This window comes from Deltaproteobacteria bacterium (assembly GCA_019310525.1).
In the GTDB taxonomy this organism is placed as follows: Bacteria; Desulfobacterota; DSM-4660; order Desulfatiglandales; family HGW-15; genus JAFDEE01.
The window spans coordinates 1-53,938 of record JAFDEE010000002.1 but is presented as its reverse complement, the minus strand read 5'-3'; the positions used below and the strand labels follow the sequence as shown (position 1 = coordinate 53,938).

General features: G+C 54.5%; 42 protein-coding genes and 1 pseudogene. 30 read left to right on the top strand and 13 right to left on the bottom strand.

Annotation, left to right across the window (positions count from 1 at the left end; all coding sequences use genetic code 11):
• From glmS to JRF57_00535, 5 genes are all read left to right on the top strand, one after another.
• The coding region (gene glmS, locus JRF57_00555; protein ID MBW2302180.1) for a glutamine--fructose-6-phosphate transaminase (isomerizing) at nucleotides 1-1,547 on the top strand (1,547 nt) is incomplete at its 5' end.
• Nucleotides 1,548-1,732: 185 nt separating this feature from the next.
• Nucleotides 1,733-2,287, top strand: a complete 555-nt coding sequence (locus JRF57_00550) for a 1-acyl-sn-glycerol-3-phosphate acyltransferase (protein ID MBW2302179.1) — start codon at nucleotides 1,733-1,735, stop codon at nucleotides 2,285-2,287.
• Nucleotides 2,288-3,541 (top strand): M20 family metallo-hydrolase, encoded by a 1,254-nt coding sequence (locus tag JRF57_00545; protein MBW2302178.1) that lies wholly within the window; start codon nucleotides 2,288-2,290, stop codon nucleotides 3,539-3,541. It abuts the gene before it with no gap.
• 60 nt (nucleotides 3,542-3,601) lie between these two features.
• Nucleotides 3,602-4,570, top strand: a complete 969-nt coding sequence (locus tag JRF57_00540; GenBank protein MBW2302177.1) for an SUMF1/EgtB/PvdO family nonheme iron enzyme — start codon at nucleotides 3,602-3,604, stop codon at nucleotides 4,568-4,570.
• A complete protein-coding gene (locus JRF57_00535; protein ID MBW2302176.1) occupies nucleotides 4,567-5,820 on the top strand; it encodes an amidohydrolase family protein in 1,254 nt (417 codons plus the stop codon). The genes JRF57_00540 and JRF57_00535 overlap by 4 nt, the downstream gene beginning before the upstream one ends.
• Here JRF57_00535 and JRF57_00530 read toward each other — a convergent pair.
• A complete protein-coding gene (locus JRF57_00530) occupies nucleotides 5,792-8,005 on the bottom strand; it encodes an ATP-dependent RecD-like DNA helicase (protein MBW2302175.1) in 2,214 nt (737 codons plus the stop codon). The two genes, JRF57_00535 and JRF57_00530, sit on opposite strands and share 29 nt — an antisense overlap.
• A gap of 306 nt (nucleotides 8,006-8,311) precedes the next feature.
• Between JRF57_00530 and JRF57_00525 the strand changes: the two genes are divergently transcribed.
• The 3 genes from JRF57_00525 to JRF57_00515 are packed head-to-tail and all read left to right on the top strand — an operon-like array spanning nucleotide 8,312 to nucleotide 11,263.
• Nucleotides 8,312-9,538, top strand: a complete 1,227-nt coding sequence (locus JRF57_00525) for a hypothetical protein (GenBank protein ID MBW2302174.1) — start codon at nucleotides 8,312-8,314, stop codon at nucleotides 9,536-9,538.
• A gap of 1 nt (nucleotide 9,539) precedes the next feature.
• Nucleotides 9,540-10,295: an ABC transporter ATP-binding protein gene (locus tag JRF57_00520; GenBank protein ID MBW2302173.1), complete on the top strand. Its 756-nt coding sequence runs from the start codon at nucleotides 9,540-9,542 to the stop codon at nucleotides 10,293-10,295.
• A gap of 2 nt (nucleotides 10,296-10,297) precedes the next feature.
• Nucleotides 10,298-11,263, top strand: coding sequence for an ABC transporter permease (locus tag JRF57_00515; GenBank protein ID MBW2302172.1), 966 nt, complete (start codon nucleotides 10,298-10,300; stop codon nucleotides 11,261-11,263).
• A gap of 164 nt (nucleotides 11,264-11,427) precedes the next feature.
• Here the strand turns inward: JRF57_00515 and JRF57_00510 are convergent, their stop codons facing one another.
• Nucleotides 11,428-11,784 carry a hypothetical protein gene (locus JRF57_00510; GenBank protein ID MBW2302171.1) on the bottom strand — a complete coding sequence of 119 codons (357 nt, stop codon included), beginning with the start codon at nucleotides 11,782-11,784 and terminating at the stop codon, nucleotides 11,428-11,430.
• A gap of 278 nt (nucleotides 11,785-12,062) precedes the next feature.
• Between JRF57_00510 and JRF57_00505 the strand changes: the two genes are divergently transcribed.
• From JRF57_00505 to JRF57_00480, 6 genes are all read left to right on the top strand, one after another.
• Nucleotides 12,063-12,563 (top strand): prepilin-type N-terminal cleavage/methylation domain-containing protein, encoded by a 501-nt coding sequence (locus JRF57_00505; GenBank protein ID MBW2302170.1) that lies wholly within the window; start codon nucleotides 12,063-12,065, stop codon nucleotides 12,561-12,563.
• A gap of 47 nt (nucleotides 12,564-12,610) precedes the next feature.
• Nucleotides 12,611-13,111: a hypothetical protein gene (locus JRF57_00500; protein ID MBW2302169.1), complete on the top strand. Its 501-nt coding sequence runs from the start codon at nucleotides 12,611-12,613 to the stop codon at nucleotides 13,109-13,111.
• Nucleotides 13,112-13,117: 6 nt separating this feature from the next.
• A complete protein-coding gene (locus tag JRF57_00495; GenBank protein MBW2302168.1) occupies nucleotides 13,118-14,875 on the top strand; it encodes a HAMP domain-containing protein in 1,758 nt (585 codons plus the stop codon).
• A gap of 84 nt (nucleotides 14,876-14,959) precedes the next feature.
• Nucleotides 14,960-15,646, top strand: coding sequence for a methyl-accepting chemotaxis protein (locus tag JRF57_00490; protein ID MBW2302167.1), 687 nt, complete (start codon nucleotides 14,960-14,962; stop codon nucleotides 15,644-15,646).
• A 221-nt stretch (nucleotides 15,647-15,867) separates the two neighbouring features.
• Nucleotides 15,868-17,394 carry a sigma 54-interacting transcriptional regulator gene (locus tag JRF57_00485; protein ID MBW2302166.1) on the top strand — a complete coding sequence of 509 codons (1,527 nt, stop codon included), beginning with the start codon at nucleotides 15,868-15,870 and terminating at the stop codon, nucleotides 17,392-17,394.
• A gap of 550 nt (nucleotides 17,395-17,944) precedes the next feature.
• The gene (locus JRF57_00480) at nucleotides 17,945-19,165 is read left to right on the top strand and encodes an ammonium transporter (protein ID MBW2302165.1); all 1,221 of its coding nucleotides are present in this window, start codon (nucleotides 17,945-17,947) and stop codon (nucleotides 19,163-19,165) included.
• A gap of 40 nt (nucleotides 19,166-19,205) precedes the next feature.
• Here JRF57_00480 and JRF57_00475 read toward each other — a convergent pair whose 3' ends face one another.
• From JRF57_00475 to JRF57_00460, 4 genes are all read right to left on the bottom strand, one after another.
• Entirely contained in the window at nucleotides 19,206-19,991 is a 786-nt protein-coding gene (locus JRF57_00475) for an enoyl-CoA hydratase/isomerase family protein (GenBank protein ID MBW2302164.1), read from the bottom strand.
• A gap of 287 nt (nucleotides 19,992-20,278) precedes the next feature.
• A complete protein-coding gene (locus JRF57_00470) occupies nucleotides 20,279-21,043 on the bottom strand; it encodes an EI24 domain-containing protein (GenBank protein ID MBW2302163.1) in 765 nt (254 codons plus the stop codon).
• An 893-nt stretch (nucleotides 21,044-21,936) separates the two neighbouring features.
• Nucleotides 21,937-22,374 carry a cytochrome c3 family protein gene (locus JRF57_00465; protein MBW2302162.1) on the bottom strand — a complete coding sequence of 146 codons (438 nt, stop codon included), beginning with the start codon at nucleotides 22,372-22,374 and terminating at the stop codon, nucleotides 21,937-21,939.
• Between the two features lie 290 nt (nucleotides 22,375-22,664).
• Nucleotides 22,665-23,306, bottom strand: a complete 642-nt coding sequence (locus JRF57_00460; GenBank protein ID MBW2302161.1) for a poly-gamma-glutamate hydrolase family protein — start codon at nucleotides 23,304-23,306, stop codon at nucleotides 22,665-22,667.
• A gap of 192 nt (nucleotides 23,307-23,498) precedes the next feature.
• Between JRF57_00460 and JRF57_00455 the strand changes: the two genes are divergently transcribed.
• The 9 genes and pseudogenes from JRF57_00455 (at nucleotide 23,499) to JRF57_00415 (ending at nucleotide 33,579) form a co-directional block, all read left to right on the top strand.
• Entirely contained in the window at nucleotides 23,499-24,830 is a 1,332-nt protein-coding gene (locus JRF57_00455; GenBank protein MBW2302160.1) for a YihY family inner membrane protein, read from the top strand.
• A gap of 179 nt (nucleotides 24,831-25,009) precedes the next feature.
• Complete coding sequence (locus tag JRF57_00450) at nucleotides 25,010-25,786, top strand: carbon-nitrogen family hydrolase (GenBank protein ID MBW2302159.1); 777 nt, start codon at nucleotides 25,010-25,012, stop codon at nucleotides 25,784-25,786.
• An 89-nt stretch (nucleotides 25,787-25,875) separates the two neighbouring features.
• Nucleotides 25,876-27,024 (top strand): 2-oxoacid:acceptor oxidoreductase subunit alpha, encoded by a 1,149-nt coding sequence (locus JRF57_00445; GenBank protein MBW2302158.1) that lies wholly within the window; start codon nucleotides 25,876-25,878, stop codon nucleotides 27,022-27,024.
• Nucleotides 27,024-27,791 carry a 2-oxoacid:ferredoxin oxidoreductase subunit beta gene (locus JRF57_00440; GenBank protein MBW2302157.1) on the top strand — a complete coding sequence of 256 codons (768 nt, stop codon included), beginning with the start codon at nucleotides 27,024-27,026 and terminating at the stop codon, nucleotides 27,789-27,791. Before JRF57_00445 ends, JRF57_00440 begins: the two co-directional genes overlap by 1 nt.
• On the top strand, nucleotides 27,778-28,350 hold the full coding sequence (locus JRF57_00435; protein MBW2302156.1) for a 2-oxoacid:acceptor oxidoreductase family protein: 573 nt from the start codon (nucleotides 27,778-27,780) through the stop codon (nucleotides 28,348-28,350). Before JRF57_00440 ends, JRF57_00435 begins: the two co-directional genes overlap by 14 nt.
• On the top strand, nucleotides 28,314-29,717 hold the full coding sequence (locus JRF57_00430) for an FAD-dependent oxidoreductase (protein MBW2302155.1): 1,404 nt from the start codon (nucleotides 28,314-28,316) through the stop codon (nucleotides 29,715-29,717). Before JRF57_00435 ends, JRF57_00430 begins: the two co-directional genes overlap by 37 nt.
• Nucleotides 29,711-30,025 carry a 4Fe-4S binding protein gene (locus JRF57_00425; protein MBW2302154.1) on the top strand — a complete coding sequence of 105 codons (315 nt, stop codon included), beginning with the start codon at nucleotides 29,711-29,713 and terminating at the stop codon, nucleotides 30,023-30,025. Before JRF57_00430 ends, JRF57_00425 begins: the two co-directional genes overlap by 7 nt.
• A gap of 68 nt (nucleotides 30,026-30,093) precedes the next feature.
• Nucleotides 30,094-30,981, top strand: a pseudogene (locus JRF57_00420) (EamA family transporter).
• Between the two features lie 33 nt (nucleotides 30,982-31,014).
• The gene (locus JRF57_00415) at nucleotides 31,015-33,579 is read left to right on the top strand and encodes a hypothetical protein (protein MBW2302153.1); all 2,565 of its coding nucleotides are present in this window, start codon (nucleotides 31,015-31,017) and stop codon (nucleotides 33,577-33,579) included.
• Nucleotides 33,580-33,598: 19 nt separating this feature from the next.
• Here JRF57_00415 and JRF57_00410 read toward each other — a convergent pair whose 3' ends face one another.
• From JRF57_00410 to JRF57_00390, 5 genes are all read right to left on the bottom strand, one after another.
• Nucleotides 33,599-34,324 carry an amino acid ABC transporter ATP-binding protein gene (locus tag JRF57_00410; GenBank protein ID MBW2302152.1) on the bottom strand — a complete coding sequence of 242 codons (726 nt, stop codon included), beginning with the start codon at nucleotides 34,322-34,324 and terminating at the stop codon, nucleotides 33,599-33,601.
• Between the two features lie 89 nt (nucleotides 34,325-34,413).
• Nucleotides 34,414-35,511 (bottom strand): amino acid ABC transporter permease, encoded by a 1,098-nt coding sequence (locus tag JRF57_00405; protein ID MBW2302151.1) that lies wholly within the window; start codon nucleotides 35,509-35,511, stop codon nucleotides 34,414-34,416.
• A gap of 7 nt (nucleotides 35,512-35,518) precedes the next feature.
• Nucleotides 35,519-36,691: an amino acid ABC transporter permease gene (locus JRF57_00400; GenBank protein ID MBW2302150.1), complete on the bottom strand. Its 1,173-nt coding sequence runs from the start codon at nucleotides 36,689-36,691 to the stop codon at nucleotides 35,519-35,521.
• 238 nt (nucleotides 36,692-36,929) lie between these two features.
• Nucleotides 36,930-38,072 (bottom strand): amino acid ABC transporter substrate-binding protein, encoded by a 1,143-nt coding sequence (locus tag JRF57_00395; GenBank protein MBW2302149.1) that lies wholly within the window; start codon nucleotides 38,070-38,072, stop codon nucleotides 36,930-36,932.
• Between the two features lie 294 nt (nucleotides 38,073-38,366).
• Nucleotides 38,367-39,512, bottom strand: coding sequence for a transglycosylase SLT domain-containing protein (locus JRF57_00390; GenBank protein MBW2302148.1), 1,146 nt, complete (start codon nucleotides 39,510-39,512; stop codon nucleotides 38,367-38,369).
• 495 nt (nucleotides 39,513-40,007) lie between these two features.
• Here JRF57_00390 and JRF57_00385 point away from each other — a divergent pair, with 495 nt between their 5' ends.
• From JRF57_00385 to JRF57_00365, 5 genes are all read left to right on the top strand, one after another.
• Nucleotides 40,008-42,059 (top strand): hypothetical protein, encoded by a 2,052-nt coding sequence (locus JRF57_00385; protein MBW2302147.1) that lies wholly within the window; start codon nucleotides 40,008-40,010, stop codon nucleotides 42,057-42,059.
• Between the two features lie 207 nt (nucleotides 42,060-42,266).
• Nucleotides 42,267-43,394 (top strand): BMP family ABC transporter substrate-binding protein, encoded by a 1,128-nt coding sequence (locus JRF57_00380; GenBank protein MBW2302146.1) that lies wholly within the window; start codon nucleotides 42,267-42,269, stop codon nucleotides 43,392-43,394.
• Between the two features lie 237 nt (nucleotides 43,395-43,631).
• Nucleotides 43,632-45,089, top strand: coding sequence for an ATP-binding cassette domain-containing protein (locus tag JRF57_00375; protein MBW2302145.1), 1,458 nt, complete (start codon nucleotides 43,632-43,634; stop codon nucleotides 45,087-45,089).
• A 2-nt stretch (nucleotides 45,090-45,091) separates the two neighbouring features.
• Nucleotides 45,092-46,141 carry an ABC transporter permease gene (locus tag JRF57_00370; GenBank protein MBW2302144.1) on the top strand — a complete coding sequence of 350 codons (1,050 nt, stop codon included), beginning with the start codon at nucleotides 45,092-45,094 and terminating at the stop codon, nucleotides 46,139-46,141.
• Nucleotides 46,138-47,118, top strand: coding sequence for an ABC transporter permease (locus JRF57_00365; GenBank protein MBW2302143.1), 981 nt, complete (start codon nucleotides 46,138-46,140; stop codon nucleotides 47,116-47,118). The genes JRF57_00370 and JRF57_00365 overlap by 4 nt, the downstream gene beginning before the upstream one ends.
• A 28-nt stretch (nucleotides 47,119-47,146) precedes the next feature.
• Here JRF57_00365 and larA read toward each other — a convergent pair whose 3' ends face one another.
• Nucleotides 47,147-48,463 carry a nickel-dependent lactate racemase gene (gene larA, locus JRF57_00360; GenBank protein ID MBW2302142.1) on the bottom strand — a complete coding sequence of 439 codons (1,317 nt, stop codon included), beginning with the start codon at nucleotides 48,461-48,463 and terminating at the stop codon, nucleotides 47,147-47,149.
• Nucleotides 48,464-48,903: 440 nt separating this feature from the next.
• Between larA and JRF57_00355 the strand changes: the two genes are divergently transcribed.
• Nucleotides 48,904-50,232, top strand: a complete 1,329-nt coding sequence (locus JRF57_00355) for a glutamine synthetase (GenBank protein ID MBW2302141.1) — start codon at nucleotides 48,904-48,906, stop codon at nucleotides 50,230-50,232.
• Nucleotides 50,233-50,274: 42 nt separating this feature from the next.
• The gene (locus JRF57_00350; GenBank protein MBW2302140.1) at nucleotides 50,275-51,204 is read left to right on the top strand and encodes a hypothetical protein; all 930 of its coding nucleotides are present in this window, start codon (nucleotides 50,275-50,277) and stop codon (nucleotides 51,202-51,204) included.
• A gap of 100 nt (nucleotides 51,205-51,304) precedes the next feature.
• Here JRF57_00350 and ade read toward each other — a convergent pair whose 3' ends face one another.
• Nucleotides 51,305-53,116, bottom strand: a complete 1,812-nt coding sequence (gene ade / locus JRF57_00345) for an adenine deaminase (GenBank protein ID MBW2302139.1) — start codon at nucleotides 53,114-53,116, stop codon at nucleotides 51,305-51,307.
• Between the last annotated feature and the right edge of the window lie 822 nt (nucleotides 53,117-53,938).

The following is a 53,938-nucleotide window of genomic DNA, read 5'->3' as shown; positions in this document are numbered from 1 at the left end:
ATGTGTTCCTCATCCACAACGGTATCATCGAGAATTTTGATTCCCTGAAACGTAAGATGATGGACAAGGGAATCACCTTCAGATCCGAGACGGATACGGAGGTCCTGGCACAATTGATCGCCCTGAACTATGAGGGAGACCTGAACGAAGCCGTCCGCAAAGCGATGTCCCAGGTGGAAGGGACCTTTGGAATCGCCGTGATCCACCGTGATCTACCGGGACAGATCGTGGTCGCCCGCAGGGGAAGCCCCTTGATCATCGGGATCGGTGATGGGGAGATCTTCGCCGCATCGGATGTCTCCGCCATGGTCCGGTACACCAACAAGGTCGTTCATCTGAACGACAATGAGCTGGCCCTCCTGACAAAAGACGGGTTCACCCTTTCGACGGCCCAGGCCAAGCCGATAAAACGCTCCATGGAAACCGTGGAATGGCAGGCCGAGGACGCGGAACTGAATGGATTCCCTCACTTTATGCTCAAGGAGATCTTTGAACAGCCCGATACCATCAAGAATGCCATCAGGGGAAGGCTGGAAATCGGCGAGGGCGTCCCAAAGCTGGGTGGAATCACCCCGGTCTGGGACAAACTGAAGAGCTGTCGCCACATGGTTATCGTCGCCTGCGGCACCTCGTACTATGCGGGCTGTGTGGGCAGGTATATTTTTGAAAAGCTCACCGAGATAGACGTGGAGGTGGAACTGGCCTCCGAGTTCCGGTATAGAAAGCTCAATTTCCCCCCCAATACCTTCATCATAGCTATCAGCCAGTCGGGGGAGACGGCGGACACCCTGGCGGCCATCAGGGAGGCGAAGCGGAAAGACGCCCACCTGCTGGGTATCGTCAACGTGGTGGGTAGCTCCATCGCCCGGGAGACCGATGCAGGCGTGTACAATCATGCGGGTCCCGAAATCGGGGTGGCCTCCACTAAGATCTTTATCTCCCAGTTGACGATTCTAACGCTCCTGGCCCTCTTGCTGGGCCGCCACCAGAAACTCTCTCTTACAGAGGGAGTGGAGGCCCTGAAGGCCCTGACCCTCCTGCCGGACCAGGTCCGGGAGATTCTTTCACAGGACAATCAAATTCAGGCCATCGCGGAGAAGTATTACCGTTGCAACAACTGGCTTTTCCTGGGAAGGCACTACGAATACCCCATCGCCATGGAAGGGGCCCTGAAGCTCAAGGAGATATCCTATATCCATGCGGAAGGTTATGCGGCAGGTGAGATGAAACACGGACCCATCGCCCTCATCAACCCCGAAATGCCCACGGTGGCCATTGCCCCGAGGGATTCCATGTATGACAAGATGATCAGTAACATCCACGAGATCAAGAGCCGCAAGGGCCCGGTCATCGCTATCGTCAGCAAGGGAGACGTCAAGATGCGGGAGATAGCCGACGAGGTGATCGAGGTGCCCGAAACCCTGGATTTCCTCTACCCCATATTGACCGTTGTACCTTGCCAACTCCTCGCATACCACTGCGCCCGGTTCCTCAATCGGGACATTGATAAGCCCAGGAACCTGGCAAAAAGCGTGACCGTCGAGTAAAAGGCCGGGTGGAACGTGGGGCGGTGTTGTTGAAAGAGGGGCCTCTCATTCCGGAAAAACGTCCCGGGGAGTCTTTGGCTTTGGTCGTAAAAGGGGTGGGAAAAAGAAAAAACGCTGTTGTTTTCCTGACAAAAATAGTTGCCTCCATCTTTTTTTCATGCCGGTTCCGGTTGAGGGCTTCGGGCATGGAGAACGTCCCGAGAAGGGGCGCCTTCATCCTCCTGCCCAAGCATCAGCGCTGGGAAGATGTGCCGTTGCTTTCATTGGCGGCTCCCCGGCTGCTGTATTTCATGGCCAAGGTCGAACTCTTCTCGAATCCCCTGTTGGGCCGTTACATCTCCGCTCTCGGCGGCATCCCTGTAAATCGAGCCCGGCCCATGGAAAGCAGGGATTCCTTTCGGTTGATGGCGGGGCTCCTTCAAGGGGGCGAAGGTGTGGTGATCTTTCCGGAAGGGACCTATTACGTAGGAAGTGTGGGAGCCTTCCAGGCCGGGTTGGTCAGATACATACACCCGCGGGTGGAGGTCCCTTTTATTCCCGTTGGGATCCGTTACCTGCCGGGGAGAGGGCGGATGGAGGTGCGGATTGTTTTTGGGAAGCCCCTTTGGGGGCGGACTTTTGATCGAACGGGAGATCTTCTCCTTCAAGCAATGAATGACGTGGCGGCATTATCGGGCCTTGGACCCGATCCGGTTGCAGGAATTCGGGAAACGGCCGGACTATACGAAAGGGAGAGCTGAATGTCGAAACTTCAGGAAGTTTTCGGGTGGATCGATGATTCGAGGGATGAAATCATCCGGTTGCAGACGGAGCTTACCTCCAGACCGGCCATTGGCCCGGGGAACGGCGGATCAGGGGAACACGAGAAAGCGGCCTTCCTGAAAGAGGAAGTAACGGCCCTCGGCGCCGACGTTATTGAAGAAGTTCGGGCGCCTGACCCCAGGGCGAAGGACGGATACAGACCGAACCTGATCTGCAGGTGGAAGGGAAATGAAGGGGAGCGTAAGGTGTGGATCCTGAGTCATATGGATATCGTTCCACCGGGGGATCTTTCCCTTTGGAAAAGCGATCCCTTTAAGCTCCGGGTAGAAGGTGATCGGTTGATCGGCCGAGGTGTCCAGGACGACCAGCACGGGATTGTATCTTCCCTGCTCGCCTTGAAGGCCATCCGGGAAACCGGGTTGAGACCCGGCAGATCCGTCGGATTGGTATTCCTGGCCGACGAGGAGAGCGGAAGCCGTTACGGGCTTCAGTATTTGCTGGAGCAGCGAAGGGAGTATTTTGACCCCAGGGACCTCATCGTCGTGCCGGATGCCGGGAACGAGGAGGGGACCCTCATCGAGGTGGCGGAGAAATCCGTGCTGTGGCTGAAGGTTACGGTCAATGGCCGGCAGTGTCATGCCAGCACCCCGGAGAAGGGGATAAACAGTCTCGTGGGGGCGGCCAGGCTTATCCTGGCCCTCCACAAAGGCCTGAAAGAAAGGTACGATTTCAGTGACGATCTCTTCAAGCCACCCTATTCCACCTTTGAACCTACAAAGATGGAAGCCAACGTCCCCAACGTAAATACTCTCCCTGGAAAAGATATCTTCTACCTGGACTGCCGGGTACTGCCCCACTATGGCCCTGAGGAGATTCTAACCGCCGCCCGAGAGATCGCAGCGCAGGTAGCTGAGTCCACGGGCCTTTCTGTTCAAATCGATGCGGTCCAAAAGGAGAAGGCCGCAGATCCCACACCCGAGGATGCCCCGGTTGTCAGGGAACTGGTACAATCCATCAGGGTTGTATCGGGAAAAAGGGCCCGCCCGATGGGCATCGGCGGAGCAACGGTGGCTTCCCTCTTTCGAAATCTTGGGTTCCCGGCGGCCGTATGGATGACCGCCCCTGACACGGCCCATCAACCCAATGAGTTTTGCCTGATCAGCGATATCATGTTTGATGCCAAGGTGTTTGCCTGCCTTTATCTCGACGAATTTGGTCCCGCGGGGCCGTAAAAACGGCGAGGGATGGATGGGCGAAGCCTTTTTTGTGCCTGGTAAGGGAGTAAATATCCAATGACGGAGACCCGGAAACCCTCCTGCCCCAGGTGCGGGGAAGAGGTAAAAGAAAGTTGGAAGTTTTGCCCGGCCTGCGAAACCCCCTTGACTCCTCCTTCCTGTCCCCATTGTGGAATTCCGGTCAAGGCCCATTGGAGGCGCTGTCCGGAATGCGGGAATCCCTTGATCTGCAAAACCTGTGGCACCCGCCTGTCCGCCGGGCAGGCCGAATGCCCGGCCTGCGGGCGGAGGGAGGCGGCGGATGAGCCTCTCTCCCAAACCTTCAGGGAACCCATCACGGGAATGGTTTTCCTGCCGGTTCCCGCCGGTTCTTTCCTGATGGGGGATACCTTTGGGGATGGATTTGAAAACGAACTCCCGGTCCACGAGGTAACCCTAGACAGCTACTATATTGCCCGATATCCCGTCACCCAGTCCCAGTGGACAACTCTCATGGGCGATAATCCCAGCAAGTTCAAGGGAGAGCTCCACCCGGTGGAACAGGTCACCTGGCACGAGGCCCGGGCCTTTGTGCGAAAATTGACCGAGGCCCACAAGGGAGAATGGGTCTTTGATCTTCCAACCGAGGCCCAGTGGGAATACGCGGCCAGGAGCGGAGGAAGACAAGAGTTTTACGCCGGAGGCGACGACGTGGAGTCCTTGGCCTGGTATGATGAGAACAGCGGGGGGACGACTCGGCCCGTCGGCCTCAAGGCACCGAACGGCCTGGGGATCCACGACATGAGCGGCAACGTATGGGAATGGTGCCTGGACGGGTACGAAGCGGATGCTTACAAGAGACATGCCTCCAGGAACCCGGTTCACCTGAAAGAAGACCTGGACCGGATACTCCGGGGCGGGAGCTGGAATATCGATGCCTGGAGCGTACGGTGCGCGAGGCGTTTCAGCCTCCGGGCAGACCTTTCCGGAGCCGGGGTGGGTTTCAGGCCGGTTATGCTACCGGTGCGGGGGGAGAGGAAGCGTTGAAGATTGATTGCCACTGCCATGTCTTTGATAACGACTGCGTTCCTGTGGGGGGAATGCTCGCGAGTCGCTTCGGAATCTCCCTCAGCAGAAAGGCCGGGGAATGGATCAAAAAAGTCAAGGGAGGCGCCGAATGGACATCCATCGGGAACCTGCTTTCTTTTGAAAACTTCTTTTTCGACGTCCTGGCGCTGTTTCGCCAGGCCGCGGACAGGCAGGAAAAGGACTCCCTTTTCGCCGTGCTCAAGAGCCCTGGAGATTTCCTCGCCTTCATGAAGATCGGCCGACTTGGCATCAAAAAGATTGCAATGGAGCTGATGCGCCGTGCCCCCCAAATGGATGTTTGGGTCCCATTGATGGTGGACATGAGCCATGCCTATCCCGGCAGCGGTTCGGCCCGTACTTACGAGACCCAGAAGGAGATCATGTCAGGGCTTGTTTTGGAGGCCGGCGGCCGGTTCATGCCTTTTTACGGATTTGATCCCAGGGGAAAAGATGCCCTTGATAAGGCGGTCAGGGCCATCGAGGGGCAGGGCTTTGTCGGCATAAAGCTCTATCCGCCATTGGGGTTCAAGCCGGCTGAAAATGAAGAGCCCGGTGTCGAGGAGGCCCTGTGGAACCTTTACGCCTTTTGCTGCGATTCCCGTCCGGCCATTCCCATTACGGTTCACTGCAGTTGGAGCGCCGGGGTCTATTCCAACGAACACAGGCCGGGGATCGGGAACCCCAAGAGTTATTACCGCCACTTGGCCGATCCGGCCCACTGGCGGCCCGTGTTCGCCAGATTCCCCCGGTTGAAGGTCAATTTCGCCCATTTCGGTGGACTCGGCGAATGGGCGGCCCTGGCAGCGGGAGACACCCCCAGGGAGAGGTGGAGCGACACGATTCTCGAATTCATGAGGGACTATGAGAATGTGTATACGGATCTTTCATTCCATGGAGTTGTTACCTCCCCCCTGGCTGACGGTTATAGGAAGGTGCTGGAAAAGAGGATCAGGGGAGTGGAAGGAAAAGTGCTGCTGGGCAGCGATTGGTACATGCTCCGAATCCAATGTCCTTTACAAAACTACTGGAGATCCTTCGAGACCCTGATGCCGGATCTTTACTGGCGGGCCGTAGGAGAAAACGCCTTTAAGTTTCTTGCTTCCAGGGCCACGAAGGAGTATTTCCCACGATTCTTCACCGCCAACCAGCGGGATCTGCCAAAGGCCTATAGAGAACCCTTCAACGGAGCCGTTCCCTCAAGCGGGTGAACCGCTTCTCCGTCTTGTTGTTGCCGACGGCGATGGCCAACGCCTTCCGTGAACCCACCATGACCACGAGGTTCTTGCCCCGCGTGATTGCAGTGTAGATCAGGTTGCGTTGAAGAAGAACATAGTGCTGGGTCAGCACCGGAATGATCACCACCGGGTACTCGGATCCCTGGGACTTGTGAATGGAGACGGCATAGGCAAGCATGATTTCATCCAGGTCCGAGAAGTCGTAGGGGATGTCCCGGCCCTCAAAGGTGACGACGATTTCCTGGTTTTCCCGGTCGATCCGGCGTATCCAGCCGATGTCGCCGTTGAAGACCTCCTTGTCATAATTGTTCTTGATCTGCATGACCTTGTCCCTGACCCGGAAATCCCTGTTCCCGCGGGCCAGCCTTTCCTCGGAAGGATTCAAGGCCTTCTGGAGTTCCAGGTTCAGGTTGGCCGCTCCTGCGGTTCCCTTGTGCATGGGAGTGAGGATCTGGATGTCTTGCAGGGGATCGAATCCGAACCGTTTCGGTATCCGTTCTGCGGCCAGGTCGATGATCACCCGGGGCACCTCCTCGGGGTCTTCCTGCTCGATGAAGTAGAAATCACCCGGGGCCCCTCCCGCGGGCCGCAGGATAGGGAGGAGGCCGTTGTTGATCCTGTGGGCGTTGACGATGATCAGGCTTCGGCGGGCCTGGCGGAAGATCTCCTTGAGTTCCACGACCGGCACGCTGCCGGAATCAATGATATCCTTTAGCACGTTTCCGGCTCCCACCGAGGGGAGCTGGTTGATGTCTCCGACGAGAACGAGAAGGGCCCCCGGAGGGACGGCCTTGAGTAGATGGTACATGAGGATGGTGTCCACCATGGAGGTCTCGTCCAGGACAAGGAGATCGCAGTCCAGGGGATGGGCTTCATTCTTTTGGAATTTCCCCTTCTGGATGCTGTATTCGAGCAAACGGTGGATCGTTTTGGCCTCATGGCCCGTGGCCTCGGTCATCCTTTTTGCGGCGCGGCCCGTCGGAGCGGCCATGAGGATCTTGACCCCCAGCCTGGAGAAGATCTTCAGGAGGGCATTGATGATTGTCGTCTTACCCGTCCCGGGTCCTCCGGTGATGACCGTGACTTTTCCTCGAGCCGCGCACTGGATGGCCTCTATTTGTTTGGGGGCGAGCCTGAAGGACAACTTCTCCTGTACCCACTCAACGGCCGCAGCGGCATTGATCTCACGGATGGATCTCGGCGCGCTGATCAATGCCTTGAGCCGGGACGCAATCCCGGTCTCGGAAACATGGTACTTGGCCAGGTAGACCGCCTTTAGGTTTTCGATATATTCTTCCCCCTCGTTTGCATCCTCGATAACGATTCTTCCCTCAAGGGCGATCTTCCCTATGGCCTTGATGAGCACCTCTCGGTCCACCTGCAGGATTTCCCGGCACCGATCGATGAGGGCCTCATAAGGATAATAGACATGCCCTTCATCCGAGAGCTGGTGAAGAACATAAAGGATCCCCGCCTGTGCACGAAGTTCGGAATCCTTCGAAAAACCCAATTTTTCAGCGATCCGGTCCGCGGTGACAAACCCGATCCCGAAGATGTCCGTGGCCAGGCGATAGGGATTCTCCCGGACCACCTGGATAGAAAGATTCCCGTACTGTTTGAAGATCTTGGTGGCATAGGCGGAGCTGACCCCATGGGACTGCAGAAAGAGCATGACCTGGCGGATTTCCCGCTGATCTTCCCATGCCTTCCTGATCATCTCGATACGTTTCTTCCCGACGCCCGCGACCTCTGAGAGCCTTTCGATCTGCTTTTCAATGATCTCCAGGGTGTCCTTCCCGAACCGCTTCACGATCCGCTTGGCCATAATGGGACCGATTCCCTTGATGAGACCGGAACCCAAGTACTTCTCGATACCGTGAACGGAGGCAGGCACCAGGGACCGGTAATGGAGAATCTTGAATTGTTCACCATACCTTGGATGCCGGGTCCACTCCCCCCGCATGCGGATGATCTCACCAGGAACGGGGGCCATCAGGTTCCCCACCACGGTGACGAGATCCCGCTGGCCGTAAACCTTCACCCGGGCGATGGTGAACCCGTTTTCCTCGTTGGTGTAAGTAATCCGCTCGATTTGGCCCTGAAGGTCCACCAGGCCTTCCACACCGGGGTCTTTCACGCGGCGTGTAATGGAATCCATCGTTTCATCCATGGCCACAAATTACCCTCAACGAATCCGTTGTACAACCTTTTTTCCGCAACAGGAGAACCCACCCATGAACCGAGCGTCCTCCTCCAGGATCTTCTAAGGGAAAGCCGGTCCGATCTTCCCGCCTGCCCGTCGACCAGAACCGATAGACCCGGCTTGACATTTGGGGATGGGGGATTATATTGTCCAACGATCTAACCCGGCATGATCAACTTCATCTCTACCCTAACCAACCATGTTTTACATTGATCTGCAAATTCTAACCCGTGATCAATAAATACAAGGAGGAATGTGTTTATGAAAGCGAGAGGGTATGGTTCGTATTCGGTCCTTTACGCGGTCTTGGTCCCTTTTCTCCTGGCGATGATCTTCGTCTCCTATCCGGCTTACGCCTATGGCGAGGATGACAAGAAACAGCTTCCTCCGAGGGAGATATCCGTGGCCCCGGAATACACGGGGGTGATCGTTCAGAAGGGTGAGGACGTGAGCCTGGATCTGAACGTGAAAAACGGGGGACAGAGAGACGAGAGCATCGAACTAAGCATTCCCGTTATCCCCAAGGGATGGAAGGCCCGAATCAAGACCTACCAGTTCGATGTCACGGGTATCCACGTGGAAAGCGACAGTTCCAGGAGCGTGACTTTCGAGGCGGAACCGGACAAGAGTGTGGGACCCGGGAAATATGTGTTCGAGATCAAGGGAAAGACCCTTGACGGCAAGCTGGTCTCCACCAGCCGATTCCAGGTGACGGTCAAGGAAAAGGAAACCGAGAAAAAGTCGAAAGGGGTCAAGATCATGACCTCTTATCCCGTGCTTCGTGGGCCCACGGACGCCCGGTTCGAATTTTCCCTGGAGGTTGAAAGCAAGATCGACAAGGATACCATCTTCAATCTCATCGCCCAGGGACCGAAAAACTGGGATATCAATTTTAAACCCGCCTACGAGCAGAAGTACATTTCCAGCCTGAGGATCAAGGCCAACCAGAGTTCCACCATGGCCGTGGAGGTCAAACCCTATCCCCTCGCCCAGCCCGGCCGGTATCCCATCAAGGTCAAGGTGGCCTCGGACAGAGCGAAGGCCGAGGCCGAGCTCGTGGTGGTGCTGACGGGTACTTACAAACTCGAAGCCGGGACCCCTGACGGTCTCCTATCCCTGGACGCTTATCAGGGTAAGGCGGCCAACTTTTCTTTCTATGTCAAGAACACCGGTTCAGCGGCCCAAAACGGGATAAAATTCTTGTCCGTCAAGCCCGAAAACTGGAAAGTTGAGTTCAAGCCGGAAAAAATCGATGTCCTTCCGCCGGGTGAATTGAGGCAGATCGAGGTGACCATCACTCCTTCGGAGCAGGCCCTTGTGGGAGACTATTCCGTGAATCTGTCGGTGGATGGCGAAAAGGCATCCAAAAACCTGGAACTCAGGGTCACAGTTAAGGCCTCAAGTGCCTGGGGATGGATCGGGATCGGAATCATCGTGATGGTAATCCTGGGGCTTGTGATCCTGTTCGTCAAAATGGGAAGGCGTTAAGATGAGCGGAAAAAACATCATTGAAGCCAGAGGGCTGACCAAACGGTACGGGAATCATACGGCCGTAGACAATCTGTCTTTCCAGATCTTGGAAGGAGAGATCTTCGGTTTCCTTGGGCCCAATGGAGCGGGAAAGAGCACGACTCTCTTGATGCTCCTGGGACTCACCCAGCCCAGCGATGGGACCCTATCCGTTTGCGGTTTCGACCCACTTCGAAACCCGAAGGAGGTGAAACGCCAAGTCGGGTATCTTCCGGAGAACGTGGGTTTCTATGGAGATTTGGATGCCGTACAAAGCCTTGAATATGTAGCCGACCTGAACGGCCTCGACCGGAAGGAGGCGAGGGAGCGGATCAGGGAGGCCCTTGAGATCGTGGGACTCGCTGATGAGGCTGATGGGAAGAAAGTCGGCACATTTTCCAGGGGCATGAAACAACGCCTGGGGATAGCCGAGGTGTTGATCAAGAAACCCAAGGTCCTTTTTCTCGATGAACCCACTCTGGGGCTGGATCCGAAGGGGGCCATCCGCCTCATCGAGTTGATTCAGTCCTTGAACCGGGAGCGGGGCATCACGGTTCTTCTCTCCTCCCACGCCCTTCACGAGGTACAGAAGATTTCCGACCGGGTGGGAATCATGATCAACGGGAAAATGGTGGCTGAGGGATCGATCGACGAGTTGGCCCGCGAGAAGCTGGGGGTTGAAGGGAAAACCTACACCCTGGAAGAAATCTACATGAAGTATTTTCAGGAGGTCTGATCATGCAAGGGCTCTTCGCCGTTTACAGGAAGGAACTTTCAGACCATTTCAGCAGTTACCGGTTCGTCATGCTCTTCGCCCTGATCGCCATGGTCAGCTTCATCACGAGTTACATGGCGGGAGTAAGTCTTCGGGAGAACCTCGAGGGAACGGCCAGGCAGACCTATTATTTCCTGGGCCTTTTCAACCAGGCCGGGGCCCTGTTTTCCATGGTGCAATTTGTGGCCTTTTTCGGCCCCCTGATCGGCCTTGTCCTGGGTTTTGACGCCATAAACCGGGAGCGGTCCGACGGAACCCTGATCAAGATCGTCACTCAGCCCATCTATCGCGATTCGGTCATCAATGGAAAGTTCCTGGCCGGGGTGACCACCATCGCCGTCATGGTGATTTCAATCGTGCTCGTAATCTCGGGGCTGGGCCTTACCCTCCTGGGTATTGTTCCGGGACTGGATGAGATCCTGCGACTGGCCGTATACGTGGTGATCAGTGTTTTTTACATTTCCTTCTGGCTCGGGGTCGCCATCCTCTTCTCAATATTTTTCAGGGGAATCGCCACCTCCGCCTTGGCATCGGTAGCCCTGTGGATCTTCCTTTCCTTTTTCGTTTCCATGGGCGCGGGCGTGCTGGCAAACACCATCGCTCCCTTGGATCAGACCCAGGGGGTGCGACGGGAGACCTTGATCAAGCATTACCGGATCAAGGAAAGGATAGGTCTCCTATCTCCCATGGCCATTTATTCCCAGGCATCCGCAACCATTATCGATCCGACGCTGAACACCACCAGCATTCAATCGCTCCTCCGGATGGGCCCTATCGAAAAAATCCTGGCTGAACGTTTCCAGAGGCCCCTTTCCCTGGGGCAGAGCCTCCTCGTGGTCTTTCCTCACCTCGTGGCCTTGGTGGCCCTGAGCCTCATTTGTTTTGCTATTTCTTATCTGGTGTTTATGAAACAGGAGATAAGGACATAGACGGAGCGGTTGCCGTTATAAATTAAGAAGTGAACGAGCGGCCTGTCGTATCTCGATGTGTCAAGGGAGCCCGGGATGCAACAGGCCGCTGCCGTTTCTGTGCCTGTTGAGAAGAGGCCATTCTTTCAGAGAGTGATCCTTGGAAGCCCTGGATCGGGGTTCCCTCAGGACACGGCACCCACAATGAGGTGCTTTTCATTGAGCGTACCGATGGTGATATAATCCTTGCCTCCAATCTTGATGTTTAATCCTGTCTCCATGGGCATCACGAAAGCGGCGTTCCAGATGACCGAGACCTCTTCTTCTCCTCTCTCGAGAAAGGCCTTGTTGAAAAGTTGGTAGGAGAGGGTGCGGACTTCCTCATCTGATCTGCCCTTGGTGGTGAAAACCTTTTTATCTACCTGGGATGGCTCCTCGGCCTCGGGTTTTGATTCATAGTCGCCTTCAATTCCGGATTGGGCCAGGATTGCGTCTACATCGTCCTGTGAAAGTATCTTCTCTTTAGTGGTCATTGACTCCATTTTCCCTTGTTTCTCCTTCCCTGCTATGGCCCCCGATTACGCTTTCATTCAGCGAAAGCCCTGAGTCCACGCCTGTTGAGGGGGAATCTATACCAATCATTCGGCCGTTTATGGAACAAACTTGAACTTCCAGCGCTCCCCTTAGTGATTTCACTTGGATGTAATGCAGCCCCGGATAAAGTTCCTGCTAAGATATGCCGATTTAGTAATGGAGTTTTGAATCCTGCGGCACATGGCCGCTATAGAGATGGAAGTTTCCAATGGTGTCGGGCTTTGCAATGTTTTTGCTTAACCGCCGAAACACCTCGGGCCGGTTGTATCTTTGCGTCCCGGAATGCCCCCGAGGATTCACCCTTATTGAGGCTCTTATGGTCATGGTCATACTTGGGACCATTGGGGCCATCGCCCTCCCTCTCTATACCCGCTATATCGAAAAGGCCAAGGTCACCAAGGCTATTGCCGAAATCAGCATCCTCCAGAAGGAGATCCTGAACTTCCAGGCGGAAAACGATGCCTTCCCCGCCAACCTCGGCGATATCGGCCGCGGCAACCTCAAGGACCCTTGGGGCGCACCTTACCAGTATATGGACATGACCGGTGTGTCGGGGCATGGTAAGTGCAGAAAAGACCACTTCATGAATCCGCTCAACACTGATTTCGATCTTTACAGTATGGGACCGGACGGTATCAGTAAACCTCCCCTTACAGCCAAAGCCAGTAGGGACGATATCGTCCGTGCCGATAACGGTGGTTTCATCGGGCCGGCCTCGGAGTTTTGACAGGATCCGCATTAAGGGGGATATCCAGGGACATAAGAGGATCATTCATGAAAAGATATTTTGCCATGGGGCATCTGGAGCCTGCATCCTCTATGGGGGAGGGTTTGGACCGAGGGCGGAGGTCGAATCCGCGACCAAGGGCTCGGCGCCTGATGCTATGCCTGCTTCTAATCTCCGCAATAGCGATGCTTGTGTCGGATTGCAGCGGCCGGAGCGGAGATGATTTCCCAAGGGAACTGATCGGGGAGTGGAGGACGGATGCGGAAGGTTATGAGGACTGCAGCCTGGAACTCGCTCCCGATACAATCATCTTTTCTAAGGGCGTGGAGTTCATTGATGTGAACTTTATCCTGAGGGTCAGAACGAGAAAAGAGGGGCGGGCCACGCTTTTTGATATCGATTATGAAAACAGGGATCACCAGGAATTCCATCTTACCCTTTTTTATTACAGAGACTCTAAAGGAGAAATCCTCAAGTTCAAGAATCGCCGATCCATCGAGTGGAGAAAGCAAAGTGATGACAGGGCAGGGAGCATACCACGGAGTTGAGGAAGCATGGCGTTTGAAATCAAACCTTTCCGAACCAGGGTGGCAAAGAGGATTTTTTTCCTATTCCTGATATGCGCCTTTTTCCCCACCACTGTAATGGCCTTGGCTGCCTTCTATAATGTCAGGGAGCAACTGCGGGACCAGGAAAGGGAAACCCTTGGCCTCCAGTGTAAGAGCATCAGTGTGTCAATATATGAGCGGATCGCGCTTCTTGGTGACGAATTACGGTTGCTGACGGGTTCCCTGTCAAGGAATGTCGATCCCGACAGGGGGGATTCCATTGGTGGAGTTCTCAAGCAATGGGGCGGACATTTTGAAAGGCTCGCCGTCCTTTCTCCCTCCACAGGTCGTAGTTCCTTCCGGGACCCAGAGGAAAAAGCGCTGGATCTTGATCCCGGCCAGAAGGCCCATCTTAATGAGGATCGGCCACTTATCATCGATCGGTCCTCTCCCAAGGGACCCCCGAAGTATAGTATGATTATGCCTCTGGAAAAGGGGGGGGCGAATCAGGGGCTCCTTTTGGGAGATATCGATCTGCAGTTTGTCTGGGGGGCTGCAAAGGCCAGGCCTCCCCTTACGGAACTTATTCTGGTGGATAAATCGGCGGGTCGTCTTCTTTTCAACACTGCTCCCGGTAGCCTGTTATCTCAAATACCCGACCTTATCGGCATGTGCACCGGTCAATCCGGCAATTTCGAATGGAGGACCGGGAATCAGGGATTCCTGGTGAGCTATCGAAAGGTGAATCTCAAGGCCTCCTATCATTATCCGGGGTGGATCGTAATCCTGATGGAGGACATGGACCAAGCAAGTGCCTTTGCAAAAGGCTTCAAAACGACCTTTATAGCCGTCGCCGTTCTCAGTCTGGCGATGGTTGTCCTTCTGAGTGTTTCCCAGATCCGCAAAAACACAGTCCCCCTGGACATCCTCCAGGGGGCGACCCGCAGGATCGCGGAGGGGGATTTCGATTGTGTCGTCCAGTTGAATAGCGGAGATGAATTCCAAGACCTTGCCCAATCATTCAACGAGATGAGTGGAAAGCTCAAGGAGACCCAGGCACTTCTGGTCCAGACGGCCAAGATGAGTACGATGGGACAAATGGCCGCCGGGATAGTTCATGAAATAAAGCAGCCCCTGACAGCGATCTATGGTTTGCTCCAGCTCGCCAGACTCGAAATGCCTTCAGGAAAATCCAGTGAACGCCTTGAGACTATGGAAAAGGCCTTAGACAGACTCAACGGCATACTCATGAAGTTCAGGTCCTTCTCACAGAAATCCGATGAAAAGCACGAACCCTTGTCCCTAAAATTGGTGGTGAAACAGGTTTATGAATTATTGGAGCACCAAATGTTCATGAAAAAGGTCGAATGTGTCATCGAGCACGAAGACCGTTTGCCGCTGATTTTAGGGAACGACCATGCCCTTCAGCAGGTGATCAGCAATCTGCTAATCAACGCCATGGACGCCCTGGAGGAAACCCGGGAAGACCGACGAAAGATTGTTATCCGGTCTTTCAGCTCAAATGGAGAAATCTGCCTGGCCGTAGAGGACAACGGTTCAGGCATCCCAGAGGAAAAACTGGAGCATATTTTCGAACCTTTTTTCACGACCAAAGACCCTGAGAAAGGTACCGGCCTGGGGCTGGCCATCATCAGCTCGATTTTACATAAACACCAAGCCAGGATAGAGGTGAGGAGCAAGATTGGAGAGGGAACGGTTTTTACCATCCGCTTTCCTTCCTCTTCGGATGAGAACACTTCCTGACAGGGATGAGTTCCTCCGGGCAACTGAACCGATGGCCCGTTTGCATCCTTCAAGAGGAATCCCTGCAATGATAGGAGTTAAGAGATGAAGAGAAATCGAAATCGGCGTCGCAGATACCCTGTCGTGAAACGATCTCTTCAATACCGGTTCCTGGGTTTCATCTTGGGATACGGGCTGCTTATTGTCGTGTTGATGGCATGGGTCTTTCTGATTCCTGATCTTCTCCTTTTGGATGATGCGACCAAGCCGGTTGAAATAAGGGCCCTTGCAGCAGATAGAGTCCTGAATGTACATGCAAGGGTGTGGCCCGCCGTGATAGCGCTCCTTTGTGTCATGGGGCTTCACTCTTTTCGGGTATTCCACAGGATTGCGGGGCCCCTGTATCGGTTTGAGCAGGTGATGGAAATAATCGGCAAGGGTGATTTCAGTACCAGGATACGGTTGAGGAGGAAAGATTACCTCCATTCCGAGGCGGAAGCCTTTAACCGAATGATCGAATCCCTCTCAGAACGCATCAACGGAATCATAAGGGCACAGGAAGAAGCCATGGAAACCCTGGGTGAACTGGAAAAGGCCCTTGAGCGGAACAGGGGCGACGGGCATGGGGAAGAGATATTAAGCCTGCTCAGCGCCCATCGGGAAAGTCTGGAAAAAGCCGAGGCCTGTGATCGATTCAAGATGGAAAAGGATATCGACGGGGAAGGTGATAACCAGGTTGTTCAAGCGGCGGCCGGGAATGAATCGATCCAAACACCAAAGAAGGAACCCTAATTATCATCTCTCTAATACCTGCCTCTAAGAGGGGGCATTCTCCCCCTTGATCCGGCAGTATCCTCACCTCACGAAAAAAACATTTGTCAATCATTGTACATTTTTGTATTTTTTTGCCCCATATTAAGGGGCATTGCTCAGATTTTTAATCCTTCGCATCCGTAGGGTTGTCTGTCCAACTGCTCCGTAACGATTCTCCGGTTTCAAGGATCGGGTCAGCTATGCAGAATCATCTGGACCAGGTAAGTTGCCTGTACGAGATCACCAAGGCCATTCACGCCACCCTGGACCTTCGAAAATCTCTCAACAGGGTGCTGGATTTGCTCTCCGAGCACCTGGGGATGAAGCGCGGCTTCATTACGCTTCTAGATCCGAACACATCAGAGATCCATATCGAATTGGCCCATGGGATCACTTCAGCCGAGAAAATGCGCGGGCGGTACAAGCTGGGGGAGGGGGTTACGGGACGGGTCATTGAGTCAGGGCGCCCCATGGCCGTTCCCAACATCGACGAAGAACCCCTGTTTCTGGACAGGACGGGCGCGAGAAGACGGATCGACCGATCAAAAATTTCCTTTATTTGCGTGCCTATCAAGGATGACAGTCGGGTAATCGGTGCCCTCAGTGCCGACACCATTTCCAGGCCGCCCCGCTCCCTGGATGAGGATGTCCGGTTGTTGACCGTGATCAGCACCCTTATCGCCCAAAAGGTCTCCTTGCTGGAGAAAATCGGCAGGGAGACGGACCAGTTGCGGCGGGAGAATCTCCTGCTCCGCAAAAATCTCAATGAGAAGTACAGCTTCTCAAATATCATAGGCAACAGCCGAAAGATGCGGGAGGTCTATTACCTGATCACCCAGGTGGCCAAGAGTAACGCCAATGTGCTCCTGTTGGGCGAGAGCGGAACCGGAAAAGAATTGGTGGCCAATGCCATTCATTACAACAGCCTGCGGGCGGACAAGCCCTTCGTAAAGATCAATTGCGCGGCCCTGCCCGCCCATCTCGTTGAAGCGGAACTCTTCGGTTATGAAAAAGGAGCCTTTACTGGTGCGGTCCGGCAGAAGGCCGGAAAATTCGAACGGGCGGATAAGGGAACCATCTTTTTAGACGAAATCGGTTCCCTGGCCTTTGAAAGTCAGGGGAAATTGTTGAGGGTGCTCCAGGAACGGGAGCTGGAGCGCCTTGGAGGGACGGAAACGCTCCACGTCAACATCAGGCTGATCGCGGCCACCAATAGGGATCTTGCAAAGGAGGTGGATAAGGGGCGGTTCAGAGAAGACCTGTTTTACCGCCTCAACGTGTATCCGATCTACCTGCCGCCCCTCAGGGAACGGGAAGCCGATCTTCTCCTGTTGGCCGACTATTTCCTGGAAAAATACGCCAAGGAATACAACAAGGATATTCAACGGATCTCAACGCCCGCCATTGATGCCCTTACCCAGTATCATTGGCCCGGGAATGTTCGTGAGCTGGAGAACTGCATCGAACGGGCGGTTCTTCTCTGTGAGGACAAAGTTATTCACAGCTACCACCTCCCCCCCACCCTCCGAACCGCCGGAGACACCGGGACGGAACAGAGCCAATCCTTTCAGGATGCCGTGGAGACCTTTGAAAGGGAACTCCTTATTGACGCATTGAAGACGACCCGGGGCAACATGCGGAGGGCTGCCAGAAACCTGAAAACCACCGAGCGGATCTTCGGTTACAAGGTCAAGAAATACGGTATCGACCCTAAGAGATATAGATAAGCTCTATATTTTAACCCAGATTATGCGTGAATGCTTGCCCGCCGGCTGTTTGGCGGGAACGTAGCGGAGGGAGCATCCTTTTACCCTTCACCCACGCCTTACAACGCAGCAGATTCGGCAAAATCGGCAATCCCGAAGGGTGACAAATTTTGAATAAATTTGATGTTTCCTGACTGAACCTTTTGGGTGAATGTGATCTGATCTGGAAAGATGTCCAACAGTCTGTAATTATTAAATAAATGACTTCTTTCAAAATTTGTCATGCATAATATGGGTTTAAAGGATCCCACCCGCCCGGGTATTTCCTTTACAATGCCACCCCAAGTTCGCTCCTTTAAACCGCTTTCCATTCGCCGCCTTCAATCTTTTCTTACCCTAAGATTCAACGATATTGTTGAAAATCGCCTCTAAAGAAACAAAATTGTTGTATGACTGATGGGCTTCAATGGGTTAACATCCTGAAATTACAGTTAATTTTCGGGGCGGAAAAGTGGTATGCTCCTTGCTCTGTTGGTTTCGCAAAATAGTAAGAATGGAGGAGGCGTCCATGATGAATTCGGCGGATACGGTCTTCGTGTTGATATCAGCGGCTTTGGTTATGTTGATGACCCCTGGGGTGGCGCTTTTTTATGGCGGGATGGTGAGGACCAAAAATATCCTCGCAACGCTTATACAGAGTTACGTGGTCTTGGGAATCATCTCCATTGAGTGGGTACTCTGGGGGTATTCCATGGCCTTTGGACCGGATCACGGCGGTATTATCGGAGGGCTGGAATTGATCGGGCTCAGGGGAGTAGGACTGGTTCCCGATGCAAGCTATGCCGACAATATTCCGCAACTGGCGTTCATGATCTTTCAGTGTATGTTCGCCGTGATCACCCCCGCGCTCATTACCGGCGCCTTTGCCGAGAGGATGAAATTCACCGCATTCCTGGTCTTTACCCTTGCTTGGGGCACCCTGGTCTATAACCCCATCGCACATTGGGTTTGGGGTTCAGGGGGCTGGATGGGAAGGATGGGTGCCCTGGATTTTGCCGGGGGAACCGTGGTCCACATCAGTTCCGGTATATCGGCCCTTGCAGCGGCCCTGGTCATAGGCAGGCGTGCTGGGTATGGTTCCACCTCTTTTCTCCCTCACAATCTTCCAATGACCATGACAGGTGCGGCCCTGCTGTGGTTCGGATGGTTCGGTTTCAACGCCGGCAGCGCCCTTGCCTGCAACGGGCTGGCAGCCAACGCCTTTGTGGCGACCCATATCGCTTCCGCCGCCGCGGCCCTTTCCTGGATGTTCCTGGAGTGGGCCCGCCGCGGCAACCCTACGGCTCTAGGAACAGCAAGCGGTGCCCTGGCGGGATTAGTGGCCATTACACCGGCGGCGGGCTTTGTTGGACCTCTTTCTTCCCTTCTTGTAGGGGCTGCGGCCGGGGCGCTTTGCTATGGCGGCGTGCTTGTTAAATCCAAGCTGGGATATGACGATGCCCTGGACGTAGTAGGCATCCATGGCCTGGGCGGGGCCTGGGGTGCCATTGCCACCGGTCTTTTCGCATCCACCGCCGTCAACCCAGATGGGGCGAATGGTCTGTTCTTCGGAAACGCCGCACAGCTTTGGGTGCAGCTCCTATCCATAGTGATCACCATGGGTTTTTCCTTCATCATGACCTTCATCCTGCTGAAAATCATTGACTGGACCATCGGTCTCAGGGTCTCGCCGGCGGAGGAGGAACGCGGAATGGATATCAGCCTGCACAACGAAACAGGCTACACTTTTTAAAGCGGGCGTATGGCACGCCGGGGCTGCCCCCCGGGACTCATCAACGGGCGTTATACCGGGGTTTCCTTTTCTCCAGAAATGCCTGGATGCCTTCGATCCCGTTAGGATGTTCCGCGCACCATGCCAAGGCTTCACGCTCCCGCTCAAGTTCCACTTCGAGAGGGACCTGGAAGGATTCCCCAAGGAGTCTTTTTGAGGCCGCAAAGGAAGACAAGGGGCGCTTGAGTATCTCCCTGATCAGGTTCAGGGACTCCTCAAGGGATTTGCCGTCTTCCACCACTTTGGTGATCAAGCCCCAGGAGAGGGCCTTTTCGGCCGGGATGGGACGGTCGAAGGCCACGATTTCCATGGCCCGGGCCAGGCCGACGATTCGGGGCAGGGTGAAGGTCCCGCCGCCATCGATACTGAGGCCATTACTGGTATATCCCTGAAGGAGCGTGGCCGAGGTCTCCATCACCCTGAAATCACAGGCGAGGGCCAGGGAAAAACCTCCTCCTGCAGCGAACCCGTTGATGGCGGCCACAACGGGTTTGGGCATCCGCCTGATTTCAAGGATCCCCTGGTGAAAGAGTGCGGCAAGGTTGTGGAAGGGCTCTGACCTACTTTTTTCATACTTTGAGAGCCATTTGAGATCCCCTCCGGCGCAAAAGGCCTTTCCTTCACCGGTAATGACGACCCCGTCCACATCCGGATCCTTTGTGATCGACATGAGATTCCGGGTGAGGGGCTCTACCACTTCATGGTTGAAAGCGTTGAAGGCTTTAGGTCGGTTGAGGGTGAGGATTGCGATATTTTCCTTCATTTCCAGTTTTAGCGGTTTTTCCATGGCTTAAACTCCTTTATCGAAATTTGCTTCTTCCATGCATCAAAACCCTGGGCATCATCCGCTCCAGCGGAAATAGATTAAAGGGGTTCGCGGCATGGGAGTGGCTTCTCCTTCCGGTTACATAATATATTTCCCCGCCCCTCCCGAATGCCTGCATATCCTCATGTCCCCGGAACGAACCTCGGAGCCATTAACCAAAGAGCACAGCTCCCTCTTGGAGTAAAAAAGGTCCCGGCTTTATTGGTTGCCGGGGGAATAGTGGGGATTTCAGGGATATCAATAGAGACTCATTCGGCTGAGGGCAAGGGTGGCGGCTGCGGCTCTTCGGCCTCCTTTGTCTCGTGTCTTTCAAGATAATAGAGCGTGGCCCCAACAGGGGCGTAAGACAGGAAGACCAGGTTCAACAGAGGAACCAGAAAGGGCAGTCCGAATCCAACATGAAACAGGATGTTCCTTGAAAGGAACGCCCACCTTTTTTTGAATGGAACAAGGCGTCTTGCCTGAATAAGGTCTGTATTGTCCCAGGAGAGGAAAATAATGGTCAGGCCCGAGGACACGAATACCATTACGGGACCCAGGAATGGAACGAACCAGCTCAGCACCATGATGATCAAGGAAAGGGTGATCGGGATCACTGTCCTTGGAATTTCCTGTCTGATGAGGTGGAGAAAGGTTTGAAAAAGGGAGACGCCTTTGGGTTCCAGCACATGTCCGGTCACCTTTTTTTCCGTGAGGCGGGACATGTGATCCATAATCAGGACACTGAAAAGAATCTGCGAAAGAATGTATGAGACAACGGCGGAGATTCCCACAAGAAACAGGGAGACCACCCAGGAAAGAAGATACCACAGCCAGACCACCCATTGGCTCTGAGGCTTGTGCCAAAGGAGGTTCAAGATGTCCGCATGGTATGCCAGGATAATGCCTGAAAGGATGATAGCAATGACGATCACCAGGATGAACCTGAGGAGCCCCCAGAAAAGCAGTTTTCTGTCAGCCAAGGCTATGCGGAGTCCCCGGAGATTGTACTGAAGTCCTTTGATAAGATCCATGTCGCGTCACCATTGCAAAGGGTCGAGGTTTTGAAGGAAAAAAAAGAGGCGTGAAACGACACATTAATGTCCCGAGACCTTTGAAAAACGTCCCCTTTTACCCAATCTTCCGCCTTCGCTATGGCTACGGCGTGACAAGTCCGCCAGACAGCGGCGGACAAGCGGCGTCAGGCTCAAACTGGGGAGCCACCCGAAGGGTGGGGAGTCCAAGGCCCCTAAAGCTATCGGCTTCAGCCGATAGTAGTTTGCTTTCCTAAATTAACAGGTTTTCAGGGTTAATGGCAAGCGGGCAATCATCAAAAAGGGCCTGAAATTCTCAGGCTTGGGGCATGGTTTTTCCCGTGCCCTGAAAGGGGCGGCAAGGGTGTCCAGGTTTGGTGATAAAACTCAAGTTTAGCCGGGATTTGTGGGCGGATTGGTGGGAATGATCAGGAAATTTTGTAAAATGCCCAAAATTTTGTGCATACTATCACTTTTCAATCGATTGCCCAGATTGGCAGTTACCATTTCCTTTTATGGGCTTTTTTTTAAAAAAATGTAAAAAATGAAATATATCAGGATATTGACGGGTCAATATGTGATGATTCATCCTGCAAAAGAAGCCTGAGGCGACAGGTCCCTTTTCTGGCACGCAGATTGAAATAAATATGAATGCCTACGGTAAAGGACCTTTTTCTCTCCTCTTGTTTTATGGTCCTTGCTGGCCCGAAAGGGCAGCGCGGAAGAGACGGTGTCACGGACGAGCGGGACGTAACTACAGTTTTCCGCAAAGTAAACTCTTTGCGGGAAAGTGAAGTTCAGGGCTGACTACCTCTTTCATCCTGCCGTTCGTGACATCCCTTCCCTTTTTTATTCCCCAAAATGATGTTTTTTGACCCGCTGTAGCAAAATGGCTAGTCCGTTTTCTTTTCGTGGCACTGGTAACATTTATTATAAGGGGCTTCCTCTGATATCCCTTCCTTCACGAGTCTCTTGTGACATCCGATACACTTGGCATGATAAGCGAGGAGCAATTTCTTGACATTGCCGTCACTTACTTCTGGATCGTGGCATTCGGAGCACCTGTTCACGGGATCACCCTCTTCCCAGAGATTTTTCCCATCTTCATAATCATGGTGACAATCCTTACAGGCCACTTCGTAATCTTCGGCGTGGGCCAGGTGGGAAAAGACAACTGGACCCTTTCGGTCCTGCCGGTACCCTTCATTGTTTATGGTGATTTCCTCGGGGGGTTCGTCCGAGTCCTCCTGGGCGATCAGGTTCCCTGAAAACAGGATGAACACACTGGTTAGAATCAACATGGAAAGCCACAATCCTCTTTTGCCCATCATGAAACCTCCGTTCATCGAAACAAAGCATTTATAAACAATACCGAACCTAAACTGAGTGTTTCAAAATTTTCGCCTTCCTTGACCTTGACCAAAATTGAGCATCTTTCAAAGGTCTCGGACAAAGGTCTCGGAGCTTAGCAAGTCACCTCCGGGTTTGCCTGATCTCGGCACCTCCTCAAAAGGCATACAAGGCTCAGAAAAAATAGAACAAAGAATGAAATTTCTCAAGGGAATTAAGGGGGAATCCCGCTTCATCCGAGGAGGTAAGGTTGTAAAGACTTTTGCCCTTCTCACCTCAAACCTTCTCTCAAGGCCGCCACGAGGTTTGAGAAGGTTTTCGTGGTTTCTTCTTTAACAGGTTGTTGAAAGGCTACTGTGCTTGCCGCGTTTTTAAACAACCAGTTAAACCTGGAGGATCTGAATCTGAACATGGAACGCCGCAAAGATGCTGATATTTCAATCTGTACACCTTTTCCAGACCGACACCGGTTGCACAGGTTCATCGGGTGGATTCCCGGCAATCTATGGCTTTCCCTTACTGAAAAGCCGCATGTCTCCAATTTCTTGCCGATCTTTGAGGCGAGCAACTCGTCTCTCCCCCCGATGAAGATCACCTCTTCCTCGGTCTTGCATCCGTGGATGGTGACAACGGTATGGGAGGATTCCGCGACTCTAATGGCAATAGGTTCGTTGAAAAGAGGGCTGGGGATGTGAAGCGATAGGTTACCCTCTTTCTTCAGACCCTCGAAACAATAGAAAGAATGTTCCCAGCCAGCGACGCCCTCCGCGATTTCACCAGTCCCTGGCTCTATTCTTCCACCGTGGGGTGCCATGACCGCAATCCCTGTGGGACCCCATCGAAATCTTACCCGATAGTCCCGCCCTTGCTTCTCCTCCAACTCCAGTTGCTCGTAACTCAGGTACCTTTTCATATCCCGGTCTCGGGCCGGCGGCGGCAATCAGAGTTCATCATTGAAATTCCAATCCATTGACCCAGTAGATTCCCATCGGTTATATAGGGAAAACATAACGCGGTCCGAATCAAGAAGAAAGGATTTTGATGACCGAAGATAAATTTCCACCCCAAAAAACCGCAGGGCCCGCTCCGGGCCGGGAGGTGTGTCTTGAATCGGGAAAGTGTTATTAAAGCGGTCCGGTTCCTGAAAACCGATATCTGGAGGATTCGATCCCGGGATCTTCCACGCCCGAAGTTCTTGATCATACACTCGCTTCGTGTAATCGTGCTCACCGTTCGCGGAATCACCGAGGATCGGACCATGTTGAGGGGGTCGGCCCTGACATTTTTCAGCCTGCTTTCCATCGTTCCCGTCGTGGCCATGATCTTCGGAGTAGCCAAAGGTTTCGGATTTGAAAAGACGGTGGAACGGGCCCTGTACGAGAACTTCGAGGGCCAGGAGGCGGTAATCAGCAAGGTCTTCGAGTTCGCCCGCACCTTGCTTGAAAACGTCAAGGGAGGACTCGTGGCCGGGATCGGACTCTTGCTGCTTTTCTATTCGATCATCAAGATCCTTTCCCATATCGAAAATGCCTTCAATGACATCTGGGGCGTAAAAAAGGGACGAAGCCTGGGGAGAAAGGTGACCGATTACCTCTCCCTCATGCTCATCAGCCCCCTCTTATTCACCCTTTCAAGCGCGGTGACGGTATTCATTTCGGGGAGTGCCAGATTCATTGTTCAGAAGATATCTCTTTTGAGCGCCGTTGGTCCCATGATTTTTTATCTCCTCAAGGCCTTGCCCTATTTTACCGTCTGGGTCCTTTTCACCTTTCTTTACATGTTCATTCCAAACACCCGGGTACATTTTAAGTCCGGACTGCTGGGAGGTTTTGTCGCAGGCACCATGTATGTTTTGTTCCAGAATGTATACATCACCTTCCAGGTCGGAGTATCACGATATAATGCCATATACGGAAGTTTCGCAGCCCTTCCCCTTTTCTTTATTTGGCTCCAGATAAGCTGGTTGATCGTGCTTTTCGGGGCGGAGATGACCTTCGCCCATCAGAACGTGGATACTTACGAATTTGAGCAGGACTGTCTTTCCGTCAGTCATTCCTTCAAGAAACTGCTTTCCTTGCGTATCGTAAACTTGTTGGTCCATAAATTTTCGGAAGGCAGCGAGCCGTGGAGCGCCTCTCAGATATCTCAGGCCCTGGATATTCCCATACGACTGGTCAGGCAGATCCTTTACGAATTGACGAGATCCAGGATCGTCTCCGAGGTTCGAGTCGAAAACGATAGGGAAATGGCCTACCAGCCTGCCAAGGACCCCGAGGGCCTGACCCTTTACAGCGTGATCGCAGCATTGGAAAAAGCGGGGACTGACAACATACCGGTGCTTCAATCGGAGGAACTGGACAAGATCAGCAAGAGCCTTGAGACATTCGAAAGACTCGTTGAACAGTCAAACGCCAATAAACCCCTAAAGGAGATCTGAACCGGGCGCCTCCAACCCGGTTGACTCGGGGACCCGCGTTCGGGTATGTAAACGACTATCGGTAAAGTCAATCTCACCCGAGGTCCCGCCGTATTTCCGGATGGGACCTTCAGTACTTCGGGGCCCATGCCCCATTTTTCTTTTCCTTGAGTCTCGGAGCCTGGTGAAAGGGTGCTTATATGCGTATCGCCTGCATACAGATGGAGGTCGGGGACCGGCCGAAAAGTGAACACATCGCCCGGGCGGAAAAGCTTCTCGAACGGGTAGAGGAAGCAGACCTCGTTCTTCTTCCGGAGGTCTGGAACATCGGATATTTTTCCTTCGATCGCTACAGGCCGGAAAGTGAAGCGCCGGGAGGTGAGACGGCGGAGAGGATGTCCTCTATGGCGCGGAAATTGGGGACCTACCTCCTGGCCGGGAGTTGGATCACCCGTGAGGAAGGGGGTAAGCTTTTCAATACCAGTTTCCTGTTCGACCGTAACGGGGACCTCGTCGCCAAGTACCGGAAAATCCATCTCTTTGGCTATGGCTCCAGGGAGACGGAAATCCTCGAGGGCGGAAAAGAAATCGTCACCCACAGGACCGATTTTGGCACCATCGGGATCGCGACGTGTTATGATCTCAGGTTCCCTGAACTCTTCAGGAAGATGATGTCCATGGGCACGGAGATTTTTCTCGTGGTTTCGGGGTGGCCTTTCCCCAGGCTGGAGCCGTGGATTCTTTTCAACCGGGTGCGCGCCCTGGAGAATCTCGCCTTCCTGGTCTCTTGCAACTGCGCGGGAGTAAACCGTGGGGTACGTTTCTGCGGCCACAGTATGATAGTGGATCCATGGGGCAAGGCCGTGGCCGCTGGAGGAGACGAAGAAGAAGTGATCACGGCCGATATCGACAAGGACATGGTCACCCGGGCGAGGGAGGAATTCCCGGCCCTCCGGGACATAGTGTTCCCTCCTTGATCCCCGGGGAGAAGGTAAAAGTGGAATCCTCCAAAAGGAGGAGGTATCAACTCCGCAAGTGAGAGAACTTAGAGAGGAGAAGCCTATCCATGGGAATCAGTATCGTGCCGAGCCCTTTGCCGGCGGGCACCTATTTTTTTTCCGGCAGCGATGCGGTGGCCGAGGGTGCAATCGCGGCGGGGTGCCGCTACTATGGGGGGTATCCCATCACCCCTTCGAGCGAGATCATGGAGCGCATCGCAAGACGGTTTGATGACGTGGGCGGTGTGTTCATGCAAATGGAGGATGAGCTGGCTTCCATCTGTTCGGTGATCGGGGCCTCATGGGCCGGGGCCAAGGCCATGACTGCAACGGCCGGCCCCGGGCTGAGCCTGATGATGGAAGGCATTGGGTATGCGGCCTTTACCGAGGCGCCCATCGTTGTGGTGGACATCCAGCGGGCCGGTCCCTGTACCGGTCAGGCCACCCATGTAGGGTCCGGGGATATCATGCAGGTCAAGTGGGGATCTCACGGAGATTACCAGGTGATAGCCTATTCTCCCTGGTCTGTACAGGAGATGTATGACCTTACCATCAAGGCCTTCAATATGGCCGAACGGTACCGGGTCCCAGTATTCTTGATGGGTTCCGAGGCCATGGCGCACCTGAGGGAACAGGTGGTTATCAGTGGGAAGGTAGAGGTTTTTCATAGAGAGAAGAAGCCCGGCGCTCCGCCCTTCGATACCGGGGAGCCGGACGGAGTCCCGCCTATGCCCGCCTTCGGGGAAGGGGAAAACCTCCTTGTAACCGGTTCCACCCATGATGGATACGGCTTCCGAAAGTCCGATGATCCCGGGGTGCATGAAAGGCTCGTAAGTCGGCTCCATCGAAAGATCATGGATCACCGAAGGGAAATCCAGGAGGTGGAAATGTTCCACTGCGATGAAGATAATCTGGACGGGGCGGTGGTCGGCTATGGATTTACAGCCAGGAGCGCTCTTTTCGCCGTTAATCATTTGCGTGCAGAGGGAAAACGGGTCGGCATGGTGCGGTTGAAGACCCTGTGGCCCTTTCCAGACGATGTGATCCACGAGATCAGCGAACGCGCCGGGTGGCTTTTCGTACCCGAAATGAACAGGGGACAGGTGGTCCATCAGGTCAGGGAGTATGCGGCCTGCGAAGTCTTCTCCCTGAACCAAACGGACGGAAGGACTATTCATCCCGGCATCATCGAAGAAAACATGAGGAGGCTTTCCTGATGGCCAGAGACCTGGAAAAATACCTTCGCCCCGAAGTCAAGGAAACGCCCTTTTGCCCTGGTTGTGGCCATGGGATTCTCATGGGGCTTCTCCTCAGGGCGGTGGATGGACTTGGGCTAGACATGATGAAGGTCCTTTTCGTGTCCGGGATCGGTTGCGCCGCGTGGATCCCCAGCCCGAATTTCAAGGCTGACACTCTCCACACCTTGCATGGAAGGGCTATTCCCTTTGCAACGGGTGCAAAGGCCTTCAATCCCGAATTGAACGTTATCATCGTCAGCGGGGACGGAGATCTGGTTTCCATCGGGGGCAACCACCTGATCCACGCGGCCAGAAGAAATACCGACATCACGGTAATCTGCGCGAACAATATGATCTACGGAATGACGGGTGGACAACTGGCATGCACCACTCCCATCGGGGCGATGTCTTCCACCTACCCGGATGGGAGCCCTTACCAGGCCTTTGACCTGGTGAAATTGGTGTCCGCAGCCGGGGCCCGTTACGTGGCCCGGTTCGCGGTCACCCAGCCCCTCTCTCTTATCGGGGCCCTTAAACGGGCAATCTCCTTGAAGGGGTTCACCTTCGTGGAGGTTCTCTCCCCATGCCCCACTCAATTCGGGAGAAGAAACCGTTATGGAAGCCCGGAAAAGATGATAGAGATGCTCAGGGACCAGTGCGTCACCCGGGAAGAGGCCCGAGGCATGAAACCTGAAGAGCTGGAGGGAAAGATGGTCACGGGGGTATTTGTCGATGGCGGGTGTTAAGCAGTTGAGATTGTGCGGACTCGGCGGACAGGGGCTCGTCCTGGGGGGAATGATCCTGGGAAAAGCGGCCGCCTATGACGGAAAATACGTGGCGGGTTCCGATTCTTACGGGGTGAGGGTCCGCGGAGGATATGCCCTGTCCGACCTGGTGGTTTCCGGTGGGCCCATCGTCTATCCCCACGTCCTGGAACCCGATATTCTTGTTCCCATGGCCCAGGAGGCCTATGAAGAACATGTGGGGGGAGTGGGCCGGGGCGGAATAGTGATCTACGATGAACAGTTGGTGCGGGCAAGGCCCATCGATGGCCTGTCCCAGGTTGGGATCCCCGCAACCTCCAGGGCCATCCGGGACCTGAAACAGAAGCAGGCGGCCAATGTCCTCATACTCGGGGCTGTGGCCGCCATTACGGGAATCGTGAGCAGGGATTCCCTTGAAAGGGCGGTGAAAGATACGGTGAATGAGCGCTTTCTGGATGCGAACCTGAAGGGCGTTGACTTGGGATACCGGATCGGAGAGGAAAAATGGCGTTTGCAGGCAGAACACAAAGACCTGTCCTAGATACGAAGCTTTGCCGGCAATGCGGAGTCTGTGTCCGTGCATGCCCTGCGGACAGCACAGCGGACTTCAGGCTCGACGAAAACACGGTCAGAGGATACCTATACATGGAAACGGACTTGGCGGAAAGGGCCTCTTTGCCTCCTTGCACGGCCGCCTGTCCCTTGGATCAAAAGGTGATGGACTACGTGCGGCTCCTTAGCTTGGGACGGGTCAAAGAGGCTCTCCTGACCGTCCGGGAGGACAATCCCCTCCCAGGACTTTGCGCCTATGTGTGTCACCACCCTTGTGAATCAGCGTGTCTTCGCGGTACTTGGGACGAGCCCGTGGCCGTTCGGGAACTCAAACGTCACGCCTTCCTGTATGAGAAGGATAACCGGGAAGAGATCTTGGAGGTCCTTAAAAGCCGAAAACGCCCCCTCACCGGTAGGAAGGCCGTGATCGTGGGAGCCGGACCCGCCGGGTTGGCTTGCAGCTACGAGTTGGCGATGGGGGGGATGGAAGTCCAGGTCATGGACGCCCTGGATAGGCCCGGAGGGATGTTGATCCACGGAATTCCCTCCTTCCGGTTGCCGCGGTGGGTGATCGAACACGAGGTGGAGATGGTTCGATCCCTTGGCGTGGAATTCATGACTTCCTTTCGCCTGGGGAAAGACGTTACCTTCCGGGAACTCCGTGAAGAGGAAAACGGTGCCATCGTGGTCACCACCGGGGCATGGAAAGACCTGGAACTGGGAATCGAGGGAGAGGGGGATGAAGGCTGCATCCCTTGCCTGGAATTCCTCGGCAAAGCCAACCGGGGGGAGCTTGGGTCCGTCTCGGGCCGGGTCCTGGTAATCGGGGGTGGGAACGCGGCGGTCGATACGGCCAGATGCGCCTCAAGGCTCGGCGCCCGGGAAGTGGTCATCCTTTATCGACGGGGCCCCGAAGAGATGCCGGCCCTTCGGGAAGAGATGAAGGCGGCGCTTGATGAAGGTGTCCGGATCGAATACCGTGTCGCCCCCGTAAGGATGATCAGGGAGGGAGACAGGGTTACGGGGGTGGAGCTGGTTCGTACAAGGCCGGGATCCCCCGATGATTCCGGGAGAAGAAGCCCGGTGCCCTTGCCTGGAAGCGCTTTCAAGGAACCGGCGGACTTGATCGTAACAGCCATCGGGCAGCGCCCTGACCCCTCTTTCCTTGAAGGGGATTCGGTTTCCCCGGAAGGGAGGGTGCGTTGTTCCGCCGACGGTATGGTGGAGGGTATGGAAGGCGTCTTTGCGGCGGGCGATGCCGTGACCGGACCCTCAACGGTCGTGGAAGCCATTGCTTCCGGGAAGCGGGTTGCACGCCGGGTCCTGGAGTACTTGGGAGAGGCTGAGGCATGTTGAACAGGGATTGCAATCGGGAGTCTATTAAGAGAAGAATTGGCGGAGAAGAGGCCCGGATCGATTTCGGGCGCGGACGGGATGCCGCCCTCCTTCCCCACGAGGCGGAGTATGAGGCCCAGCGCTGCATGGGCGCCCGGAGCTGTGAGGCGTGTGATCTTTGCAGGCTTCTTTGTCCTGATCTGGCCATCACCCGGAATCCCGTTACAGGGGATATAGAGATCGACCTGGATTTTTGCAAGGGATGCGGGATTTGTGCTTCCATATGCCCGAAAGGGGCCATCAGCATGGTCCTGGAAGAAGAACAGTAAAAGAGCGATGATATAGAGGAAAGAGAGGGCGGAAAACGGAAGGAAAACACAAAAGAGAACTTGTTCCCGTATATACCAAACTGCTTTTAACCTCCATTTTTTGGGGAGGCACTTTTATTGCAGGAAGAATGATCGCAGGGAGGGTAGGGCCCTTTTCTGCCGCTTTCTTGAGGTTTGTATTCGCCTCTGCCTGCCTTTTCTATCTGGTCAGGAGGTCCGGGTCAAGCTTTTCCCCTATCAGGAAGGGGCAAATCCTTCCGCTGATTCTTCTCGGCCTTACGGGAGTATTTTCTTACAATTATCTTTTTTTTAAGGGCCTCCAGATGATCAACGCCGGGAGGGCCTCCCTCATCATTGCAAACAATCCGGTTTTCATAACACTTTTCGCCGCCTTGTTTTTAAGGGAGAAGTTGACACCGGCCAAATCGGCGGGCATCCTGTTGTCTGTTTTCGGGGCCGTGATCGTCATCTCCAAGGGGAATCTGGCCGGGATCCTGGAAGAAGGGATCGGGCCGGGAGAGTTGCTTATTTTCGGGTGTGTCGCCAGTTGGGTCGTTTATTCTTTGATCGGGAAGGCGGTGATGGCGGGCAGGGGCCTCTCTCCCCTTGTTTCCGTAACCTATTCTTCTATTGTCGGCGCACTGGCCCTCTTCCCTCCCGCCCTAATGGAGGGACTCTTTCCGGATCTTTTTTCTTACAATCTTGTGGACTGGGGGAGCATCCTTTATTTAGGCATCTTTGGAACGGTCCTTGGGTTTGTTTGGTACTATGAAGGAATTCAGGCTGTGGGAGCAACACGGGCAGGCCAATTCATTAATTTTGTCCCGGTAAGCGCTATCCTTCTCTCTTCCTTGTTCCTGGGAGAACCGGTGACCCTTTCCCTTCTTGTCGGGGGTGTTTTCGTGATCGGAGGGGTTACCCTGACGAACCTCCAACCTGAAAAAGATCGTTACTGATGAAGATGCCTGGAACCATTGCCGGGGGTGCAGATGAACGCTGAAAAATCGATGGAACCCTACCATATCTTTGCCGAATTAGAGAAGGAGTTTCGGAAAGCCGCCCTTCACCGGCCTATGCGTGTGGAACGTTACGAGCCCGGTACGGTTTGCACCTATGAGGTATCGATCGTTCCAGGAGGAAGTATGGGACGGGTCCGCCTCGAAATCGATAGGTTTGTGGGGGGCGGTTTTGCCGGACAGGTATACAGGGTGAAAATATTGCAACTCGAACCCCACGACGGGCCCCTGGTCGGACTCGAAAAGGACCGCTACTACGCCATGAAGATACTCGTTCCCCCAACGGGTTTCTCGAGGTTTTTCCGGAACACTCTTTACTGGGTCGGATTTCAGGGACCTTTCCAGCTCCAGGTCAATCCCCATGCAGCCAGGGCCGGGGCCCTCTGGCAGATTTTCATCCGAAGGGGGGCAAGGCTCCGGTTCGGTGATGATCGAACAGTGGCCGATATCCATGCCACCTTTGTGGATCCGGTCCTGGGGAGTTGCGGGGAACTGAGCGAATGGATTGAGGGACGGACCTGGCGGTTGGAAGTGGATGACCGACTGGATTTGCTCAGGAAGTGGCGGAAGGGGAGGGCGGTCCATGAGAAACGGCTCGGATCCCCTGAATACCGTGCCAAGCATGCCTTCATGCATGCATTCGTTCGTCTGCTCCACGACATGGGAGCCCACGAATTCGCCAGGCAATACGAATGGTCCACCTGGAAGAGTCAGCCCAATGTGTTGAAGAGACTTGAGAGTGATCCCGATCCTGCAGAGGGACTGGTGGCGGTGGACTTCCGGGCCGGGCTGGTCCTGCTTCCCTTTCTGCCCATGAGCCCGGGCGATTTCAAACTGATATTGCAGGGACTTCGGAGAGGCAGCTTGGTGCAATTCGACCGCGGGGACATCAGCCGGCTGGAAGGCTTTGTCGAAAAACAGCGAGAGGCCTTCTCCGACCTTTACGCAGCCCTGAAAGAACTCAAAGAAGAGGAACGTACCTACAGGCGTTCCATACCAGATATCACTCACCATCACCTGCGCCTCCTGTACAAAGGTGAAATCTGGTCCGGTATCCTCCGGAGTGCAGTGATGGGCTGGAGGGTAAGAAACTTCATCGACGAAGAACATGCCCGCAGGCTCCAGGAAAAGCCCTTCTTTACCCTCTTTTTTTGTATCCTGAATCTTTTCCCTCTGCTCGGCCGAATTCTGTTGAAGTGGTGGGGCCACCCCGCCTGGCGAAGGCATTATACTGGGATATTGGGGAGCGTTTCATATCTGCGGAGGGCCTTCAGGGGCAAACTGGTAGAGAAGGTGATGGGCTGGTACAGATCCGGCAGGATGGATGCGGATCACGCCTTAAAGGCGGCAAGGACCTTCTGGCCCAATCTTTACCACTTCCCCCTTTCCATCCTTCCAGCAGGCCTCCACCGCGCTTTCACCGACTGGCAGTATGCCAAGGAGCGCATCGACCATCTGGTCTTCCGTCCGGTTCGTCTCTATTTCAACGCCCATCTGCGTGAACAGTGGCTGAGGGACATGGTGAGCGAAGGGGAAGAGAACAACCTGCTCAGCCGGGAGGATGCCGACCTCATCATCTCCCAAATCAAGGAACCCTTTATCCAGAAATATCTCAAGAGCCTCGCCGTACACCTTTGTACCCTGCCGGTCACCCAGGTGGTGTCGATCTTGACGGCCGCCATCTACGTGCTGATGCATCCTGAATTACCCCGGGCCCAGGCCTATGCCGTTGGCGTGGGTATCATCGCGCTTTTTCAAGTGGTGCCCATTTCACCCGGATCCCTGGTGCGCGGGCTCTATGTTGTGCTTCTCGTGATCCGCGAGCGGAACTTCAAAGATTACAACATCGCCGTTTTCCTGGGATTCTTCAAATACGTGGGCTACCTCGCATTCCCGATCCAGATGGCCTACAGGTATCCCGCCCTGGCCCGGTTCATGGCCGGGTACTGGGCGACCGAGGCCGTGCACGCGGTTCCGGTGTTCGGAGAGAGAGGGGCCCTTTTGGAACACAAGGTCTTCAACCTCTTTTACAACTGGCCCCTGACAATAAGGCGCAAGATAAGATCAAGGGAGAGGATGCGGTCCGCTGCTTCGCCCCGCTACTGGCATATTGCCCCCTGTGCCCTCATTGGGGCGGCCATCCTGGGATTCGTGGATTACCGGTATTTTCTCGAATGGTCAAGGCTCCCGGCACTCCAGGAGATCTGGTGGGCTGTGGGAATCGTTCCAATTCTGTGCGGAATGGCGGTCACCCTGGGAGCGGGAGGAGCCCCCTTGGGAAAACGAGTGGCGGGCGGAACCCTTTGCGGGGCCATGCTGGGGATCTTTTCAACGGTCTCTGGTTTTTTCGTTGGGACGGCAGGCGGAAACGTGGGGGCCGGGACTATTGTGTCCCATGCACTCTGGAGGATGTTTCTGTTCGGGATCCTTTCAACGGTGGGGGTCTTACTAATGGAAATAACACTCCCTGATCCGGGAGAGTCTCGGATTGGTGAAGAAGACGAATCTTCATCGTCTCGCCACGGCGGAAAGCCCTGAGAAGGGGGATACTCCGCCCCTAATGGAGGATTTGGCTGAGAAAAAGCTTGGTTCGCTCGTGTTGTGGGTTCTCGAAAAACTCTTCCGGGGTGTTTCCTTCCACGATCTGGCCGTAGTCCATGAAAAGCACCCGGTGGGCCACGCTCTTGGCAAACCCCATTTCGTGGGTCACTACGATCATGGTCATCCCTTCCTGGGCCAGTTCGATCATGACATCGAGCACCTCCTTGATCATTTCCGGATCCAGTGCGGAAGTGGGTTCATCGAAGAGCATTACCTTGGGATTCATGCAAAGGCTTCGGGCAATGGCGACACGTTGTTGTTGCCCACCGGAAAGCTGGCCTGGATATTTCTTGGCTTGCTCGGCGATATGGACCTTTTCGAGGTAATGCATGGCCGCCTCCTCGGCCTCCTTCCGGGGAACCTTCCGGACCCAAACCGGGCCAAGGGTCAAGTTTTCAAGGATGGTGAGATGCGGAAATAGATTGAAATGCTGAAAGACCATGCCCACTTCCGCCCGGATTTTCTCTATGTTCTTGATATTGTTGGTCAGCTCGATGCCGTCTACAATGATCTCGCCCCGTTGATGCTCTTCAAGGCGATTGATGCAGCGGATCAGGGTGGACTTTCCCGAGCCGGAAGGACCGCAGATTACGATCCGTTCCTGGCGGGCCACCGTCAAGTTGATTCCCCGGAGCACGTGGAACTCTCCGAACCACTTGTGTACATCGATGATTTCAATCATCGGAGAATCACTGGAAGGGATCCGTTCGGTTTGGGGATGTCCTTTTTGATTCATGTGGACCTCGCGTCTCTAAAGTTAGGGATTCAGGGTCAACGCTCACCCTGGGACAGTTCCTTTTCAAGTTTTCGACTGTAATTGGACATGGAAAAACAACCGAGGAAATACAGGATCGCCACAAAGATATACATCTCCCGGCTGAATCCCATCCACTCGGGATTGGATAGAACGGCCTTGGAGGTCTTGAGCAGGTCCCACAAAGCGATGATCACAACGAGGGAGGTGTCCTTGAAGGCGGAAATGAGGATGCTGACCGTGGGAGGAATCACGATCTTGAGGGCCTGGGGAAGAATCACCAGGCGCATGGTGAGATAGTAATTCAGACCCAGGGATTCCGCTGCCTCGTACTGCCCCTTGGACATGCCCTGGAGCCCTCCCCTGACAACCTCAGCGATATATGCCGCAGTAAAGAGGATGATGGCCACTTGGGCGCGCAGAATCTTGTTGATGTTGACACCTTCCGGAAGGAAGAGCGGAAAGATGATGGCCGACATAAAGAGAAGGCTGATGAGAGGAACTCCACGGATCAACTCGATGTATATAACGGAGAGATATTTCACGCCCTGCATCCGGCTCTGGCGGCCCAGGGCCAGGAGGACCCCCAAGGGGTAAGCCGCGGTCAGACCGAATACGGATAAAAGGAGTGTGAGCGGTAGGCCACCCCATTTTGTAGTCTCCACTGGAACCAATCCGAAGAGTCCGCCCCTCATAAGAAAACCCATTATGACGAGACCCAGGATCCAGGCATAGGCGAGGGATTTCTTCCAGTGATTCCGGTCCCTGCTGTAGAAGAGTAACCCGATGAGGAGCAACATCGCCACCAGGGGCCTCCATTGCTGATCATAGGGGTAGAACCCAAAGATCACAAAGCGCAGGTTTTTCGTGATGACAGACCAGCAGGCCCCCGTCGCCTCGCGGCATGCTCCTGCCGGAGTATTCCATACACTATCCACAAAGGCCCACTTGAAAAAGGGAGGCACGGTCTCCCAGAGGATGAAGAGCGTCAGAATAGTGAGGAAGGAGTTGAAGACGCCGTTGAAAAGGTTCGCCCTTACCCATCCGATGATACCGATGTGGGTAACTGGAGGTTTTAGGGTGTCGCCTTGGGTTGGTTGGATTGTGGAATCCATTGATCTATTATCTCTCAACGAGTTTTACACGTTTGTTGTACCAGTTCATGAAGGCCGATGTAGACAAGCTGAAAATAAGGTAAACTGCCATGATCAGGGCCACTCCTTCAATGGATTGGCCCGTTTGATTGATGGTCGTGTTGGCTACGGATACGAAATCCGGGTAACCAATGGCCACGGCCAGGGAACTGTTCTTGGTCAGGTTGAGCATCTGGCTGGTCAGGGGGGGGATGATCACCCTTAAGGCCTGGGGCAGGATCACCAGGTTCAGGACGAGGGTGGGCCTCAAGCCGATGGCCATGGCCGCTTCCCTTTGACCCTTGCTTACCGACTGGATTCCCGCCCGGACAACCTCGGCCACAAAAGCGGACGTGTAAAGGACCAGCCCGAGGAGCAGAGCGATAAACTCGGGGCTGAGGGTCATACCACCCTTAAAATTAAAACCGGAAATCCGCGGGATATTCATGGCCGTCGGAGCTCCGAAGGCCAGCCAGACGCCCAGAGGCAGCCCAATAATGAGGGCGATGCCCACCCGGAAGGTTGGAAAGATTTTCCCGGTCGCATCCTGCCGCTTCTTTGCCCAACGCCGGATCAGGTAGACCGCGATAACAGCGGCGGCAAGGGCCAAAAGCATGTATAGATGGGCGGGATGGCGAGCGGGGACTGCAAAGGCGACTCCTCGGTTTGAGAGAAAAAGTCCTTTTATTGGTGAAAGGGCATCGTGGGGACCCGGGAGGCTTTCATAAAAGATGGCATACCAGAAGAAGAGCTGGAGAAGTACGGGAATATCCTGCATCACCTCTATATACAGGCCGGCCAGCTTGGATACCAACCAGTTGCTGGAAAGACGGGCCACCCCGATAATGGTCCCCAGGATCACCGTGAAAATGATACCGATGAAGGAAACCTTTAATGTGTTCAGGGCCCCGACAATCAAGGCCCGCAGGTAGGTGCTGGCGGCGGAATAGGAGATCAAGGATTCCCCGATCTCGAAGGAAGATTCCTTATGGAGGAAGGACCATCCCGTCGCGATAGACTGTTTTTCTAAATTTTCAAGGGTATTGGATACCAGATAATAGGCCAGGAGTCCCACCATACAAAAGACGCAAAACTGGAAGAATACCGCCCGTTTCTTGGGATCCAGCCAGAATGGAATCTTTTCCCCTTTTTGGGTCGCCATCGATCCCTCACATCATGACTGACGCCTTTGAAAAAACGGTTTCAGGCTGCCGAGCTTGAATTGAGCGCGCCCTTAAAGTGGAGAGAGGCATGCCCTATTTAAAGATTCACCTTGTCCCCTGCGCTTATCTACGGGTTAAGGGTATTGCCTGTTTGTCATGGATGGACACTGATTTGGGTCAGTGATGGTCAAAAGAAGAGGTGCCTTTCCTTGAGGGAAAGGCACCTCTTCGAATGGATTAACGGAAAGGCGCGGCATACATCAGGCCGCCCTCTGTCCACAGGGCGTTCAATCCCCGCTTAAGACCGAGCTTGGTATTGACGCCCACGTTTCTTTCGAAGATTTCACCGTAGTTGCCCACCTGCTTGATGATATTGTATGCCCACTTGTCATCCAGCCCGAGGGCTTTACCCATTCCAGGAGTCACCCCAAGAAAACGCATGACTTTGGGATCCTTGCTCTTGAGCTTTTCATCAACATTCTTGGAGGTGATACCCAGTTCCTCCGCCTCAATGAGGGCCATGACGGTCCAGTTCACGATGTCATACCACTGGTCGTCTCCATGGCGTACCACCGGGGCCAAGGGCTCTTTGGAGATGATTTCGGGGAGCAACACATAATCATCGGGATTAGGTGCTACTGAACGGTGGGCGGCCAACTGGGAAGAGTCGGATGTGAGCACATCACAGCGGCCGGCGAAAAAGGCCTTATTAAGCTCGGAGGCCTGCTCTATGACAACGGGTTTCCATTTGAAGCCGTTTTTCCGGAAGAAATCCGCGGCATTCATCTCCGTGGTCGTTCCCGGAAGCACGCAGACCGTCGCACCGTCGAGTTCCTTAGCGCTTTTGATCCCCGTCTTTTTGTTAACCAGGAAACCCTGGCCATCATAGAAGTTGACGTGGCAGAAGTTCAGGCCGTTGGTGGTCTCCCTGGTCAGGGTCTGTGTCGTGTTCCTGCAGAGCACGTCGATTTCCTTGGACTGGAGGGCCGGAAGCCGTTGGACAGCTGTAAGCGCCACGAACTTCACCTTTTCCGCATCCCCGAAGACCGCTGCGGCGATGGCCTTGGCCGTATCCACGTCGAGACCCTTCCACACGCCCTTTTCATCCGGCATGCTGAATCCGTAAACATCGCCGTTTACGCCGGCCAGAAGGTAACCCCTCTTTCGGACGGTTTCAAGGGTCTTGCCGGCTGCCGACGGTGCAGCGCTTTTCGCCTCTTCGAGTTGCTTCTGGAGGTCAGCCACCTTCTTTTCCAGTTCCGTCGCCCTCTTCTCCAGTTGGGCCGTTTCTTCGGATTTACCGCACGAAGTGGTGAGGGCCGCCACCCAAAGGAGTACGAAAACCAATACACTCGCCCTTACGAGAAAACGTAAACGCATTTTCATGATACAATCTCTCCTTTCTGCCTTATGGGTTTTTTTTTAGATTACTTGCACAACCTCTCTACCTGGCTTCGCGCAGGGAGATCTTTGTAAAACGCCCATTTTACCCCAATCTCAGCGCCTGCCTGATCCGTGTTTGGTACCACAAAGGCCTGCATAGAGGCAAGTATAAATGTCTCTGCCCTCTGGCTCGTATGATATTGATTCCATGGGGGAGTTAATAATATACGCCGCGACCGAAATTCCCGGATTGCACGCTTCACAAAGGGGTTGTTCAAAGAACCCTTTTGCTCAGTGAGAGATTCTAAGCCTTTGTCCAACACGAATAAGGGAGCCGTCGATACCGTTTAAGGCCTGCAGAGCCGAAACCGGGACCCCTGTCTTTCTTGAAATCCGCAACAGGGTATCACCGTTTCGAACGATATAATACTTGCCCGAGACCTTGCCGGGCGAGGGGGTTTGTCGGGCTAAGCGGACCAGCACCTGTTTGACCTGCCTTCCCGTACCGGGCGGAGTTTTTAAGGTATAGGTCCCCGTGGGCAGGTGATAACCCAGGATCTGGGGATTGAGGTCTTTTATGGCCTTCAGGTTCGTGCCCAGGGCCTTGGCGAAGTCCGCGAGATGGATGGGGACTCGAACCCTGATCCTGACTGAATCGTATTGCACAGGCCGGTAGATCTTCTCTTTCGGCACCCGATAGCCGTAAGTCTCAGGATTTTCCATGATGAGTTTGATGGCAGCGATTCGGTAAATAAAGCGCTCTGTTTCGTTGGGTAGATTGAGCCGATAGTAGCTTTTTTCCTTCTGGGCCCTGATCTCCTGTTTCATCCTGGCCTCCCCGCAGTTATAGGCGGCCATGGCCATGGTCCAGGAGCCGAAGGTTTTCTTCAGTTTCTTCAGGTACCTCAAGGCCGCATCCGTGGCGCGCTCAAAATCCCTGCGTTCATCCATTCGGCGATCCTTGCGGAGGCCGTGGCGCCTGGCCGTTCTCGGCATGAACTGCCAGGGCCCGATAGCCCCCTTTGAGGAACGGATATGAGTCAAAAGAGAGCTCTCCGCGACTGCCAGGTACTTGAGATCTCCGGGCATCCCTTCTTCCCGGAGTCTTTTTTCAAGATAGGGGAAATACCGGCCCGCCCGCTTCAGCCACATGAATACCTGAGCTCGGTCCCAGGCGGCGATGGTCAGCTCACGGTCCAGCATCTCCCACACCCACCGGTCCTCAAGGGGCATGGGCTCGTTGCAAAGTTTCAATCTCTTGGGGACGGGAAAGTCCGTCACGAGAGGGACGGAATGGTTTATCCCGCTCTCTTGGGAGAGGGCAGGGGAAGGGAGGAACAGGAAGTGGAGAAGAAAGAGAAAAGCCGCAATGATCAATACGGCCCAACGTCCGTTTGTCGGTCTATTCTTGGGGATGAAATTTTTTGGGATCGGCATATCTCCCGAACCTTCGCTGACATGGAAAAAGGTGAGTGAACCACGGACCATCCGAAAACGACGATTACCGAAATTCACAAGCGCCATCATAGCCCAGGAAGTTGTCTGAGATCAAGCGCAATGGAAAAAAGGATGTTGAGATTCGCCAGGGACTGGTTTACCGTAATAAAAGATCAAAGTCTTTGGTTTGTTTTTATCCGAGAAGGTTCGAGGGACTAAGGATTCCTCCAAGGGCGATGTATTATAATGGATTTCGAGACCTTTGAAAAACGTCCCCTTTTACCCAATCTCGGCGTCAGGCTCAAATTTTAATCCTCGAAATACTTCGATGTATTCCTGCGGTTAAAATTTTCGCCTTCCTTGACCTTGAACAAAATTGAACATTTTTCAAAGGTCTCGATTTCATCATCCGACTCCTTTGAATCTTTGACCCCTCAAGCCATTCTGAACCGGAATGGTCGTTGACCGGCAATCCATGCCCGGGGAGAAGCTTGAATGAAAAAGAATCCTAAAGAGGCCTCCTCAACTGGGGCCATTGTCATTGAAGTGGACCGGGATTCCAATCTTGCCATCCCGGTGGAATGTGAGGTTATCATCGATTATTCTCGGCGCTTCCTTGAGGAGAACGGCATCTTTCGGTGGATGAAAGAATTCAAGCTGGGAACCGCCGGTTACAGGGATGCCGTAAACATGAACAATTTTTTCGCCACGGACGCCCCTTTCAATGCCCATACGGTCCTCCTCATCTCTGAGGCCATGGCAAGAATCCATGAACGCAGGGGGCATAAATCCTTTCACATCGGGGGGGAGGTCAGAAGGTATACCAAGGAGATAATCCAGCTCCTTTCCCGGGTCTTCGCCCACCATGGTATCATGGTTCACCTCCATGCCGATCGTGAAACGACCCCGATCTGGGCCTCTTCTTTCGGGGTCTTTTACAACGAGCTGGATGGAGCGGCCAATATAACCGCCAGCCACTCCCAGTGCTTCAAACAGGGTATAAAGCCGATGGACGAGCGGGGAATGCAGCTCCTGGACATGGCGGATGAGATTCGGGAAGAGATGGTCCGGATGGGAGAAGAAGCCGAGAAGGCAGGCTTAAGGCTCCATCTCGCTTCTCTTGGTTCATCCCTTATCCGTAAGGATTTTCAATATATCGACGCCTACTCGGACTACCTGAGAGGGATCATCCCCGAAGAGGCCCTGGAATTGATCCTTGAGGCCCAGAAGAAGGGATTGAAGGTCGGAGTATCCACTGTTGGCGGAAGCATGCATGAAAACTCCCTTCCTATTTTCCAACGGTTCGGGATTACCACCGGGCCCGGGGGCATGATTCAATATATGCATAAGGAGAAACGGGACGATTTCCATGGGGTGGGATTGATCGGAGGAGAGGACCACGGTTGTGACCCTACCAAGGCCGTGATCTACCGGAACATCGGTCTCAAAGAGAGGATGCTCTCCGGTGAGATTCACTTTGGATTCATCTGGGACCCCGACGGGGATCGGTACAACATCGTCACCCTGGCCGAAGCCTCCATGGCCCCAAGGGCGGAGGAGATCGGGCTTGAGGTGGAGCAGGTGGAGGGGAGCGGGAAATGTGTGGTCTACTTCCGCCCCAACCAGCTCTATTTTTTGATTGCTGCGCAGCGATTGGAAATGATGGCTCGGAGCGGGGAACTTTTTGAATACGATTTCATAATCGGCACCACTTATCCCACCACCCGGTCCATCAGTGAACTGGCGGATTTTTTCAACCGGAAATACAAGGAACGATTCGAGAAGAGGGGAACCCGGTTGAGGGTTTTCCATACCCCGGTGGGATTCAAATACTTCGGCCGAATGGTGGAGGAGATCGAGGCCTGGGCGGAAAAGGGGGGCGAAGTCGTTCTGGAAGACATCAGGGGAGAGCGGGTCTCGATGGGGCGTCTTCCCAGGATCCTGATCATGGCGGAGGAGTCGGGAGGGGCGAGCATGGGAGGTGCCGCCTGGAACGTCAGTAAAAGTGGAAAGAGACGGAGCCTTGCTTTGAAAGAAAAGGACGGCATGCAGATCTCCCTCCTGAACCTGGGGGTGATGGCTAAGCTTTTCCTGGAGGGAAAATCTTATGCGGCCCTTTACGTGGAAGCGATAGAAAAATACGGGATCCGGTATCGATATTCTGAAAGGATCGACAGGAAGCTTTTCGACGAATCCCTTATGGGCCGGGAAAGGGAAAGGGCCAGGCGTATTGGCAACCGGGCCAAGGATTACATGGTGGAGGCCTTTCGGTCCCTGACCCGGGGTATTTCCCGTGAAGAGGCGAGAGAGAGATTTCAGGAAATGGTGAAAGACCGGGTGAAGATACCCGAGATCCACAGTATCTTCTGGGCCGGTGACGGGACCTATATCGACTTCGGAGACTTCTGGTTCGAACTGAGGGCGTCCGGAACGGACGCGGTTCTCAGGTTTTACATAGAAGGGCTTGAAAAGGAAATCCTGTCCGGGATCAACCAGGCCTTCGTGGACGTGGCGGATGAGAAGATAAGGGAGTTTTCCGAGGGGTAGACCCTCTTTCACGGGCCTCCGGGCTTGGATTGCCCGATGCAGGTTATTGGATCCCTTGTCCCTTGACAGTCCGGGACATTTCCCCTATACCCCACCTAAATTTTGATCCCAAAAGAAATAACGGCGAGAGGAGGAAGCGTTATGGCGAAAAGACTGGCAGGCATCGTAGGCGGCATTCTTCTGTGTCTCTTCATTGCGTTTTTTTCCATGGTCGGGACCGCGGAGGCCAAAAAACCTTTCATGTTCGGGCTCTTGATGGTGGGACCATACAATGACCACGGATGGAGCCAGGCCCACTTCGAGGCCGGAAAGTACGTGGAAGAGAAGCTTCCTGGGACCAAGATGATTTATATCGACAAGGTCAATCCGGCGGACAGGCCTGGCATCACCGTCCCCCAGTTGGTGGATGACCTCGTGTCCAAGGGGGTGAAGGTGATCATCGCCAACTCCGATGACATGAAGGACGGGACCAGGGAAGCGGCCCTCCAGCATCCGGACGTATATTTTGTGCATATCTCCGGGGATGATGCCTTGACCGGAAAGGCCCCGAAGAATCTCTCCAATCTCATGGGCCGAATGGAGTACGGCAAGATGATGGCGGGATTCGTGGCGGCCCTTACCACCAAGACCGGGAAGATCGGTTACCTCGGCCCCCTGAACAACGAGGAGACCCGGCGTCTGGCGGCCTCCTGCTACCTGGGTGCCCGCTACGCCTGGGAAAAGGTGCTCAAGAGGGACCCCCGGGATCTCACCTTCCAGGTGACCTGGATCGGGTTCTGGTTCAATATTCCAGGGGTGACCGCTGATCCGACCCAGGTCGCCCAGAATTTTTTCAATACCGGCCATGACGTGGTGGTTTCCGGGATCGACACCACGGAGGCCCTTGTAGTGGCAGGTCAGAAACGACAGGAGGGCAAGGAGGTGTGGGCCATCCCTTATGATTACGAAGGAGCCTGCTCGGGAGCTCCCTTTGCCTGTCTCGGGGTGCCTTACTTCAATTGGGGTCCTGGGTACGTCCATTTCATCAAGGCGGCCATGGAAGGAAAATGGAAACAGGAATGGCTCTGGCTTGGACCGGACTGGAACGATATCAATAATAAAGACACGAGCAATATCGGTTTCCAACCCGGGACCGCCCTTTCCGTTGATACCCACGGCGCCCTGATCGCTTTCATCCATGACCTTGCCTCAGGAAAGGTAAACCTTTTTAAGGGACCCCTGAACTACCAGGATGGAAAACCCTTCGTAAAGGCGGGTGAGACCGCAACGGACCAACAGATTTGGTACATGGAGCAACTCCTCGAAGGAATGACGGGGCAGAGCGCTGCAAAATAGTAAGGGAAGTGCGCCCGGGAATCTCCCCTGTTGAGGACTCCCGGCGCCTCTTCACCGGATCGGTCCCGTTGCCAGGTCTGGAACCAATCCTCTGTTGGGACATTTTTACTTATGCGTGATTTTCGGGTTGCGGCCAAAGTCCCGGCCCGGGCTTCCAGGATTTTATCCTCCGAAAATCATCTCCATTGAACCGCGGACCGTTTACGGTTCGAGTCGGCCCCTGAGGCCGGTGTACCCATGCACATCACCCTGAAAAACATTCACAAGCATTACGGAAAGATCAGGGCGAACAACGGCATCACTCTGGATATCCTGCCGGGAACCATTCACGGCATTCTGGGGGAGAACGGCGCCGGGAAGAGCACCTTGATGAAGATCCTGGCCGGATACGTCCGCAAGACCCGGGGAGCTGTTCTCCTGGACGGAAGGGAAGTGGAGTACCGGGGACCTGCCTCCGCCACCGGGCTGGGAATCGGTATGCTTTACCAGGACCCCCTCGATTTTCCCTCCATGACGGTCATCGAGAATTTCATGATGGGACGCGTCAGTGGATTCTTCATGAGAAAACCCGATCACCTGCGCCGACTCGGGGAACTGGCGGATTCCCTGGGTTTTGAACTGGATCCGGAACGGACCGTGAAGGACCTCACTGTTGGAGAACGGCAGCAGCTTGAGCTTCTGAGGCTCCTCGCCCTGGGAGTCGAAGTCCTGATCCTGGATGAGCCTACGACCGGCATCTCCAGTCTCCAGAGGGAAATCCTGTTTGGGGCCCTCAAGAGCTTGGCGGCCAGAGGTAAGACCATTCTCCTTGTTTCCCATAAGCTTGAGGACATGGAAGTGCTTTGTGACCGGCTTACCGTACTCCGGCAGGGAAAGGTGACCGGCGAGATGAGCCGCCCTTTTGATACGGCAAAGCTTCTCAACTGGATGTTCGGTTCCGTGCCGGCCCCGCCCCCTTGCAGCAAGGCCCGGTTGGGAGAACCGGTTCTTTCCGTTAAGGAACTCTCGGGGGCGGGAGGAAGGGCAGGTCTTAGATCCTGCACCATGACCATCCGGCAAGGTGAAGTGGTGGGTCTGGCGGGACTGTCGGGAAGCGGGCAGGACGTCTTCTTGAGGCTTGCGGCCGGACTTCTCCCACCCCTTAATGGAAGGATACTACTTGGGGCCAGGGACATGACGGGGAAAGGGTACCATTCCTTCAGGGACCGAGGAGTGACCTTTCTGCCGACAGCCCGACTGGAAGAGGGATTGATCCCCGGGCTGAGCATACTGGAACATTTCGCATTGCATCAAAGAGGAGGGATAAGGGTCGCCTGGAACAGGGCGCTGAGCGGAGCCCGGGAGAATATCCGTCGCTTCCGGATTGTGGGAAACCCTTACTCGGCCGCCCGATCCCTCTCAGGGGGAAACCAGCAGAGATTGCTTCTTTCCTTGATACCCCGAGATCCCCGGCTCCTTCTTCTCGAAAACCCCACCCGCGGTCTGGACATGGAATCGGTTCAGTGGGTGTGGGAACATCTCATGACTTACGTAGAAAAAGGGGCGAGCATCATCTTTTCCTCTCCTGAACTGGAAGAGATCATGCAAGTGGCCGACAGGGTTGTTGTGTTTTTCAACGGTTCCGTGGTTCGTGACGTGAAAACCGGTGATACGAATCTTGAGGATCTCGGCCGCGCGATCGCAGGGAGGGTATAGGGATGATCGGTAAGGGGCGGAAAGGATGGAACCGGACTCTTTTCGAGATTCTGGTTATGCTTGCCGGTCTCTTCGCCCTGAACACCATAATCCTGCTGATTGCCGGCGCACCCCCGATCGAGGCTTTCAAGTATCTTTTCCAGGGATCACTGGGGTCCTGGATCAAAATCGGCCAGGTCTTGACCGGATGGATTCCTCTTACCCTCTGTGCTTGCGGCCTGGTCTTCAGCTTCAGGGTGGGACTCTGGAATATCGGCGTGGAGGGCCAGGTGCTTGCCGGGGCCGTTTGCGCCACGGCCGTTTTGCGCCTGGGAACGGATGGTGGAGCGCCGTCCCTTATGCTTGTTATGGCCTTCTTAGGTGGGGTGCTCGGAGGGAGCCTATGGGCCGTCCTTGCGGGTGTCCTTAAGACCAAGGGAGGGGTCAATGAAATTTTCGGGGGATTGGGGCTGAACTTCGTTGCCCAGGGAATCACCCTCTGGCTTATATTCGGGCCGTGGAAGAGACCGGGGATTGCTTCCATGAGCGGCACGGAAGTCTTCCCCAAGGCCCTTTGGCTTCCCGCCATCCAGGGACTAAGGATCAATCCGGGCGGCCTGGCCCTGACCGTGGGAGTCATTCTACTGACGGGCTGGATGCTCCGCCAAACACGGCTTGGACTCGCTCTGAAGGGAATCGGAAGCAATCCTCGGGCCGCCTATCTTCACGGATTGAAACCCCAACGTTATTTTATCGTGGCCATGGCCCTTGCCGGTGCCTGCGCAGGGATGGCCGGAGCCTTCCAGGTGACGGGGGTCTACCATCGGCTCATTCCATCCATCTCCAGCAACTACGGATACCTGGCGCTGCTGGTGGTCATGCTGGCGGGCTTTCGCCTGGGGTGGTCTCCTGCTATCGCCTTCTTTTTTGTGTCCTTGAACGTGGGGAGCATCCAGCTTCCCATGATGCTCCAGGTGGATTCATCCCTGAGCGGAATTATCCAGGGGACTTTCGTCCTTGCCGCTTTGCTGCTTTATGCATGGAGGAGGAAAAGGAAGGGCACGGAACCATGAATGATCTGAATGTCGCCGTAATACTCGGATCCATCGTGGCGGGGGCTGCTCCCATCGTCTTGGCCTCTCTCGGGGAGACGATCTCGGAGAAGGCCGGAGTGATCAACCTGTCCCTCGACGGATCGATTCTGCTCAGCGCCATGGTCGCTTTTGTCACGGCATTCGAAACGAAGAATCTCCTCCTGGGCTTTGCAGGCGGTGCCGCGGCGGGTGCCGTGATCGCGGGTGTTGTGGGTCTGTTCAGTATCTACTTGGGTCAATCCCAGGTGGCGGTCGGCTTCGTCCTCACCCTCACGGCACGGGATCTCGCCTATTTTTTCGGAAATCCATATGCCAGGCAGTACGGGCCTCAGGTGATACCCTGGCCCATCCCAGGGCTCCATGAGATCCCCCTGGTAGGACAGGCATTCTTCAACCACGGATGGATCGTCTATGCCTCCATGTTGATGATTTTCCTCTGCTGGTGGTATTTTTACAGGACTCCCCAGGGCCTTCGTCTCAGGATGGTCGGGGAGCATCCCGAGGCGGCCTATGCAAGGGGGACGGACAGCCGTGCCGTCCAGATGACGTATACCGTCATTGGAGGGCTCCTGGTGGGACTCGCAGGGGCGGCTTTTTCCCTTTGCGTCAAGCCCGGGTGGGGCCGCCCCCAGGGGGCGGAAGGGACGGGATGGATCGCCCTTGCCATCGTGATCTTCGGGGGGTGGCATCCCGTCAAGGTCGCCCTTGGGGCCTACCTGTTCTCATTTCTCCAGGTCATGGGAATCCAGTTCCAGAGGTGGTGGCCTTCCATACCGGCGCAGGTGTTTCAGGTCGCCCCCTTCCCCCTCATGATCTTTACGCTTCTGCTCCTTTCCGCGGCCCAAAGAAGGTCCGGGGCTGACCTTGACGGAGCCCCTTCCATCCTGGCAAGAATTGTCGGCGTACTAGGTGGTGCTCCCCCGAGGGCCCTTGGGAAGACCTTTTCCCCGGAATAAGTCCTTCCCGGCGGGCCGGTCCACCTGATCAATGGAAAATGACAGGTTCCTTCACGATGGGAATGGCCAGGCCGCCCGAGGGCAGGATGTTGACCGTGGCAACGGGTTTTTCCCTTGAAACGAAGGCAATGGCCTCCTCAAGCGAGGGGGCGTAGGAAAAACCCAATCTCTCCGCCTGCTCTTGATTTACATCCCGGCAAACCATCACCACTTTTATCCGGCTTAGATAAAGGAGGGTAAGGTCGAGGGCGCAGTTGAAGTCCATTGGGGCTGAGGGCACGATCAGTTCGCGCCGTTTGAGGAAGTCCAGGATGAGGCCCTTGGTGTCGCCGTTTTTGCAAAGCCCAAAGGCCGTATCAAATGCCTGGAGGAGGGGCTCGGGAAATCCGCCTCCGTGAATGGCGCTGGAGTAAAGGATGACGGTTCCTCCTTCCCTGGTGATCATCGTGGCGGGACCGAGGGGCTTGGTGACTTGGGGCCCCTCCAGGTGTGGAAAGGCTGAGACGATGCTTACGTCCGCAGGTTCATCGAAGGTGGCGGAACATTCCTTCAGGGTCCATTCGGCTCCGTGAGCATGGGCCTTGTCCAGATCTCCGGCCACGATTCCCTTGACCTGCTCGCTCGCATTGTAAACGGCGTTGAGTATGAAATCCAGCCTGGAAAGCCTTCCCGCCTCGTTGATTTCATCCCGGAAAGGATTTCCCTCGAGCCTTCCGAAGGCCAGGCCTTTTGAGACCAACAGTGCAGTGTGATGATCCTGGATGGCCTTCTCGTTGGCCACGCCGGGCAGGATTATTTTGGCCCCCCCTCCAAAACCGTTCATGGGATGGGGTAGAATGGATCCGAGGGCGATGCGGAAATCGGCCCCTGCCACCACGGGATGAATCTTCACTTCTCCGGCCGCCCTCAAGGTCCCGACGGAAACGAGTTCCCGGGATTTGCAGTCATGCTGGTGATATCTGAGTTTTCGCTTGAGTTCCGTCCCCAGCAGCCCTTCCACTTCCCTTTCCGTAAGGGGACGATGTGTTCCCAGAGCAAAGACCAGGTCGATCCTGTCGGGACCGACTCCGCATCCCTCCAGTCGTTCCAAGAGACACTCGAGCATCTCCCTTCTCGGTGTGGGCCGGGTGGCGTCATCAAGGATGATGGCCACCTTGTCCCCCGGACCTATCATTTCCTCGATCCGGGGAGTACCCACGGGGTTGTCGAGGGCTTCTTCGGTCAACTCGTAAACGCCCTTTTCAGCAGGCACAGATTTCAAAACGGCGTTTTTCAAAACCCGCCACTCCTCCGGCAGTTGAAACGGGACCTTTCCTTCGTGTCCCAATAAATAGTATTCCTTCATGGAAAAAGACCTCCTTCGGTAAAGGCTTGGGGCCGGATCATAGAGGATTTAAGAGAAATTCACAATACTTCTTTCCTCCTCCACCGCCCCCGTCAAGAATGCCTTCCTGAAGCGTGATATCCTCATCCTTCATGAATCTGAAAAATCGGAACGACAGTCGCCAAACACGAACTCTTGCCAGAATAGTCAGACGGTGAGAGTGTAGATTCCGTGCGCCAGGTCAGGCAGGAAGACAACTACCCTCATGGGCGACGTTTTTGTATGATTGTGGCCCTCAATCCTACAAATTTGTAGGCATTGAAAAGGCTGAACTACGTTGGACAGCTTGTTAATTCATTGATATCAGGGCATATGATAACCGAAAATCTTCCTGGCATACCCGTTGCTTAAGGGTGGACAAAGTTTTTTTATAGTGAAAGTCCACAGTGAGGAGGTAAACGATGCTCTGCAAGAACGCCGATGATGTCAAAAGGATCGTGAAGGAAAAGAATGTCAGTTTTATTCAGTTTTGGTTTACGGACGTTCTGGGCATGCTCAAGAGTTTTGCCATCACCCCGTCGGAACTGGATGAGGGCCTGAGTGAAGGTATGGGTTTCGATGGTTCATCTATTGAAGGGTTTGCCAGGATACACGAGAGCGACATGATCGCAAAGCCAGACCCCACTACCTTCGACCTGGTGCCCTGGCGTATCGATGAGAGACCGGTGGCCCGGATGTTTTGCGATATTCTCAACCCGGACGGTACTCCCTATGAAGGGGATCCCCGTTACGTGTTCAAACGGGTATTGAAGGCCGCAGCGGACAAAGGTTACACTTTTTATGTCGGTCCTGAACTGGAATATTTCTATTTCGCGGACAACATGAATCCCGAAACCCTTGACAAAGGCGGGTATTTTGATGCGCGGCCCCTCGATCTGGGTAGTGATCTGAGGCGGGAGACCATCTTTGCTCTTCAATCCATGGGAATCCAGGTGGAATACAGCCACCATGAGGTTGCTCCCAGTCAGCACGAAATCGATCTACGGTACGATGAAGGCCTGCGTATGGCGGACAAGACGATGACCTACCGGCTGGTCGTAAAAGAGATCGCCCGACGCAACGGCTACTATGCGACCTTCATGCCCAAACCCGTTTTCGGGGTTAACGGCAGCGGAATGCACGTACACCAGTCCCTTTTCAAGGGCGAGAAAAACGAGTTCTATGATCCCGATGACCCCCATAATCTTTCGGAGACCGCCAAATGTTACATCGCCGGGCTTATGCGCCATGCCCCGGAGATCACCGTGCTTACCAATCAGTGGGTGAATTCTTACAAGCGCCTGGTTCCCGGATACGAGGCCCCCGTTTATGTATCCTGGGCCCGCCGCAATCGTTCGGCCATGATTCGGGTCCCCATGTACAAGCCCGGCAAGGAGAAGGCCACGAGGATCGAATTTCGTTCTCCGGATCCGGCCTGTAATCCCTACCTGGCGTTTGCAGCCATGCTGGCCGCCGGACTCGAAGGGATCGAAAAGAAGTATGAACTGCCTGATCCCGTGGAAGAAGATATATTTGAAATGAATCCTACAGAGCGAAAGGCATACGGGATCGTCGATCTGCCCGGAAATCTCTATTCGGCGATCCTTGAGGCCGAGAATAGCGAATTGGTGAGGAAGACGCTGGGAGAACATATCTTCAATAAATTCATCGAGAACAAGAAGATTGAATGGGACCTCTATCGTGTCCATGTAAGCAGGTTCGAAGTAGAAAAGTATTTGCCTATTCTTTAACGGTTTGAAGTTTTTCCAAAAACAAAGGAGCAGTCAGATATCATGAAAGATGAAACCATGGAGATGATCGGCCAGGGTCTTTACGGGTTCCAGGCGGCGCTGAAAGAAGGCGGTTCCAGCCTGGAGGAATTCCTTGACAAATACTATTCCGAAAAGTGGATGAGCGATACGACTTATGCCGCCATGGCCATAAGGACCACCTTTGTCAATGCCATGCATGTTTTCCTGGAAAATGAAGGACTGTTCAACCTGGAGAGGGTGCAACTGAGTCCAGTGACAGACCCTTTGGCCCATGACGTGGAATATGTCCCCCATATTCATTACAAGGGGCATCGCTACGTGATGACCCACAGCATGATCTACAGCAAGTTCTTGGCCTGCATGAACCCCAGGATCAAGGGAATCTATGTGGACAGCCCCAATATCCGGCTTGAGCTGGAAAGTCCGGACCGCGTTCAGCGGGGAAGGTATCTGATCGATTTCAGCCAGATGGGTGTTGAGGTTCGGCGGAATCGCGGGATCGGTCTTGAGGAATATCTCAGGGAACCGGAAAAGGTCACGGCGATATTGCGTGAAGACATGGAACGGGGCATGGACCTTTTTGAACGGCTGATCGTTTTTGCCATGGAACGGGTGGTGGAGAAAAATGAAGAGGAGTTGAAGATGCTCGGCGTGGCCGTGGAAGTCCCCAAACAGCCCTTCCCGCGTTTTGCCTGCGATAAGGGAAAAGCCAAATATGGCCGGGGATACGAGGTCAAACTCGGAGAGAGCGTGGAAAGCCAGTTTTTCTGGATCACAGGACTGCTTCGGGAGAACTACGACCTGGTGTATCCCTATCTCAAGCCTGAAGGCAAGGTCGCCCTGTCGGATGTCCATTCGGACATGATCTTTAACTATGACATTTGCGCCAAGAGTATTCTTAGAGATACCAAGAAACAGTCTCCGGCCGTGGAGATCCTATCCGGGGCCTGAAATAATACTGCCCATCAGGGCCGTGCCACAACTTTTGAACGTTACGAAACGTTTTTTCAAAGGTCTCTTTTTGAGAAAATACTCAAGCAAAAGTTTTTTCTTAAGGCGAAGGTTTCTCCCGTTTCCCGGGTGGGACAATAACATCCACGAATCGGAATTTCAGGGTATCCACCAGGCCCCGGTTACTGATCCTGAGTTCCGGAAGCACCGGCAGGCCCAGGAGAGACATGGTCATGAACGGAGAGACGAGATCGCATCCAAGTTCCTTCCATGCCCCGTCCAGTCTTTCCACCAGGCGTTGAACCTCGTGAACGGGGCGGTCCGTGAGTAGTCCGGCGACCGGAAGGGGGAGAAGGGCCAGCACCTTGCCGTCCCTAACCACAATCATGCCGCCCCCGGCCTTGACCAGTTGGTTCCCTGCAAAGGCCATGTCCCCCTCGTCCATTCCCACAACAAGGAGGTTGTGGGAATCGTGGGACACGGTTGAAGCGGCCGCCCCTCCCTTCATGCCGAATCCTTTCACGAATCCCAGTCCTCGTGTACCGGTCGCCCTGTGTCGTTCGAACAGGGCCACCTTTGCAATATCCCGGTCGGGATCCGGAGGAACGTTGCCGTCAACGACCCTGAGCTCGGCAGTCCCCTGGATGGTACCCACCTTGGCCTCTTCGATCTCCATGACGCGGACGGTCACCGAGCCTTCGGTCGATCTCAACATGAAGTCCTCCCGGGTCAAGGTCTTTCCGAGATTGAGGGTGTTCTTGGACCAGTCGGGGTAAGGGTGGGGTGGACTCTCTCTCATCATTTTTCCACCCTCGGCCACCATGTGACCACCCACGATCACCCGATCCACCTTGACCCGGCTGAGGTCTTCGATCAAGAGGATATCGGCCACCTTTGAAGGGGAGATGCTTCCGAAATCCTTGCCCATATTGAAACATTCCGCCGGGTTGAGGGTAACCATCCTGATGGCGGTGACGGGATTCACCCCTTCCTCGATCGCACGTCTCACGATATGGTCCATGTGGCCATCTTTGATCAGGGTGTCTGGGTGGGTATCGTCACTTACCAATATGGCGAAACGGCTGGATGCCCGTTCTTCGGTAAGGACCCGGATGACGGATTTTAGGTCGCGCCAGGCCGATCCTTCTCGGATCTTGGCATACATCCCGAGGCGCATTTTGGCCAGGGCCTCCTCGGGGTGAACCGATTCATGGCAAGAACGGATTCCGGCAGCCGCATAGGCATTCAGCATGGATCCCGTATCGGGTATGGAGAAATGCCCGGTTACGGGTTTTCCGGCCCTGAGGGTCACCTCGATTTTCCTGTGGGTCTCCGGGTCGCTGTTTATGACACCAGGGAAATTCATGAGCTCTCCCAAGCCGACAATTCCCTCCCATTCAAGGGCTTCAGCGATTTCATCCGGCCCGATTTCCGCACCCGTATCTTCAAAACCCGGGGCTGCAGGCACACAGGAGGGTATCGTGGTAAATACCCGGAGGGGGAGGGCCTCTGCCTCCTCCATCATGATCCGAACACCCTTGAGACCCAGGACGTTGGCAATTTCGTGTGGATCCATGAAAATGGCGGTCGTTCCGCGGGGCACCACGGTGTTGTTGTACTGGGAAACCGTCAGCATGCTGCTTTCCACGTGGATGTGTCCGTCCATGAACCCGGGGGTGAGATAGTAACCCTTGGCATCAATGACGTGGGTATCTTCTCCAATGCACCCTGAGGCATCTCCGACAAGGGCGATCCGCCCTTTTTTCACAGCCACATCCACCCCTTCCAGGATTTCAAGGGTATTGACGTTGACGAGCCTTCCCCGGCGAATCACCATGTCAGCCGCCAGCCGTCCCATGGCCACATCACAGAGTTCCCGGGTGACCTCTTCAAGTGGAATAAATGACGCCATAGGTGAAAACCTCCTGGAAAAAGAGAGTCGTCAATCTCAAGGTTGACAATAAGGCCTGCACCCCACCCGGGAAACCGCCCTCGATTCACGCGCTGATCGGTTTCCAGAGTTTGCATCCTCCGTGTCCTGAATTGCTTAAATCACAATGATCCTTATCCTGCAAGGATCAAATAAAGGTATCCGGAAAGGGTTCTTCCATCCTGGGGCAGGGTCCCCATGAAGGGGATCGGAATAGTCACCCGATCTAACACAATATCTGGTATTTTTAACTTGACATTCTCCATCATATTGTGATATTCAATATATAAATTATCTTTACCGGATCGAAGGGCTCGGGCGAAAAGCGTGGGGAAGCGCACATCAGGCATCATTCAACTCCACCGGCAGCTTTAGAAAGCGTTCGTTTTTCCTGCGGGTCCCGATCAAAGACCTTCTCCCCTCCTTTTCTATATCGCCCGGGAAAGGGGGTGGATCTCATCACAACGCCCCTTCGATTCCAGGAGCGACAAGGGGTTGACGGAACAGTCCCTGATGTTCCATCAGCGATGTCGGTCTGCTTACCAATCAACCCAACCCATCACCGCGTTGACGATTAAACGAAGAAAGAGCGAACAGCCAGATCATTATGTCGGCGGGAGATGTTATGTAACTATGCCAAGACACGCGTAAACCTCAACGGGGGCCCGCCCCAACGGGCTCCCTTTTTAATGTCCCATTCCGGGAATAGGAGAACCTTGGACCTTCAGGCGAAGACTTTAGTTCGATCGTTTTATAATAGGGTTCAAGGATCCAAGGGGTCCAGGGTTCGAGTGAGAAATCGGG

Bases quoted from the DNA above. Each gene is read 5' to 3' on its own strand.
- JRF57_00400 (MBW2302150.1), bottom strand. From the start codon at position 36,691: ATGGCGACCCAAAAAGGGGAAAAGATTCCATTCTGGCTGGATCCCAAG.
- JRF57_00515 (MBW2302172.1), top strand. From the start codon at position 10,298: ATGCAAGGGCTCTTCGCCGTTTACAGGAAGGAACTTTCAGACCATTTC.
- JRF57_00415 (MBW2302153.1), top strand. From the start codon at position 31,015: ATGAACGCTGAAAAATCGATGGAACCCTACCATATCTTTGCCGAATTA.
- JRF57_00500 (MBW2302169.1), top strand. From the start codon at position 12,611: ATGAAAAGATATTTTGCCATGGGGCATCTGGAGCCTGCATCCTCTATG.
- ade (MBW2302139.1), bottom strand. From the start codon at position 53,116: ATGGCGTCATTTATTCCACTTGAAGAGGTCACCCGGGAACTCTGTGAT.
- JRF57_00370 (MBW2302144.1), top strand. From the start codon at position 45,092: ATGATCGGTAAGGGGCGGAAAGGATGGAACCGGACTCTTTTCGAGATT.
- JRF57_00540 (MBW2302177.1), top strand. From the start codon at position 3,602: ATGACGGAGACCCGGAAACCCTCCTGCCCCAGGTGCGGGGAAGAGGTA.
- JRF57_00495 (MBW2302168.1), top strand. From the start codon at position 13,118: ATGGCGTTTGAAATCAAACCTTTCCGAACCAGGGTGGCAAAGAGGATT.
- JRF57_00385 (MBW2302147.1), top strand. From the start codon at position 40,008: ATGAAAAAGAATCCTAAAGAGGCCTCCTCAACTGGGGCCATTGTCATT.
- JRF57_00365 (MBW2302143.1), top strand. From the start codon at position 46,138: ATGAATGATCTGAATGTCGCCGTAATACTCGGATCCATCGTGGCGGGG.
- JRF57_00425 (MBW2302154.1), top strand. From the start codon at position 29,711: ATGTTGAACAGGGATTGCAATCGGGAGTCTATTAAGAGAAGAATTGGC.
- JRF57_00405 (MBW2302151.1), bottom strand. From the start codon at position 35,511: ATGGATTCCACAATCCAACCAACCCAAGGCGACACCCTAAAACCTCCA.
- larA (MBW2302142.1), bottom strand. From the start codon at position 48,463: ATGAAGGAATACTATTTATTGGGACACGAAGGAAAGGTCCCGTTTCAA.
- JRF57_00430 (MBW2302155.1), top strand. From the start codon at position 28,314: ATGGCGTTTGCAGGCAGAACACAAAGACCTGTCCTAGATACGAAGCTT.
- JRF57_00505 (MBW2302170.1), top strand. From the start codon at position 12,063: ATGTTTTTGCTTAACCGCCGAAACACCTCGGGCCGGTTGTATCTTTGC.
- JRF57_00375 (MBW2302145.1), top strand. From the start codon at position 43,632: ATGCACATCACCCTGAAAAACATTCACAAGCATTACGGAAAGATCAGG.
- JRF57_00470 (MBW2302163.1), bottom strand. From the start codon at position 21,043: ATGGATCTTATCAAAGGACTTCAGTACAATCTCCGGGGACTCCGCATA.
- JRF57_00395 (MBW2302149.1), bottom strand. From the start codon at position 38,072: ATGCGTTTACGTTTTCTCGTAAGGGCGAGTGTATTGGTTTTCGTACTC.
- JRF57_00460 (MBW2302161.1), bottom strand. From the start codon at position 23,306: ATGAAAAGGTACCTGAGTTACGAGCAACTGGAGTTGGAGGAGAAGCAA.
- JRF57_00525 (MBW2302174.1), top strand. From the start codon at position 8,312: ATGAAAGCGAGAGGGTATGGTTCGTATTCGGTCCTTTACGCGGTCTTG.
- JRF57_00445 (MBW2302158.1), top strand. From the start codon at position 25,876: ATGGGAATCAGTATCGTGCCGAGCCCTTTGCCGGCGGGCACCTATTTT.
- JRF57_00480 (MBW2302165.1), top strand. From the start codon at position 17,945: ATGAATTCGGCGGATACGGTCTTCGTGTTGATATCAGCGGCTTTGGTT.
- JRF57_00450 (MBW2302159.1), top strand. From the start codon at position 25,010: ATGCGTATCGCCTGCATACAGATGGAGGTCGGGGACCGGCCGAAAAGT.
- JRF57_00350 (MBW2302140.1), top strand. From the start codon at position 50,275: ATGAAAGATGAAACCATGGAGATGATCGGCCAGGGTCTTTACGGGTTC.
- JRF57_00440 (MBW2302157.1), top strand. From the start codon at position 27,024: ATGGCCAGAGACCTGGAAAAATACCTTCGCCCCGAAGTCAAGGAAACG.
- JRF57_00485 (MBW2302166.1), top strand. From the start codon at position 15,868: ATGCAGAATCATCTGGACCAGGTAAGTTGCCTGTACGAGATCACCAAG.
- JRF57_00490 (MBW2302167.1), top strand. From the start codon at position 14,960: ATGAAGAGAAATCGAAATCGGCGTCGCAGATACCCTGTCGTGAAACGA.
- JRF57_00390 (MBW2302148.1), bottom strand. From the start codon at position 39,512: ATGCCGATCCCAAAAAATTTCATCCCCAAGAATAGACCGACAAACGGA.
- JRF57_00550 (MBW2302179.1), top strand. From the start codon at position 1,733: ATGGAGAACGTCCCGAGAAGGGGCGCCTTCATCCTCCTGCCCAAGCAT.
- JRF57_00530 (MBW2302175.1), bottom strand. From the start codon at position 8,005: ATGGATTCCATTACACGCCGCGTGAAAGACCCCGGTGTGGAAGGCCTG.
- JRF57_00435 (MBW2302156.1), top strand. From the start codon at position 27,778: ATGGCGGGTGTTAAGCAGTTGAGATTGTGCGGACTCGGCGGACAGGGG.
- JRF57_00510 (MBW2302171.1), bottom strand. From the start codon at position 11,784: ATGGAGTCAATGACCACTAAAGAGAAGATACTTTCACAGGACGATGTA.
- JRF57_00520 (MBW2302173.1), top strand. From the start codon at position 9,540: ATGAGCGGAAAAAACATCATTGAAGCCAGAGGGCTGACCAAACGGTAC.
- JRF57_00545 (MBW2302178.1), top strand. From the start codon at position 2,288: ATGTCGAAACTTCAGGAAGTTTTCGGGTGGATCGATGATTCGAGGGAT.
- JRF57_00380 (MBW2302146.1), top strand. From the start codon at position 42,267: ATGGTCGGGACCGCGGAGGCCAAAAAACCTTTCATGTTCGGGCTCTTG.
- JRF57_00475 (MBW2302164.1), bottom strand. From the start codon at position 19,991: ATGGAAAAACCGCTAAAACTGGAAATGAAGGAAAATATCGCAATCCTC.
- JRF57_00465 (MBW2302162.1), bottom strand. From the start codon at position 22,374: ATGATGGGCAAAAGAGGATTGTGGCTTTCCATGTTGATTCTAACCAGT.
- JRF57_00355 (MBW2302141.1), top strand. From the start codon at position 48,904: ATGCTCTGCAAGAACGCCGATGATGTCAAAAGGATCGTGAAGGAAAAG.
- JRF57_00410 (MBW2302152.1), bottom strand. From the start codon at position 34,324: ATGATTGAAATCATCGATGTACACAAGTGGTTCGGAGAGTTCCACGTG.